The organism is Pseudomonas sp. B2M1-30, assembly GCF_025447575.1.
In the GTDB taxonomy this organism is placed as follows: domain Bacteria; phylum Pseudomonadota; class Gammaproteobacteria; order Pseudomonadales; family Pseudomonadaceae; genus Aquipseudomonas; species Aquipseudomonas botevensis.
In genome coordinates, this window is sequence record NZ_JAOEJT010000021.1 from 1 (window position 1) to 56,359 (window position 56,359).

General features: G+C 61.0%; 53 protein-coding genes and 4 tRNA genes (1 of these 57 cut by a window edge). 30 read left to right on the top strand and 27 right to left on the bottom strand.

Features of this window, described 5'->3' with window-relative positions; all coding sequences use genetic code 11:
- Positions 1-45: 45 nt before the first annotated feature.
- Positions 46-387: a zinc ribbon domain-containing protein YjdM gene (locus N8H74_RS27175; protein ID WP_217830060.1), complete on the bottom strand. Its 342-nt coding sequence runs from the start codon at positions 385-387 to the stop codon at positions 46-48.
- A 186-nt stretch (positions 388-573) separates the two neighbouring features.
- Positions 574-1,542: a polyprenyl synthetase family protein gene (locus N8H74_RS27180; RefSeq protein WP_262151713.1), complete on the bottom strand. Its 969-nt coding sequence runs from the start codon at positions 1,540-1,542 to the stop codon at positions 574-576.
- A gap of 239 nt (positions 1,543-1,781) precedes the next feature.
- Between N8H74_RS27180 and rplU the strand changes: the two genes are divergently transcribed.
- From rplU to N8H74_RS27205, 5 genes are all read left to right on the top strand, one after another.
- A complete protein-coding gene (gene rplU / locus N8H74_RS27185; protein WP_007950961.1) occupies positions 1,782-2,096 on the top strand; it encodes a 50S ribosomal protein L21 in 315 nt (104 codons plus the stop codon).
- Between the two features lie 31 nt (positions 2,097-2,127).
- Positions 2,128-2,385, top strand: coding sequence for a 50S ribosomal protein L27 (gene rpmA, locus N8H74_RS27190; RefSeq protein ID WP_016773121.1), 258 nt, complete (start codon positions 2,128-2,130; stop codon positions 2,383-2,385).
- 193 nt (positions 2,386-2,578) lie between these two features.
- Positions 2,579-3,802 carry an Obg family GTPase CgtA gene (cgtA, locus tag N8H74_RS27195; protein WP_262151714.1) on the top strand — a complete coding sequence of 408 codons (1,224 nt, stop codon included), beginning with the start codon at positions 2,579-2,581 and terminating at the stop codon, positions 3,800-3,802.
- A gap of 123 nt (positions 3,803-3,925) precedes the next feature.
- Positions 3,926-5,044 carry a glutamate 5-kinase gene (gene proB / locus N8H74_RS27200; protein WP_207983978.1) on the top strand — a complete coding sequence of 373 codons (1,119 nt, stop codon included), beginning with the start codon at positions 3,926-3,928 and terminating at the stop codon, positions 5,042-5,044.
- 10 nt (positions 5,045-5,054) lie between these two features.
- Complete coding sequence (locus tag N8H74_RS27205) at positions 5,055-5,519, top strand: CreA family protein (protein WP_217830058.1); 465 nt, start codon at positions 5,055-5,057, stop codon at positions 5,517-5,519.
- A gap of 117 nt (positions 5,520-5,636) precedes the next feature.
- On the opposite strand, the gene rpsT is transcribed toward N8H74_RS27205, so the two are convergent.
- A complete protein-coding gene (gene rpsT, locus N8H74_RS27210; protein WP_217830057.1) occupies positions 5,637-5,909 on the bottom strand; it encodes a 30S ribosomal protein S20 in 273 nt (90 codons plus the stop codon).
- Positions 5,910-6,161: 252 nt separating this feature from the next.
- Between rpsT and murJ the strand changes: the two genes are divergently transcribed.
- From murJ to ispH, 6 genes are all read left to right on the top strand, one after another.
- Positions 6,162-7,700, top strand: a complete 1,539-nt coding sequence (gene murJ, locus N8H74_RS27215; protein WP_262151719.1) for a murein biosynthesis integral membrane protein MurJ — start codon at positions 6,162-6,164, stop codon at positions 7,698-7,700.
- 129 nt (positions 7,701-7,829) lie between these two features.
- Positions 7,830-8,768 carry a bifunctional riboflavin kinase/FAD synthetase gene (gene ribF / locus N8H74_RS27220; RefSeq protein WP_217830055.1) on the top strand — a complete coding sequence of 313 codons (939 nt, stop codon included), beginning with the start codon at positions 7,830-7,832 and terminating at the stop codon, positions 8,766-8,768.
- A gap of 13 nt (positions 8,769-8,781) precedes the next feature.
- Complete coding sequence (ileS, locus tag N8H74_RS27225; RefSeq protein ID WP_262151721.1) at positions 8,782-11,613, top strand: isoleucine--tRNA ligase; 2,832 nt, start codon at positions 8,782-8,784, stop codon at positions 11,611-11,613.
- The gene (gene lspA, locus N8H74_RS27230; protein WP_003228341.1) at positions 11,606-12,118 is read left to right on the top strand and encodes a signal peptidase II; all 513 of its coding nucleotides are present in this window, start codon (positions 11,606-11,608) and stop codon (positions 12,116-12,118) included. Before ileS ends, lspA begins: the two co-directional genes overlap by 8 nt.
- 7 nt (positions 12,119-12,125) lie before the next feature.
- On the top strand, positions 12,126-12,563 hold the full coding sequence (gene fkpB, locus N8H74_RS27235) for an FKBP-type peptidyl-prolyl cis-trans isomerase (RefSeq protein WP_217830297.1): 438 nt from the start codon (positions 12,126-12,128) through the stop codon (positions 12,561-12,563).
- A gap of 197 nt (positions 12,564-12,760) precedes the next feature.
- Positions 12,761-13,705 carry a 4-hydroxy-3-methylbut-2-enyl diphosphate reductase gene (ispH, locus tag N8H74_RS27240; protein WP_217830053.1) on the top strand — a complete coding sequence of 315 codons (945 nt, stop codon included), beginning with the start codon at positions 12,761-12,763 and terminating at the stop codon, positions 13,703-13,705.
- Here the strand turns inward: ispH and N8H74_RS27245 are convergent.
- Positions 13,702-14,226 (bottom strand): GspH/FimT family protein, encoded by a 525-nt coding sequence (locus tag N8H74_RS27245; RefSeq protein ID WP_262151724.1) that lies wholly within the window; start codon positions 14,224-14,226, stop codon positions 13,702-13,704. The two genes, ispH and N8H74_RS27245, sit on opposite strands and share 4 nt — an antisense overlap.
- Positions 14,227-14,357: 131 nt before the next feature.
- Here N8H74_RS27245 and N8H74_RS27250 point away from each other — a divergent pair, with 131 nt between their 5' ends.
- Genes N8H74_RS27250 through thiO form a run of 7 tightly spaced genes read left to right on the top strand, consistent with a single transcriptional unit; the run spans position 14,358 to position 21,122 of the window.
- A complete protein-coding gene (locus tag N8H74_RS27250; RefSeq protein ID WP_262151725.1) occupies positions 14,358-14,831 on the top strand; it encodes a GspH/FimT family pseudopilin in 474 nt (157 codons plus the stop codon).
- Complete coding sequence (gene pilV, locus N8H74_RS27255; protein WP_217830050.1) at positions 14,828-15,277, top strand: type IV pilus modification protein PilV; 450 nt, start codon at positions 14,828-14,830, stop codon at positions 15,275-15,277. The genes N8H74_RS27250 and pilV overlap by 4 nt, the downstream gene beginning before the upstream one ends.
- Positions 15,274-15,987, top strand: a complete 714-nt coding sequence (locus N8H74_RS27260) for a prepilin-type N-terminal cleavage/methylation domain-containing protein (protein WP_217830049.1) — start codon at positions 15,274-15,276, stop codon at positions 15,985-15,987. Before pilV ends, N8H74_RS27260 begins: the two co-directional genes overlap by 4 nt.
- Positions 15,988-15,998: 11 nt before the next feature.
- Positions 15,999-16,478: a PilX N-terminal domain-containing pilus assembly protein gene (locus N8H74_RS27265; RefSeq protein ID WP_217830048.1), complete on the top strand. Its 480-nt coding sequence runs from the start codon at positions 15,999-16,001 to the stop codon at positions 16,476-16,478.
- A complete protein-coding gene (locus N8H74_RS27270; protein ID WP_262151729.1) occupies positions 16,465-19,551 on the top strand; it encodes a PilC/PilY family type IV pilus protein in 3,087 nt (1,028 codons plus the stop codon). The genes N8H74_RS27265 and N8H74_RS27270 overlap by 14 nt, the downstream gene beginning before the upstream one ends.
- A 14-nt stretch (positions 19,552-19,565) precedes the next feature.
- Positions 19,566-19,964, top strand: a complete 399-nt coding sequence (locus tag N8H74_RS27275) for a type IV pilin protein (protein WP_262151731.1) — start codon at positions 19,566-19,568, stop codon at positions 19,962-19,964.
- 57 nt (positions 19,965-20,021) lie between these two features.
- The gene (gene thiO / locus N8H74_RS27280) at positions 20,022-21,122 is read left to right on the top strand and encodes a glycine oxidase ThiO (protein WP_262151733.1); all 1,101 of its coding nucleotides are present in this window, start codon (positions 20,022-20,024) and stop codon (positions 21,120-21,122) included.
- A gap of 103 nt (positions 21,123-21,225) precedes the next feature.
- Here thiO and N8H74_RS27285 read toward each other — a convergent pair whose 3' ends face one another.
- The 4 genes from N8H74_RS27285 to N8H74_RS27300 all read right to left on the bottom strand — a co-directional run bounded on the left by N8H74_RS27285 (position 21,226) and on the right by N8H74_RS27300 (position 25,523).
- Positions 21,226-22,572, bottom strand: coding sequence for a sigma-54 dependent transcriptional regulator (locus tag N8H74_RS27285; protein ID WP_262151735.1), 1,347 nt, complete (start codon positions 22,570-22,572; stop codon positions 21,226-21,228).
- Positions 22,569-24,158: an ATP-binding protein gene (locus N8H74_RS27290; RefSeq protein ID WP_262151794.1), complete on the bottom strand. Its 1,590-nt coding sequence runs from the start codon at positions 24,156-24,158 to the stop codon at positions 22,569-22,571. The genes N8H74_RS27285 and N8H74_RS27290 overlap by 4 nt, the downstream gene beginning before the upstream one ends.
- Positions 24,148-24,381 (bottom strand): PP0621 family protein, encoded by a 234-nt coding sequence (locus tag N8H74_RS27295; protein ID WP_262151737.1) that lies wholly within the window; start codon positions 24,379-24,381, stop codon positions 24,148-24,150. Before N8H74_RS27295 ends, N8H74_RS27290 begins: the two co-directional genes overlap by 11 nt.
- A 125-nt stretch (positions 24,382-24,506) precedes the next feature.
- Positions 24,507-25,523 carry an outer membrane protein assembly factor BamD gene (locus N8H74_RS27300; RefSeq protein ID WP_262151739.1) on the bottom strand — a complete coding sequence of 339 codons (1,017 nt, stop codon included), beginning with the start codon at positions 25,521-25,523 and terminating at the stop codon, positions 24,507-24,509.
- A 151-nt stretch (positions 25,524-25,674) separates the two neighbouring features.
- Between N8H74_RS27300 and rluD the strand changes: the two genes are divergently transcribed.
- The 8 genes from rluD (at position 25,675) to N8H74_RS27340 (ending at position 32,548) form a co-directional block, all read left to right on the top strand.
- Positions 25,675-26,637, top strand: a complete 963-nt coding sequence (gene rluD, locus N8H74_RS27305) for a 23S rRNA pseudouridine(1911/1915/1917) synthase RluD (RefSeq protein WP_262151741.1) — start codon at positions 25,675-25,677, stop codon at positions 26,635-26,637.
- Positions 26,634-27,356, top strand: a complete 723-nt coding sequence (pgeF, locus tag N8H74_RS27310; protein ID WP_217830040.1) for a peptidoglycan editing factor PgeF — start codon at positions 26,634-26,636, stop codon at positions 27,354-27,356. Before rluD ends, pgeF begins: the two co-directional genes overlap by 4 nt.
- A 125-nt stretch (positions 27,357-27,481) precedes the next feature.
- Positions 27,482-30,046 carry an ATP-dependent chaperone ClpB gene (gene clpB, locus N8H74_RS27315; RefSeq protein WP_262151743.1) on the top strand — a complete coding sequence of 855 codons (2,565 nt, stop codon included), beginning with the start codon at positions 27,482-27,484 and terminating at the stop codon, positions 30,044-30,046.
- 296 nt (positions 30,047-30,342) lie between these two features.
- Positions 30,343-30,418, top strand: a tRNA-Asn gene (locus N8H74_RS27320).
- A gap of 9 nt (positions 30,419-30,427) precedes the next feature.
- Positions 30,428-30,504, top strand: a tRNA-Pro gene (locus N8H74_RS27325).
- A 5-nt stretch (positions 30,505-30,509) separates the two neighbouring features.
- Positions 30,510-30,585, top strand: a tRNA-Lys gene (locus N8H74_RS27330).
- 94 nt (positions 30,586-30,679) lie between these two features.
- Positions 30,680-30,756, top strand: a tRNA-Pro gene (locus N8H74_RS27335).
- 166 nt (positions 30,757-30,922) lie between these two features.
- Positions 30,923-32,548, top strand: a complete 1,626-nt coding sequence (locus N8H74_RS27340; protein WP_262151745.1) for a methyl-accepting chemotaxis protein — start codon at positions 30,923-30,925, stop codon at positions 32,546-32,548.
- A 74-nt stretch (positions 32,549-32,622) separates the two neighbouring features.
- On the opposite strand, the gene N8H74_RS27345 is transcribed toward N8H74_RS27340, so the two are convergent.
- The 4 genes from N8H74_RS27345 to N8H74_RS27360 all read right to left on the bottom strand — a co-directional run bounded on the left by N8H74_RS27345 (position 32,623) and on the right by N8H74_RS27360 (position 35,618).
- Positions 32,623-33,030 carry an EF-hand domain-containing protein gene (locus N8H74_RS27345; protein ID WP_217830037.1) on the bottom strand — a complete coding sequence of 136 codons (408 nt, stop codon included), beginning with the start codon at positions 33,028-33,030 and terminating at the stop codon, positions 32,623-32,625.
- Positions 33,031-33,323: 293 nt separating this feature from the next.
- Complete coding sequence (locus tag N8H74_RS27350) at positions 33,324-34,622, bottom strand: NAD(P)/FAD-dependent oxidoreductase (RefSeq protein ID WP_217830036.1); 1,299 nt, start codon at positions 34,620-34,622, stop codon at positions 33,324-33,326.
- 60 nt (positions 34,623-34,682) lie between these two features.
- Positions 34,683-34,856, bottom strand: coding sequence for a DUF3094 domain-containing protein (locus N8H74_RS27355; protein WP_007909875.1), 174 nt, complete (start codon positions 34,854-34,856; stop codon positions 34,683-34,685).
- Between the two features lie 135 nt (positions 34,857-34,991).
- Positions 34,992-35,618, bottom strand: coding sequence for a DUF1780 domain-containing protein (locus N8H74_RS27360; protein WP_003228301.1), 627 nt, complete (start codon positions 35,616-35,618; stop codon positions 34,992-34,994).
- Between the two features lie 106 nt (positions 35,619-35,724).
- Between N8H74_RS27360 and N8H74_RS27365 the strand changes: the two genes are divergently transcribed.
- Positions 35,725-36,414 carry an energy-coupling factor ABC transporter permease gene (locus N8H74_RS27365; RefSeq protein WP_262151748.1) on the top strand — a complete coding sequence of 230 codons (690 nt, stop codon included), beginning with the start codon at positions 35,725-35,727 and terminating at the stop codon, positions 36,412-36,414.
- A gap of 65 nt (positions 36,415-36,479) precedes the next feature.
- On the top strand, positions 36,480-36,695 hold the full coding sequence (locus N8H74_RS27370) for a hypothetical protein (protein WP_007959584.1): 216 nt from the start codon (positions 36,480-36,482) through the stop codon (positions 36,693-36,695).
- A gap of 6 nt (positions 36,696-36,701) precedes the next feature.
- Here N8H74_RS27370 and yacG read toward each other — a convergent pair whose 3' ends face one another.
- Genes yacG through pilB form a run of 5 tightly spaced genes read right to left on the bottom strand, consistent with a single transcriptional unit; the run spans position 36,702 to position 41,313 of the window.
- Positions 36,702-36,902: a DNA gyrase inhibitor YacG gene (yacG, locus tag N8H74_RS27375; protein WP_217830034.1), complete on the bottom strand. Its 201-nt coding sequence runs from the start codon at positions 36,900-36,902 to the stop codon at positions 36,702-36,704.
- Positions 36,899-37,522, bottom strand: a complete 624-nt coding sequence (gene coaE / locus N8H74_RS27380) for a dephospho-CoA kinase (protein ID WP_217830033.1) — start codon at positions 37,520-37,522, stop codon at positions 36,899-36,901. The genes yacG and coaE overlap by 4 nt, the downstream gene beginning before the upstream one ends.
- Complete coding sequence (locus tag N8H74_RS27385) at positions 37,519-38,391, bottom strand: A24 family peptidase (protein WP_262151751.1); 873 nt, start codon at positions 38,389-38,391, stop codon at positions 37,519-37,521. The genes coaE and N8H74_RS27385 overlap by 4 nt, the downstream gene beginning before the upstream one ends.
- Before the next feature lies 1 nt (position 38,392).
- A complete protein-coding gene (locus N8H74_RS27390) occupies positions 38,393-39,610 on the bottom strand; it encodes a type II secretion system F family protein (protein WP_217830031.1) in 1,218 nt (405 codons plus the stop codon).
- A gap of 2 nt (positions 39,611-39,612) precedes the next feature.
- The gene (gene pilB / locus N8H74_RS27395) at positions 39,613-41,313 is read right to left on the bottom strand and encodes a type IV-A pilus assembly ATPase PilB (RefSeq protein WP_262151753.1); all 1,701 of its coding nucleotides are present in this window, start codon (positions 41,311-41,313) and stop codon (positions 39,613-39,615) included.
- A gap of 228 nt (positions 41,314-41,541) precedes the next feature.
- Here pilB and N8H74_RS27400 point away from each other — a divergent pair, with 228 nt between their 5' ends.
- Together N8H74_RS27400 and N8H74_RS27405 are read left to right on the top strand one after the other, a co-directional pair.
- Positions 41,542-41,958 carry a pilin gene (locus tag N8H74_RS27400; RefSeq protein ID WP_217830029.1) on the top strand — a complete coding sequence of 139 codons (417 nt, stop codon included), beginning with the start codon at positions 41,542-41,544 and terminating at the stop codon, positions 41,956-41,958.
- Between the two features lie 299 nt (positions 41,959-42,257).
- On the top strand, positions 42,258-42,620 hold the full coding sequence (locus tag N8H74_RS27405) for a BON domain-containing protein (RefSeq protein WP_262151755.1): 363 nt from the start codon (positions 42,258-42,260) through the stop codon (positions 42,618-42,620).
- Positions 42,621-42,785: 165 nt separating this feature from the next.
- Here N8H74_RS27405 and N8H74_RS27410 read toward each other — a convergent pair whose 3' ends face one another.
- The 10 genes from N8H74_RS27410 to N8H74_RS27455 all read right to left on the bottom strand — a co-directional run.
- The gene (locus tag N8H74_RS27410; RefSeq protein WP_262151757.1) at positions 42,786-43,082 is read right to left on the bottom strand and encodes a DUF2845 domain-containing protein; all 297 of its coding nucleotides are present in this window, start codon (positions 43,080-43,082) and stop codon (positions 42,786-42,788) included.
- Positions 43,082-46,030, bottom strand: coding sequence for a DUF748 domain-containing protein (locus N8H74_RS27415; protein ID WP_262151759.1), 2,949 nt, complete (start codon positions 46,028-46,030; stop codon positions 43,082-43,084). The genes N8H74_RS27410 and N8H74_RS27415 overlap by 1 nt, the downstream gene beginning before the upstream one ends.
- Before the next feature lie 105 nt (positions 46,031-46,135).
- Positions 46,136-47,152: a class I SAM-dependent methyltransferase gene (locus N8H74_RS27420; RefSeq protein ID WP_262151761.1), complete on the bottom strand. Its 1,017-nt coding sequence runs from the start codon at positions 47,150-47,152 to the stop codon at positions 46,136-46,138.
- A gap of 95 nt (positions 47,153-47,247) precedes the next feature.
- A complete protein-coding gene (acs, locus tag N8H74_RS27425; RefSeq protein WP_262151763.1) occupies positions 47,248-49,185 on the bottom strand; it encodes an acetate--CoA ligase in 1,938 nt (645 codons plus the stop codon).
- A 152-nt stretch (positions 49,186-49,337) separates the two neighbouring features.
- Positions 49,338-51,002 (bottom strand): glucose-6-phosphate isomerase, encoded by a 1,665-nt coding sequence (pgi, locus tag N8H74_RS27430; RefSeq protein ID WP_217830024.1) that lies wholly within the window; start codon positions 51,000-51,002, stop codon positions 49,338-49,340.
- A gap of 335 nt (positions 51,003-51,337) precedes the next feature.
- The gene (gene panC, locus N8H74_RS27435; protein WP_217830023.1) at positions 51,338-52,198 is read right to left on the bottom strand and encodes a pantoate--beta-alanine ligase; all 861 of its coding nucleotides are present in this window, start codon (positions 52,196-52,198) and stop codon (positions 51,338-51,340) included.
- Positions 52,195-52,995 carry a 3-methyl-2-oxobutanoate hydroxymethyltransferase gene (gene panB, locus N8H74_RS27440; RefSeq protein ID WP_262151766.1) on the bottom strand — a complete coding sequence of 267 codons (801 nt, stop codon included), beginning with the start codon at positions 52,993-52,995 and terminating at the stop codon, positions 52,195-52,197. The genes panC and panB overlap by 4 nt, the downstream gene beginning before the upstream one ends.
- 287 nt (positions 52,996-53,282) lie before the next feature.
- Complete coding sequence (gene folK / locus N8H74_RS27445; RefSeq protein WP_262151767.1) at positions 53,283-53,768, bottom strand: 2-amino-4-hydroxy-6-hydroxymethyldihydropteridine diphosphokinase; 486 nt, start codon at positions 53,766-53,768, stop codon at positions 53,283-53,285.
- Positions 53,769-53,771: 3 nt separating this feature from the next.
- Entirely contained in the window at positions 53,772-55,172 is a 1,401-nt protein-coding gene (locus N8H74_RS27450) for a polynucleotide adenylyltransferase PcnB (RefSeq protein WP_217830020.1), read from the bottom strand.
- 734 nt (positions 55,173-55,906) lie between these two features.
- Positions 55,907-56,359, bottom strand: partial view of a sigma-54 dependent transcriptional regulator gene (locus N8H74_RS27455; protein WP_262151769.1) — the 3' end only. Its footprint extends 984 nt past the window's final position; only the last 453 of its 1,437 coding nucleotides appear in the window; its start codon lies off the right edge, out of view; the stop codon is at positions 55,907-55,909.

Genomic DNA, 56,359 nt, shown 5'->3' on the forward strand with positions numbered 1-56,359 from the left:
GGGGTGCGCCACCCCGCGCAGGGCGCGGGATGGCGGACAGCAGAATCAGACTTTTCTGACGAACTCGGACTTGAGTTTCATCGGCCCGATGCCGTCGATCTTGCAGTCGATGTCGTGGTCGCCATCGCACAGGCGGATGTTCTTGACCTTGGTGCCGACCTTGACCACCAGGGAGGTGCCCTTGACCTTCAGGTCCTTGATCACGGTGATGGTGTCGCCGTCCTGCAAGACGTTGCCGACCGAGTCTTTTTTCACGGCATCATCGGCCGCTACCTCGGCGTCACCGCCGGCAGACCATTCATGGGCGCACTCCGGGCACACCAGTTGGGCACCATCTTCGTAGGTGTATTCGGAATTGCATTTCGGGCAGGGTGGCAACGTGCTCACTAAGGCTCCTTGGTATGAGGATCGTTAAAGGGCGCACATTATATAAGGTTTTAGTGGGCAGCGGGCATAGCGCAGAAACAACTGTGGGAGCGGACTTGCTCGCGAAGAGACCGGTTCAGTCAGCATCAAGGTTGACTGGTTTACCGTCTTCGCGAGCAAGCCCGCTCCCACAAAGGTGTCGCAGAATCAGTGTGTACGGGCGACCGCGAACTCGCTCAGCTCAATCAGTGCATCGCGGTATTCGCTGGCCGGCAGCACCTCGAGGCATTTGATTGCGCGGGCCACGTAATCACGGGCCAGTTGCGCGGTGTACTCCAGCGAACCGGAGGCTTCCACGGCGATGCGGATGCTTTCCAGGTCTTCGATCCCGCCTTTCTGGATCGCCTGGCGCACCAGTGCAGCCTGTTCCGGCGTGCCTTCGCGCATGGTGTAGATCAGCGGCAGGGTCGGTTTGCCTTCGGCCAGATCGTCGCCGACGTTCTTGCCCAGCGTTTCGGCGTCGCCCTTGTAGTCGAGCAGATCGTCGACCAACTGGAACGCCACACCCAGGTGATCGCCGAAGGTGCGCAGGGCTTCGCTCTGCTCGGCGGTGGCACCGGCCAGTGCCGCAGCACTGTGGGTCGAAGCTTCGAAGAGCATCGCGGTCTTGCCGCGGATGACTTCCATGTAGGTTTCTTCGGTGGTGCTGGCGTCGCGAACCTTGGACAGTTGCAGCACTTCGCCTTCGGCGATGATGCGTGTGGCCTGGGACAGGATCTTCATCACCGGCATCGAGCCCAGTTCGACCATCATCTCGAACGAGCGCGAGTACAGGAAGTCGCCGACCAGCACACTCGGGGCGTTGCCCCACATGGCGTTGGCGGTCGAGCGGCCACGGCGCATGCCGGACATGTCGACGACGTCGTCATGCAGCAGGGTGGCGGTGTGCAGGAATTCGATGGTGGCGGCCAGCAGGCGCATGTCGTCGCCTTCACGGCCCAGGGCCTTGCCGCACAGCAATACTAATAAAGGACGCAGGCGTTTGCCGCCGGCCGACGTGATGTAATCGCCGATTTTCGATACCAGCGGCACTCGGGAAGTCAGCTGCTTCTTGATGATGCCGTCGACGGCGCTAAAATCGTCCGCCACCGCGCGGTAGAAAGCTTGGGGTTGCATCAGCGACAGGTGCTCCAGAAGGGTTGCGCGGCATGCTAGGACCCACGTCAGCAGGTGTCAAGGCGCGATGGACGGCCACTTGCATGACTTCCGCGCCTTGCGTACAATCGCGCACCCTGAACTTCCTGGGCAGCACCTGCCTTACGCAATTGCAATCGGGCCTCCAGCCCAATGCAGCCATGCCAGCCAATACCTCTTCTTATAAAGAGCTGGGTGAGCAGGATTATCGGAGAAATACCATGTCTTATGCAGTAATCGTTACTGGTGGCAAGCAGTACAAAGTTGCACCAGGTGAATACCTGAAGATCGAAAAACTGGAAGTCGCTACCGGCGAATCCGTGACTTTTGATCGCGTTCTGTTGGTTGCCAATGGCGACGACGTGAATATCGGCGCTCCAGTTGTTGCTGGCGCTACCGTTGTGGCTGAAGTGATCTCCCAAGGTCGTCACGATAAAGTCCGCATCATCAAGTTCCGTCGTCGTAAGCATCACATGAAGCGTATGGGCCACCGCCAGTGGTACACCGAGATCAAAATCACCGGTATTCAGGCTTAATCGCCTAATTCCTCACTAGGAGAATTGACTCATGGCACACAAAAAAGCTGGTGGTAGTACCCGTAACGGTCGCGACTCAGAAGCCAAACGCCTTGGCGTGAAGATGTATGGCGGCCAGGTCATCAAGGCCGGCAACATCATCGTGCGTCAGCGCGGCACCCAATTCCACGCTGGCTACGGCGTTGGCATGGGTAAAGATCACACCCTCTTCGCGAAAATCGAAGGCGTGATCAAGTTCGAAGTAAAAGGCGCCTTCGGTCGTCGTTACGTGAGCGTAATCGCGGCCTAATCGCGTGATCGCTGGAAGAGCCCTGTCTTGCGACGGGGCTTTTTCGTTTGTGGGGTGAGTCTCTTGCAAAGCTGTTTGCATGAGCTGTCGGCGTACGATGCAGGTCGTGTCTTGGGTTCGCTGCGCTCATTTTTGCAAGAGTCTTATGTCTTGATTGTTTTTCGGCTCGTCCGTACGGCGAGAGGCGTTGGTTATGAAGTTTGTTGATGAAGTATCGATCCGCGTAAAGGCAGGCGACGGCGGCAATGGCTGCATGAGTTTCCGTCGGGAAAAATTCATTGAAAACGGTGGTCCGAACGGCGGTGACGGCGGTGACGGTGGTTCCATCTTCATGATGGCCGACGAAAACCTGAACACCCTGGTGGACTACCGTTACACCCGGCACTTCGATGCCGAGCGTGGCTCCAACGGCGGCAGCACCGACTGCACCGGCAAGAAAGGTGAGGACCTGATCCTGCGCGTGCCGGTCGGCACTACCGTGATCGACTCCGCGACTCAGGAAGTCATCGGTGACCTGACCAAGGCCGGTCAGAAGCTGATGGTGGTGCAGGGCGGCTGGCACGGTCTGGGCAATACCCGTTTCAAGTCCAGTACCAACCGCGCACCGCGTCAGACCACGCCGGGCAAGCCGGGCGAGCAGCGTGACCTGAAGCTGGAAATGAAAGTGCTGGCGGACGTCGGCCTGCTGGGTCTGCCGAACGCGGGCAAAAGTACCTTTATCCGCTCGGTATCGGCCGCCAAGCCGAAAGTTGCCGACTATCCGTTCACCACTCTGGTGCCGAACCTGGGTGTGGTCAGCGTCGATCGCTGGAAGAGCTTCGTCATCGCCGACATTCCGGGTCTGATCGAAGGTGCCTCCGATGGTGCCGGTCTGGGTATTCGCTTCCTCAAGCACCTGGCGCGTACTCGCCTGTTGCTGCACCTCGTCGACATGGCGCCGCTGGATGAAAGCAGTGCGCCGGACGCGGCGGAAGTGATCGTCAACGAGCTGATCAAGTTCAGTCCGTCGCTGGCCGAGCGTGACCGCTGGCTGGTACTGAACAAGTGTGACCAGATCCTCGAAGAAGAGCACGAAGCTCGCGTCAAGGAAGTGGTCGAGCGTCTGCAGTGGGAAGGTCCGGTCTACGTGATCTCGGCCATCGCCAAAGACGGCACTGAGCGTCTGACGCGCGACATCATGCGTTACCTGGAGGATCGTGCCGATCGTCTGGCCAATGATCCGGCCTACAAGGAAGAGCTGGCCGATCTCGATCAGCGCATCGAAGACGAAGCCCGTGCGCAGTTGCAGGCGCTGGATGACAAGCGTGCCCTGCGTCGCAGTGGCGTGAAGTCGGTCCATGACATCGGCGACGATGATTGGGACGAAGAAGATGTGGATGATGAAGACGGTCCGGAAATCATTTACGTGCGTGACTGATCCGTTGCGATAAACTTGAACGCCGCTCAATCGAGCGGCGTTTTAGTATCTGGAAATCGGTAGTCACGAATAATGTCTTGGGCGGCGCTGGGTCGCGTCGCCCTCAAGCTAAGGTTGAAGATGATGCGGAGCAAGGTGACAGGTGCGCAGCGTTGGGTCGTGAAGATCGGCAGTGCTTTGCTGACGGCTGACGGCAAAGGGCTGGATCGTGCGGCAATGGGTGTCTGGGTCGAGCAGATGGTGGCTCTGCATGAGGCCGGTGTCGAGTTGGTGCTGGTGTCCTCCGGGGCGGTGGCGGCCGGCATGAGTCGCCTGGGCTGGACCGCACGACCCAGTGCGATGCACGAGCTCCAGGCCGCTGCCGCAATCGGTCAGATGGGCTTGGTGCAGGCCTGGGAATCGAGTTTTGCCGAGCATGGCCGGCACACTGCGCAGATTCTCCTGACCCATGACGATCTGTCCGACCGCAAGCGCTACCTGAATGCCCGCAGCACCTTGCGTGCGCTGGTCGAGCTGAAAGTCATCCCGGTGATCAACGAGAACGACACTGTGGTCACCGATGAAATCCGTTTCGGTGATAACGACACGCTGGCAGCGTTGGTGGCGAATCTGGTCGAGGCGGATCTGCTGGTGATCCTCACTGATCGTGATGGCATGTTTGACGCCGATCCGCGCAACAATCCCGATGCGCAGCTGATCTACGAGGCTCGCGCGGATGATCCGGCTCTGGACGCGGTCGCTGGCGGTACGGGCGGGGCGCTGGGGCGTGGCGGCATGCAGACCAAGCTGCGCGCGGCGCGTCTGGCTGCGCGTTCCGGTGCGCACACCATCATTGTGGGTGGGCGTCTGGAGCGCGTGCTGGACCGTTTGAAGGCGGGTGAGCGAATCGGTACGCTGCTGTCGCCTGAGCGCGGTATGCTGGCTGCGCGCAAGCAGTGGCTGGCCGGGCATTTGCAGACCCGTGGCACGCTGGTGCTGGATGATGGTGCGGTGTCGGCGCTGTCCCAGGGCAACAAGAGTCTGCTGCCGGTCGGTGTGAAGTTGGTCCAGGGCAGCTTCCGTCGTGGCGAGATGGTGGTGTGCGTGGCGCCGGACGGTCGTGAAATCGCCCGTGGCCTGGCCAACTACAGCGCTCTGGAGGCACAAAAAATCATCGGTCAGTCGTCGGATGCGATTGTCGGTTTGCTGGGCTATATGGCTGAGCCGGAGCTGGTTCACCGTGACAACCTGATTCTGGTTTAAGGAAAACGCGATGCGCATGGCAAAAGGATTGTTGGGCTTGCTGATGGCGTTGCCATTGCTGGCCTCGGCCGAGGAAATCGGTCAGGTGTCGACGGTGTTCAAGTTTGTCGGGCCGAATGACCGGATCGTGGTCGAGGCATTCGATGATCCGAAGGTCGAGGGGGTGACCTGCTATCTGTCGCGTGCCAAGACTGGCGGCGTGAAGGGTGGTCTGGGTTTGGCCGAGGATCGTGCCGAGGCCTCGATTGCCTGTCGCCAGGTCGGGCCGATTCAGTTCAAGGGTGAGCTGAAGGATGGTGAGGAGGTGTTCAAGGAGCGCACTTCGCTGGTATTCAAGACCATGCAGGTGGTGCGTTTTCTCGACAAGAAGCGCAATACCCTGGTGTATCTGGTCTACAGCGATCGCTTGATCGAGGGTAGTCCGCAGAATGCGGTGACGGCGATCCCGATTCTGCCGTGGGCCAGCGCCCGATAATCTGGCGTAGATCCAAATGTGGGAGCAGGTTTGCTCCCATTTTTTTTGCACGCTGTTCGGCAAATTGCAGGCAATAAAAAACCGACCCGTAGGTCGGTTTTTTAATGATTACGTCGCTTAGGCAGCAGCTTTCAGTGCCTTGACGTGACCATTCAGGCGGCTCTTATGACGAGCGGCCTTGTTCTTGTGGATGATGCCTTTATCGGCCATGCGGTCGATAACAGGTACAGCCAGAACGTATGCAGCTTGAGCTTTTTCAGCGTCTTTTGCGTCGATGGCCTTAACTACGTTCTTGATGTAGGTACGGACCATGGAACGCAGGCTGGCGTTGTGGCTGCGACGCTTCTCAGCCTGTTTTGCACGTTTTTTGGCGGAAGGTGTGTTGGCCACCGTCGAGCTCCTCGAAAGACTTTTTGGGAAATAGCAAACAAAATAGGCCGCGAATCATGCCGATGAGTTGAAGTCTTGTCAAGGGCGCTTGAGACGTTCCGCTAAGTGGTAGGGTTAAAGCGACGGGATATTTATTTCCGGCGTGTGACCTGTAAACTCGCGAGCTTTGGCTCTGTGCTGTTGCGGCACGGAGTATCGCACAAGTAGGCGCATTGTTCGCCTGCTGTTTATCGACAGGCACAAATTCCTTCAATGAACCTGCTCAAATCGTTGGCCGCCGTCAGCTCTATCACGATGCTTTCCCGGATTCTCGGGTTTGTTCGCGACACCCTCATCGCGCGCATATTCGGCGCCGGAATGGCGACGGACGCCTTCTTCATTGCCTTCAAACTGCCTAATCTGCTGCGGCGGATCTTCGCCGAAGGGGCTTTTTCCCAGGCATTCGTGCCGATTCTTGCCGAATACAAAAGCCAGCAGGGCGAAGAAGCGACCCGCACCTTTATTGCCTATGTTTCCGGTCTGCTGACCCTGGTACTGGCGCTGGTCACCGTGCTGGGCATGATCGCCGCACCCTGGGTGATCTGGGTCACGGCCCCCGGTTTTGTCGATTCGCCGGAAAAATTCCAGCTGACCTCAGATCTGCTGCGAGTGACCTTTCCTTATATATTGCTGATCTCCCTGTCGTCCCTGGCCGGGGCGATTCTCAATACCTGGAACCGTTTCTCGGTGCCGGCATTCGTGCCGACCCTGCTCAATGTCAGCATGATCGTGTTTGCGCTATTCCTGACGCCGTACTTCGACCCGCCGGTCATGGCCCTCGGCTGGGCAGTGCTGGTCGGTGGCCTGGCGCAGTTGCTCTATCAACTGCCGGCCCTGAAAAAGATCGGCATGCTGGTGCTGCCGCGGCTGAATCTGCGGGACACCGGCGTCTGGCGGGTGATGAAGCAGATGCTGCCGGCGATCGTCGGCGTGTCGGTCAGCCAGATCTCCCTGATCATCAACACCATTTTTGCCTCGTTTCTGGTGGCCGGGTCGGTGTCGTGGATGTATTACGCCGACCGTCTGATGGAGCTGCCGTCCGGCGTGCTGGGCGTGGCGCTGGGCACGATCCTGCTGCCGACCCTGGCAAAAACCTATGCAAACAAGGATCGTCACGAGTATTCGCGGATTCTCGACTGGGGCCTGCGCCTGTGCTTCGTGCTGGTGCTGCCGTGTGCTCTGGCGCTGGGGATTCTTGCCGAGCCGCTGACCGTGTCGCTGTTCCAGTACGGCCAGTTCAGCGGTTTTGATGCGGCCATGACCCAGCGGGCGTTGATTGCCTATTCTGTCGGTCTGCTTGGGATTATCGTGATCAAAGTGCTGGCGCCGGGCTTTTATGCGCAACAGAACATCCGTACACCGGTGAAAATCGCAATCTTCACCCTGGTGGTCACGCAGCTGTTCAACCTGGTGTTGATCGGCCCGCTGGCTCATGCCGGTCTGGCGTTGGCGATCAGTGCCGGCGCCTGCCTCAACGCCGGGCTGCTGTTTTATCAACTGCGCAAGCAGCAGATGTATCAGCCACAGCCGGGCTGGCGGAAATTCGCGTTGAAATTGTTGCTGGCGGTGGCGGTGATGTCGGCGGTGTTGTTGATCGGCATGCATTTCATGCCGGCCTGGGATCAGGGACACATGCTGGAGCGCTTCCTGCGCCTGGGCCTGCTGATTGCGGCGGGCGTGGTGGCGTATTTCGGTATGCTGGTGTTGCTGGGTTTCCGTCTGCGCGACTTCAATCGCAAGGCGTTGAACTGAGGTTTTTATCCTGATGAACGGGCGCGGGCCGGCAATTTTGTCGGCTCGAACACTTTGGGTTACGGTGTTGCCTGTCGTCGGCCGTCGGGTGTGGTTATAATCGGCCACTTTATGAGCAAGAAGCGCGTTATGCAGCTGGTTCGAGGCCTCCACAACTTGCGCCCCCAGCATCGGGGCTGCGTCGCCACTATTGGCAACTTTGACGGTGTTCACCGTGGTCACCAGGCTATCCTGGCCCGGCTGCGTGAGCGTGCGCTTGAGTTGGGCGTACCCAGCTGCGTGGTGATTTTCGAGCCCCAGCCACGGGAATTCTTCGCCCCGGATACCGCGCCTGCACGTCTGGCCCGGTTGCGCGACAAGCTGCAACTGCTGGCCGCCGAAGGCGTCGACCGGGTGTTGTGCCTGGCATTCAATCAGCGCCTGAGCAAACTCAGCGCCAGTGAATTCGTCGACACCATTCTGGTGGATGGCCTGGGCGTGCAGCACCTGGAAGTCGGTGACGATTTCCGCTTCGGTTGCGACCGTCTCGGCGATTTCGATTTCCTGTTGCAGGCCGGCCAGGTTCACGGCTTCACCGTGGAAGCCGCGCAAACCGTCGAGCTGGACGGCATTCGCGTCAGCAGCACCCAGGTGCGCAATGCGTTGGCCGCCGCCGACTTCGCCCTGGCCGAGCGTCTGCTTGGCCGCCCGTACCGGATCGCCGGTCGTGTGCTGCATGGCCAGAAACTGGCCCGGCAATTGGGTACGCCCACTGCCAACATTCAACTCAAGCGTCGTCGCGTGCCGTTCACCGGGGTCTATCTGGTGGATGTGGACATCGACGGCAAGACCTGGCCCGGCGTCGCCAACATCGGCGTACGGCCCACGGTACAAGGTGATGGCAAGGCCCACCTTGAAGTTCATCTTCTGGATTTTGCCGGCGATCTGTATGACCGGCGTCTGACGGTGGTTTTCCACCAAAAGCTGCGTGAAGAGCAGCGCTTCGCCTCCCTGGAGGCACTGAAAACGGCGATCAACGCGGATGTCGCCGCCGCCCGTGCACTAGCCGCACCTAGCGCCCATCGCTAATGAAGAGCCTTAAATGACCGACTATAAAGCCACGCTAAACCTTCCGGACACCGCCTTCCCAATGAAGGCCGGCCTGCCACAGCGCGAACCGCAGATCCTGCAGCGCTGGGACAGTATTGGCCTGTACGGAAAGTTGCGCGAGATTGGCAAGGATCGTCCGAAGTTCGTTCTGCACGACGGTCCTCCGTATGCCAACGGCACGATTCACATCGGTCACGCACTGAACAAGATTCTCAAGGACATGATCATCCGCTCGAAGACCCTGTCGGGCTTCGACGCGCCTTATGTTCCGGGCTGGGATTGCCACGGCCTGCCGATCGAGCACAAGGTTGAAGTGACCCACGGCAAGAACCTGGGCGCGGACAAGACCCGCGAACTGTGCCGTGCCTACGCCACCGAGCAGATCGAAGGGCAGAAGTCCGAGTTCATCCGCCTCGGCGTGCTGGGCGACTTCGCCAATCCGTACAAGACCATGGACTTCAAGAACGAGGCCGGTGAAATCCGCGCCCTCGCCGAAATCGTCAAGGGCGGTTTCGTGTTCAAGGGCCTGAAACCGGTGAACTGGTGCTTCGATTGCGGTTCGGCCCTGGCCGAAGCGGAAGTCGAGTACGAGAACAAGAAGTCCTCGACCATCGACGTCGCCTTCCCGATTGCCGACGAAGCCAGACTGGCCGCCGCGTTCGGCCTGCCGTCGCTGGCCAAGCCTGCCTCGATCGTGATCTGGACCACCACCCCGTGGACCATCCCGGCCAACCAGGCGCTGAACGTTCACCCGGAATTCAACTACGCCCTGGTCGATATCGGCGACAAGTTGCTGGTTCTGGCCGAAGAGCTGGTCGAGTCCTGCCTGGCCCGCTATGGCGTTGAAGGCTCGGTACTGGCCACCGCTCCGGGTTCGGCGCTGGAACTGATCAACTTCCGTCATCCGTTCTATGACCGTCTGTCGCCGGTCTACCTGGCCGACTACGTGGAACTGGGCGCAGGCACCGGCGTGGTTCACTCCGCCCCGGCCTATGGCGTGGACGACTTCGTGACCTGCAAGAAGTACGGCATGGTCAACGATGACATCCTCAACCCGGTGCAGAGCAACGGCGTGTACGTGCCGTCGCTGGAGTTCTTCGGCGGCCAGTTCATCTGGAAGGCCAACCCGGCCATCGTCGACAAGTTGACCGAAGTCGGTGCGCTGCTGCACACCACCGTCATCGACCATAGCTACATGCACTGCTGGCGCCACAAGACCCCGCTGATCTACCGTGCCACCGCGCAGTGGTTCATCGGCATGGACAAGCAGCCGACCACGGGCGACACCCTGCGTGTGCGCTCACTCAAGGCCATCGAAGACACCAAGTTCGTTCCGGCCTGGGGCCAGGCGCGCCTGCACTCGATGATCGCCAACCGTCCGGACTGGTGTATCTCCCGTCAGCGCAACTGGGGTGTGCCGATCCCGTTCTTCCTGAACAAGGAAAGCGGCGAACTGCACCCACGCACCGTCGAACTGATGGAAGAAGTCGCCAAACGCGTCGAAGTCGAAGGCATCGAAGCCTGGTTCAAACTCGACGCCGCCGAACTGCTGGGCGATGAAGCGCCGCAGTACGACAAGATCAGCGACACCCTCGACGTCTGGTTCGACTCCGGCACCACCCATTGGCATGTGCTGCGTGGCTCGCACCCGATGGGCCACGAGAGCGGCCCGCGCGCCGACCTGTACCTGGAAGGTTCCGACCAGCACCGTGGCTGGTTCCACTCTTCCTTGCTGACCGGTTGCGCCATCGACAACCACGCGCCGTACCGCGAGTTGCTGACCCACGGCTTCACCGTGGACGAGGCCGGCCGCAAGATGTCCAAGTCCCTGGGCAACGTGATCGCGCCGCAGAAAGTCAACGACACCCTGGGCGCCGACATCATGCGTCTGTGGGTCGCTTCGACCGACTACTCCGGCGAAATGGCCGTGTCCGAGCAGATCCTGCAACGCAGCGCGGACGCCTACCGGCGTATCCGTAACACCGCGCGCTTTCTGCTTTCCAACCTGACCGGTTTCAATCCGGCCACCGACCTGCTGCCGGCCGAAGAAATGCTGGCGCTGGATCGCTGGGCGGTGGATCGCACCCTGCTGCTGCAAAACGAGCTGAAAGAAAGCTACGGCGAATACCGTTTCTGGAACGTCTACTCGAAGATCCACAACTTCTGCGTGCAGGAGCTGGGTGGTTTCTATCTCGACATCATCAAGGATCGTCAGTACACCACCGGCGCCGACAGCAAGGCTCGCCGCTCGTGCCAGACCGCGCTGTTCCACATCTCCGAAGCGCTGGTGCGCTGGATCGCGCCGATCCTGGCCTTCACCGCCGACGAACTGTGGCAATACCTGCCTGGCGAGCGTAACGAGTCGGTGATGCTCAATACCTGGTATGAAGGCCTGACCGAGTTGCCGGAAGGCTTTGAACTGGGCCGTGCCTATTGGGACCGGATCATGGAAGTCAAAGTCGCGGTCAACAAGGAAATGGAAATCCAGCGTGCGGCCAAGGCCGTCGGTGGCAACCTGCAAGCCGAAGTGACCCTGTTTGCCGAAGAGGCTCTGAGCGACGATCTGGCAAAACTGAGCAACGAACTGCGCTTCGTGCTGATCACCTCCACCGCCAGCGTCGCGCCGTTCGTGCAGGCGCCGGCCGATGCGGTGACTACCGAAGTCAGCGGCTTGAAACTGAAGATCGTCAAGTCCGCCTTCGCCAAGTGCGCCCGTTGCTGGCACTGCCGCGAAGACGTCGGCGTGAACCCGGAGCATCCGGAAATCTGCGGCCGTTGCGTGGACAACATCGACGGTGCCGGCGAGGTTCGTCACTATGCCTAATGCCGTTGGCCGTTTCGGACGGTTGAGCTGGCTGTGGTTGAGTCTGCTGGTTCTGGTCATCGACCAGGCCAGCAAGTTCTACTTCGAAAACAAGCTCGAAATGTTCCAGCAGATCGTGATCATTCCCGATTACTTCAGCTGGACCCTGGCCTACAACACCGGCGCTGCCTTCAGCTTCCTGGCTGACAGCTCCGGCTGGCAGCGCTGGCTGTTCGCCCTGATCGCAATCGTGGTTAGCGCTGTGCTGGTGGTCTGGCTCAAGCGCCTGGGTCGCAACGAAACCTGGCTGGCCGTCGCGCTGGCGCTGGTGCTGGGCGGGGCGCTGGGCAATCTGTATGACCGCATTGCCCTGGGCCATGTGATCGATTTCATCCTGGTGCACTGGCAGAACCGCTGGTACTTCCCGGCGTTCAACTTCGCCGACAGCGCCATCACCGTCGGTGCGGTGATGCTGGCACTGGACATGTTCAAATCAAAGAAAACCGGAGAAGCCGTTCATGACTGAACAGGTATTGGCTGAGCAACGCATCGGCCAGAACACGGAAGTCACCTTGCACTTTGCATTGCGCCTGGAGAACGGCGACACCGTCGACAGCACTTTCGACAAGGCTCCGGCGACCTTCAAGGTCGGCGATGGCAACCTGTTGCCGGGTTTCGAAGCCGCGTTGTTCGGTTTCAAGGCTGGCGACAAACGCACCCTGACCGTCGAGCCGGAAAACGCTTTCGGCCAGCCGAACCCGCAGAACGTGCAGGTCATCCCGCGTGATCAGTTCAAGGACATGGACCTGTCGCCCGGTTTGCTGGTGATCTTCAACGATGCGGCCAATACTGAATTGCCGGGCGTGGTAAAAGAGTTCGACGACGCGCAAGTGACCGTCGACTTCAACCACCCGCTGGCCGGCAAGACGCTGACCTTTGACGTGGAAATCATCTCCGTCAAGGCACTTTAAGCAATAACGCAGTACCCCTGTGGGAGCGGGCCTGCCCGCGAATGCTGACTGACATTCAACCTAGATGTTGTCTGACGAACCGCCTTCGCGAGCAAGCTCGCTCCCACCGTGTTTTTCATCCGTTCAAAGTGGGATGCCCCTTTGGACGGGTTTTTATGGTTTTCGCTATTTCTTGCGCGCAAGACACGAGGCACAGCATGCAAATCAAACTCGCCAACCCCCGTGGCTTCTGCGCCGGAGTGGACCGGGCGATCGAAATCGTCAACCGCGCCCTGGAGGTCTTCGGACCGCCGATCTACGTGCGTCATGAAGTGGTGCACAACAAGTTCGTGGTCGAGGACCTGCGCAGTCGCGGGGCGATCTTCGTCGAAGAGCTGGATCAGGTGCCGGACGACGTCATCGTGATTTTCAGTGCCCACGGCGTATCCCAGGCTGTGCGCACCGAGGCCGCTGGCCGTGGCCTGAAAGTGTTCGACGCCACCTGCCCGCTGGTGACCAAGGTACACATCGAGGTCGCGAAATATAGCCGCGACGGTCGTGAGTGCATCCTGATCGGCCACGCCGGTCACCCGGAAGTCGAAGGCACCATGGGCCAGTACGATGCCAGCAATGGCGGCGCGATCTACCTGGTCGAAGACGAGAAAGATGTGGCCGAATTGCAGGTGCAGGATCCGGACAAACTGGCGTTCGTGACCCAGACCACGTTGTCCATGGATGACACCAGTCGCGTCATCGACGCCCTGCGCAGTCGCTTCCCGGCCATCGGTGGCCCGCGCAAGGACGACATCTGCTACGCCACTCAGAACCGTCAGGACGCGGTCAAGCAACTGGCCGACGAGTGCGACGTGGTATTGGTGGTCGGTAGCCCGAACAGTTCCAACTCCAACCGTCTGCGCGAACTGGCCGAACGCATGGCGACGCCGGCGTACCTCATCGACGGTGCCGAAGACCTGCAAAAGAGCTGGTTCGATGGTGTCGAGCGCATCGGTATCACCGCCGGTGCTTCTGCCCCGGAAGTGCTGGTGCGCGGCGTGATCCAGCAGTTGCAGGCGTGGGGTGCCACCGGCGCCGACGAACTGGCCGGCCGCGAAGAAAACATCACCTTCTCGATGCCCAAAGAGCTACGCGTTCGCGCGATTTAATCTCTGGCTCGACACAGCGCCTGTTCAGCCTTGTCGCTGCTCAGGCGCACGCGACCGGTCGCGGCCAGCACCACCTGGAGCTGGCTGATCGGTTCGTGGCTCGCGCAGAGATGTAATGTCCCCGCCTGAAACGCCTTCTTCGGCATCAGTGGCTGCCCCAGGCTGCTGAACCGTACGTAACGGCTGACCGCCCAATTGCCGACAATCGGCACCCGCCCATCGCTCGCATGCTCCACCAGCAGCGGATTGTTGCTGTCCCGTGGGCCTTTGCCGCTGATATCCAGAATGATCCGCCAGCCCTGGCTCCAGTCGCCGTTGATGCCATGAATCACCACGCTCTGATTGCGGGTGATGGCCTGCGTGCGGGCGTTGCGGATACCGGCCAGCAGTGACTCGGCGGCCTGCTGTCGCCGGTTCGATTCGCCCAGGGCAGCAAGCGCCGGGCTGACCAGCGACAGAACAATTGCGCCAATCACCAGTCCCATAAGCAGTTCGACCAGACTGAAACCCTGTTGCGACATGAAAACTCCCTCCGTGGAGTGTTGTGTCCGCTGCGATCCATGCACCGGACGGGGCAAATCACCCGACGCAATCGCGTCGAATGTTCTAGCGTGGTAGAGGCAGGTATAGCCGACGGCAACGGAGGGCACTGATGGATCATCGTACAAAAGGTTTCACGCTGATCGAGTTGCTGGTGGCGATCGCCGTGTTCCTCGTCCTGATTACCCTGGCGGTGCCGGCCTTCACCCGTTCGATCCAGGGCAGCAGGGCCGATACCGAGGTCGGCGACCTGCAACGGGCGATCAATTTTGCCCGGCTCGAGGCCATCGACCGGGGCGTGACCACCCGCTTGCGGCCGACCGCCGGGGGCAGCGTCTGGACCGGCGAGCTGTCGGTCTACGACGGTACTGGCACACCGGCCAATGTGTTGCGGGTTGTTCCAGCAATGAGCAGCGGTGCGACTCTGACGCTAACCTCAGGAGTGACCGCGCTGGATTTCAACAATCTCGGCGGTCTGGCCGCACCGTCGACGGCGGTGGTCATCAGTTACACGCTGGGAACGCAAAGCAGGACGCTGAACGTGTGTCTCAATGGACGAATTCAATTGGGTGGAAGTTGCGGATGAGGGCAGGGAGCAAACGCGCACAGGAGGGCATGACGCTGATCGAGGTACTGGTCGCGTTGCTGATTCTGACCGTCGGGCTGCTGGGCGCGGCGGCGGTGCAACTGAATGCGCTGAAATACACCGACAGCTCGCGAATGACCAGCCAGGCGAGCTTCATTGCCTACGACATGATGGACCGCATTCGCGCCAACTCCGGTGCCGACTACACCGTCACGCCGCCGACGTCGGGCAACCTGAGTGTCGCCCGGGATCAGGATCTCTACGACTTCACGACCAACATCGTCAATTTCGGCGGTCCGACCGCCACCGGCAGCATCACCCTGAACCAGCGGGTGTACACCATCACCATCACCTGGAGTGACGCCCGGGCCGCCAATACCACCAGCGGCCAGCGCAGCTTCGTGCTGACCAGCCGCGCGGCAGTCGATCCGGTCGCCACGCCATGAAGCGTCTTAACCGTGGTTTCAGCCTGATCGAATTGTTGATCACCCTGGCACTGGGCCTGATCGTGATGCTCGGCGTGGTGCGCATATTCATTTCCGCGAAAAACACTTATGTCAGCCAGAACGGCGCTGCGGCGATGCAGGAGGATGCCCGTTTCGTGCTGAGCAAGATGATCCAGGAAATCCGCATGGTCGGGATGTTCGGTTGCCTGGGAACGATCACCGACTCCAGCACGGCGGGGGATTTCAACGCCGTGCAGATCACACCGATCAGTTGGGACAACGCCAACCTCAAACTGACCCTGGTGACCGCGGATATCGGCAGTGGCGGCGGCACACCGACCTGGACGGTGGTTTCCGATTGCCGCAACAGCGCGACCGCCTATACCGGATCGCGAACCCCGGCCACCGGGCAGATCGCGTTCCCGATCCGGCGTCTGGTCTACAGCTTCAGCAACAACCAGATACTCATGGGCACCGGCAGTGGTACGCCGACCCAGGCCGCGCTGGTGAGCAATGTCAGCGCCTTCAACGTCACCTTCGGGCTGGCCGCTTCGGCGACCGACGTGGCGGCCACCACGTACAGCAGCAACCCCGGTGACCCGGCGCGGATCCGCAGTGTGCGCCTGAGCCTGACCCTCACCGATCCGAACAATCGGGTCGCCACGCAAACCTTCAATGTGGTTGCCGCTGTGCGCAACCGCCTGCAATGAGGGGCGCGACGATGAGGATTTCCCTTCACCAGCGCCAAGCGCAACGAGGCATGGTGCTGCTGGTCAGCCTGGTGTTTCTGCTGTTGCTGACGCTGATCGGCCTGTCGTCGATGCAGAGCGCCAACCTGCAGGAAAAAATGGCCGGCAGTGTGAGCCTGCGCAATCAGTCGTTCCAGACCGCCGAGGCCGCGTTGCGCGTCGGTGAAAGTGCAGTGCAACTGGACAGCTACTCACTGGCGGTGTGCGCCAGCACCGCCCAATGCGCGCCGCCGGCCGAGTCGTCGGTGGTCAGCGCGGCGGGGCTCAATTCTTCGTCCGGGGTAACGTGGATCGCTTCCGGCAATGGTTTCTACGGGGTGCAGAACATTGGCACCACGCTGACCGCCGTGAACGTGCCGAGCAACACCTCGGCGACGCTGTATCGGGTCACCGCTGTGGGTATCGCCGGCAGTTCGCGCAGCGTGGTGGAGAGTGTTTATGCGAAGTATTGAGCGGCTCGCATCGTTGCTGGCCGGCATGGTGCTGAGCTTCTATCTGGCGGCGCCGGTGTATGCGTTCACACCCTCCGACTCGCCGTTGCTGAGCGCAGCGGCGGTGCCACCAAACGTCATGCTGCTGATCGACGACTCGGGGAGTATGAACAGCATCATTTACGCCAACGGCTTCGATCCCACCGTGGATCGCACGCCGGCCCGGCAATGCAATGCGCTGGTCGGGTTGTTGTGCCTGAGTTCGACAGCGATTACCGGCGATTCGATATTCATCTCGAGCCTGCCGACCGCTGGATGCTCCGGCGGAGCCTACGCGTTCTACAACAACTCGCTGACACCGCTGTGCCTGAAATTGCCGGACCCGGTGGGCGGCGGAAATACCCGATATTCGGGGGATTACATTTCCTACGTGGTCGGATTGGCCATCAGCAACGGCACCCGCGATTTCACGACCGGGGCGATTCCCAACGACTACCGGATCAACGTCGCACGTAACGTGTCCACCGCCCTGGTCGCCAGCAACCGCAGCTTGCGGATCGGCCTGTCGACGTTCAACCCGGCCACCAGCAACAACCCCGGCAATGGTGGCTTCATTGCCCGCTCCATCACCGATCTGTCACCGGTCAGCGGCAGCGTCACCCAGGCCCAGGCCGACACCAACTACAACGCGCTGATTTCGTCGATCAACGGCTTGAGCGCGGTCGCCAACACCCCATTGGCGGAGACCTATTATGAAGTCACCCGCTACATGCGCGGCATGGCGCCGTACTACAACAACACACCGAACACCTATACCAGTCCGATCCAGTACCGTTGCCAGAAAAACTACGGGGTAGTGATCACCGACGGCCTGCCGACCTACGACCGCACCTTTCCGAGCAACGACCCCCTGGGGGGGAATCGTTTGCCCAACTGGGACGGGATCAACAACGACGGCGACAACCTCAACGGTGATGGCGAAGGCGATACGCTGTACCTGGACGACATCGCCAAATTCGCTTTCGACATCGACATGCGCTCGACCGGCACCGACGCGGCGGGCAAGAGCTGGAACGCGGTGGACTTCCCGAAACAGAACATGAACACCTACACCGTGGGATTCACCGCATCGAACGACATGCTCTCGGACGCCGCCAGTTATGGCCAGGGTCGGTATTACCAGGCGACCGACAGCGCCGGGCTCAACACCGCGTTGTCCTCGGCGTTGAGCGACATCACGTCCAAGGCCGGTTCCGGCGGCAGCGGGGTGACCAGCGGCAATACCCTGGCGAGCGGCACCAGTTACTTCCAGACCAGTTATGACCCCAAGGACTGGCGCGGCACTATCAAGTCCTACGGTTTCACTTCAGCCGGCGCGGTGAATACCTCGGCGGTGCTGTGGACCACCGACACCGCCATCGTCCCCAGCGCCACGGCGCCGACTTACCAATCTTGGAATACCTCGACCAACGCGGCGGTGACGCTGGCCTATGGCAACTTCTCCGCTGCCCAGCAGACGACCCTGAGCCAGGGTCTGCCCAGCGGCATCAGCGGCAGCGATCTGGTGGAGTGGAGCAAGGGCACCAACAAGACCGGGCTCAAGGTCCGCAGCGTATTGCTGGGCGACATCATCACCTCGCCGCTGGTGTTGGCCTCACCGACGGAAAAAACCGCCTCTGATCTGTCGGGCGACACAACCTACAGTACTTATCTCACGACCAAGGCGGCGAACATGAACGCCAGCCTGGTGGTGAACGGCAATGACGGCTTTGTCAGTGTCATCAACTCGGCGAACGGTAACCGGCGTTATGCGTACATGCCGTCAAGCGTGTTGCCGTCGTTGCGCCTGATTGCCGATACCACCTACGTCAACGGGGTCAGCCACAAGTTTCTGGTGGACGGGCAGGTCGGGGTGTACGACGCGCAACTCAACAGCGCCTGGAAAACCCTGGCCATCGGCGGCACCGGAGCCGGCGGCAAAACCTTCTATGCGTTGCAATTGTTCGATGCGTCGGCGGGCAACGTTCTGCGAGGCCTGTGGGAGGTCAGTGCGCCGGCCACCGCCAACACTGCCAACGCGTTCAATGATCTCGGTTATGCCTACGCCCGGCCGGAGGTGGCTCGTTTGTCCGATGGCCGCTGGGCGGCGTTCATTGCCAATGGTTACGGCAGCAACTCCGGGGTCGCGGCGCTGTATGTGCTGGATGTGCGTGACGGTTCGCTGATCAGGAAAATCGTCATCGACAGCACGGAAACCACCAACGGTCTGTCCTCGGTGAAGCTGAAGGTCAATTCGCAGAACGTGGTGCAGGCCGCTTATGGCGGAGACCTGAAAGGGCGGCTGTGGAAGTTCGATCTGAGCGCCTCTTCCAGCGACAGCTGGGGCGTGGCGTTTTCCGGCAAGCCGTTGTTCACTACGGCGGGCGGTGCGACGCAGCCGATCACTGCGCAGCCGTTGCTGGCGGACAACGCACTGGGCGGCAAGCAGATCTTCGTCGGCACCGGCAAGTTCAACGAGACGACCGACAAGACCAACAAGGATCTGCAGGCGTTCTATTCGGTGTGGGATGCCGATGGCGGTTCGGGGCAACTGACAGTCAGCAGTTTGCAGGCGCAAGCGGTTACCGGGGTGTTTTCCGGCAGTTCCGGGCAGTTCATCACCACTAGCCAGAACGACACGACTTATCCGGGCGAAAAGGGCTGGTATCTGCCGCTGGTCTACAACAACGTGCTGACCGGTGAGCGGGTGATCAATCAGGCGAGTCTGGTGCTCGGACGCATTGTGTTCACCACTGCCAGTGTCGATACCACCGACCCCTGTTCCAGCTTCGGAACCGGCAAACTGGTCGAACTCGATGCGTTCAGCGGTAAGATGCTCAACTACGCGGTGCTCGATACCAACGCCGATGGCGTGGTCGACAGCAACGACACGATTTCCAGCGGCGTGGTGTTCACCGGCGGCATTCCGACCCTGAACGCGGTCGTCAACGGCGCGAGCCGCAAGGTCGTGAACGATTCCAGTGGCGGCATTACCACCCTGGTGGAAAAGGGCGGCGGCGGTAGCCGTCGTATCATGTGGCGACAAATACAGTAAGTGAGAGTTGAGGCATGCGCAGATCAAACCGGGGTTTCACCTTGATCGAAATCATGATCGTGATTGCGATCATTGGTATCGTCATCACCATCGGCTATCCAAGCCTCACCGAATACGTGAAGAAGGGGCGTCGTGCCGAAGTCGTTTCGGTGTTGTCGGAGCAGGCGCAGATTCTCGAACGCTACTACACGAAGAACAACACCTACACCAACGCCACCGGCCTGAGCGCAGGGACTGACTTCTATACCATCACGCCGACCATCACTGACCAGACTTACCTGCTGACCGCGACCCGCAAGGCTGGCGCGATGGCCACCGACAAGTGCGGGGATTTCACCCTCACCAACACCGGGGTCAGAAGCATGAACAACGCGACAACCGGGCTGACCACCAAGGATTGCTGGGGCCGCTGAGCCGCTTTTATTCGGGTGCCTTTTGCGCCCACTGTCTTTTTTACGGTTGGATCTAACATGACCAGGCAACAGCAAGTGGTGATCGTCGGTGGCGGAGTGATTGGCCTGCTCACCGCGTACAACCTCGCCTCCGAAGTACGCAGCGTGGTGCTGCTGGATCGTTCGAATGTCGGCCAGGAATCGTCCTGGGCCGGCGGTGGCATCGTTTCTCCTTTGTATCCGTGGCGCTACAGCCCGGCGGTCACGGCACTGGCGCACTGGTCGCAGGATTTTTATCCACAGCTCGGCGAGCGGCTGTTTGCCGATACCGGCGTCGATCCTGAAGTGCATACCACCGGCCTGTATTGGCTGGACCTGGATGACGAGGCCGAGGCGCTGGCCTGGGCCGCGCGGGAAAACCGTCCGCTGCGGGCTGTGGATATCTCGGCGGCGCATGATGCGGTGCCGGTGCTCGGTGGCGGATTTTCCCGGGCGATCTACATGGCCGATGTGGCCAACGTGCGCAATCCGCGTCTGGTGAAATCGCTGAAAGCAGCCTTGCAGGCATTGCCGAACGTGACGATTCACGAGCAGTGCGAAGTCAGCGGATTTGTCCGTGACGGCGATCAGGTTGTCGGCGTGGAAACCTCTCAGGGCCAGATCACTGGCGATCAGGTGGTATTGACCGCCGGGGCCTGGAGCGGCGAACTGCTCAAGACCCTGGGCCTGACATTGCCGGTCGAGCCGGTGAAAGGGCAGATGATTCTCTACAAATGCGCGGCGGATTTTCTGCCGAGCATGGTGCTGGCGAAGGGGCGTTATGCGATCCCGCGTCGTGACGGGCACATTTTGATTGGCAGTACGCTGGAGCACGAAGGCTTCGACAAGACGCCAACCGACAACGCACTGGAAAGCCTCAAGGCCTCGGCGGTGGAGTTGCTGCCGGCGCTGGCACAGGCTGAAGTGGTGGGGCACTGGGCGGGTCTGCGCCCCGGTTCGCCCGAGGGGATTCCCTATATCGGTCGTGTTCCTGGATTTGATGGACTGTGGTTGAACTGCGGGCATTACCGCAACGGGCTGGTGCTGGCGCCAGCCTCGTGCCAGTTGTTCGCCGATGTGATGCTGGGCCGGACGCCGATCATCGATCCGGTGCCGTATGCGCCGGCCGGGCGGATCTAGGCGGCCAGTATTCTGGCGATTGGCCGATTGCTTTCGCGAGCAAGGTCGCTCTCACAGGCGTTGCGTTTAACCTGGGGGAGCGACCTTGCCTGCGAAGGGGCCTTCAATCCAGCCCCAGTTTCTTCAGTCGATAGCGCATCGACCGAAACGAAAGACTCAACCGCTGCGCCGCTGCCGTACGATTCCAGCGGGTTTCTTCCAGTGCCTGCAGAATCAGTTTGCGCTCGACGTTCTCCAGATAGTCCTCCAGGTTGTCGATCTGCGTCAGATCGGCAATCCCGCCATCGGCTGCACAATTACCCTCACTCAGGCGTAGGTCCTCGGCTTCGATCGTGCGGTTTTCGCACAGGGTGTAGGCGCGTTCGAGAACGTTCTCCAATTCCCGCACGTTGCCCGGGAAACGGTAGTTCTTGAGGGCTTCGAGCGCTTGCGGATGCAAGCGCGCCACTGCTTGGCCGGTGCTGGCGGCGAGACGTTTGAGCATGTGGTCAGCCAGCGCCTCGATATCGTCACGACGTTCGCGCAGGGATGGCACGCGCAGTTCAATCACGTTCAGCCGGTAATAGAGGTCCTGGCGAAAACGCTCGGCGGCCACTTCGGCTTCGAGATCCTTGTGCGTGGCGCACAGGACCCGCACATCGACCACGGTTTCCTGCTGACCGCCGACACTGCGCACGGCTTTTTCCTGGATCGCCCGCAGCAGTTTGACCTGCATCGACAGTGGCAAGTCCGCCACTTCGTCGAGGAACAGCGTGCCTCCATGGGCGGCCTGGAACAGGCCCGGCTTGTCCTCCACGGCGCCGGTGAAGCTGCCTTTGCGATGACCGAAGAACTCACTTTCCATCAGTTCCGAGGGGATTGCGCCGCAGTTGACCGGGACAAACGGCTGGCTGGTGCGAGGACCCTGCTCATGAATCAGGCGCGCCACCAGTTCCTTGCCGCTGCCGGACTCGCCGCTGATGTACACCGGCGCCTGGCTGCGGGCAAGTTTGTCGATCTGTTTGCGCAGGTTGCGCATCGGCGGCGAGTCGCCGAGCAGCCGTCGGTCGATCGAGGTGCATACGCCGCCGGCTGCCGGCATGCGCAGCGCGCTGGCAACCAGTTCACGCAGGCGCGTCAGATCCACCGGTTTGGTCAGAAAGTCGAACGCGCCGGCCTTCAGGGCGTTGATTGCGGTTTCGAGACTGCCGTAAGCGGTGATCATCGCCACCGGCAGTTGTGAGTGACGTTGCTGAATGTGCTGGACCAGTTCCAGCCCGGTTCCGTCGGGCAGGCGCATGTCGGTCAGGCACAGGTCGAAACGCTCCCGTTGCAGCAGCGCCCGGGCTTCGCCGAGATTGCGTGCACTGAAGGTATCGAGTTTCATCCGTCCCAGGGTGATTTCCAGGAGTTCGCGAATGTCCGGTTCGTCGTCGACGATGAGGATTTTTTGCCGTGGGCTCGTGTTCAACTTTGTTTCCGTCCGTGAGCAAAGGTGATGCGAAAGCAGCCGCCGCCTTGGCGTGGTTTGAAGTCTAGGCGCGCCTGGTTGCTTTCGCACAGCTCACGGGACAGATAAAGCCCAAGGCCGGTGCCCTGGCTGCTGGTGGTGAAGAACGGTTCGAACAGATGCGTCTGCTGATCCAGCGGCACACCGGGGCCGTTGTCCTGCACTTCGAGCACCGCCAGCTGGCTCGCGGGGTCGATGAACAGCGCCAGCCAGACCTCGGCCCGGTCATGCAGCAGGGCGCTGTGGCGCCAGCCGTTGCGTAACAGATTGTCGAGAATCTGCGTCAGTTGGTTGGGATCCATCAGGGTGCGGAAATCACCCGGTTCGATCCGCAGGTGGATCTGCTGGTGCTCGGTGGCCTGTTCGCGGCTGTCGGCGACGAAATCCTCCAGCCATGGCTTGAGATCCAGCCGTTGCGGCGCACTCTGCTGACGGCGGGACAGTTGCAGGACGTTTTCGATCACTCGGTTCATGCGCTGGGAATGGTCTTGGATGATCTGCGTCAGACGCCGATCCGCGCCGTCGAGTTCCTCCGATTCCTGCAATAGCTGGGCGGCATGACTGATGGCACCCAGCGGGTTGCGGATCTCATGGGCAATGCCGGCGGTCAGGCGCCCGAGCGCGGCGAGTTTCAGTTGCTGGGCCTGCTGGGCGATTTGCGCGAGGTCTTCGAGAAATACCAGGGTCTGCCGGTTGGGACTTTGCTCCAGAGCGATAAAGCTGGGTTGCAGCTCAAGGCCGGTGCCAGCGATTTTCAGGCTCTGAGGGCGCAGGCTGGGGTTGTTCAGCCACAGTTGCAGGCGTTCGACCAGCGCCGTGGAGTAATCGTCGATCAATCGGCCTTCAAGGTGTGATCGCCCAAGCAGGGCCTTGGCGCTGTGGTTGGCCAGTTGCACCCGGCGTTGCTCGTCGAGCACCAGAATGCCGGTGCGCATGCGTTGCAAAATCAGTGCGTTGAGCGCTTCGAGGCCGACCACTTCGCTGGCGCGCTGCTCGGCCAGGGTTTCACTGACTTCCACGCGGCGGATCAACCCTTGCACCAGCAGGGATGCAGCGAAACACAAGGCGCCGAGGGTGCCGGCCTGCAGGTAATCGTTGGCGCTCAGGGGGTGGCTGAAACCGAGCAGGAAACTCAGCCCGACAATGCCCAGGGCGCCAATCGCCGCGATCAACAGGCCGATGCGCCGACGCAGCAGGGTATTGCTGATGGCGACCGAGGCAATCAGCAAATTGCCGATGGCACTGGCGACACCCCCGGCTGCGTAGAACAGGCCGGACAGCAGCAGGATGTCGATCAGCGCCAGGCCGAATAACTGCGTCGGGCGGCGGATGTTTTCGAGGAACACCACCAGCAGAATGTTCAGCACCAGATACAGCCAACTGCCATTGCGCAGCAGGTCGTCGTCGGCCGAGGTCAGCAGGCGGTTGTCCATGTTGCTGGAAATCAGCAACACCAGGGTGATGCCGACGCTCAGGCGGTAGAGGTGATAGAGGCGCAGCAGACGCTGAGCCTGTTTGCTGTTGGCGTCGGTGGCCTCAGCGATCACTGGAACCGGGGCCTTGCTCAAGGTGAGCCTGGCTGCAATACCACTGTTGTTGAAGGTTCAGCGCGCGGTCGCGGGGCAGGTGTACGCCGCAGTGGGCGCAGCGCACCATGGGGGCGGCGTCTTGCTCGCTCGGCGGTTGGGCGGACGAGGCGGGCGCCTTGAATTTGCGCCACAGCCACAGCGCGGCGGCAATCAGGGCAATCCAGAACAGTAAACGAAGCATGATGGGCGGCTTTTTGGCTAATGATTCGGCAGTTTAGCCAAGGTCCGGACAAGCGCACAGCCCAATAAGATGCGGTAATAAAAAAGGGAGATCCGAAGATCTCCCTGTTCATGTCGCTGGCGTTATCAGTCGAACAGACCGAAGGTCATGTAGCTGAAGAACGAGCGGTCGTTGTTGCTGGATTCCGCCTCAGGCTCCGGGATCACGTCGCCGTTCTCGTCTTTCGGCTTGAGCTCGTTCGGGATCGCGTCTTTCGCGTCCTGGAACTGCTTCTGCACGTCCTGGTTGGCGCGGGTTTCTCCCGGCGGCAGCGGCGGACGGGATTCGATCAGGCCCAGGGTGGCCTTGCTCAGCCACGAACGGTTGTCGGCCTCGGCCACCGACGGCACGAATTGGCCATCCTGCAGGCTCGGGTGGTTCGGGTAGTTGAGCTTCAGGGTTTCCAGACTGGTGGCCGCCAGTTCGTCCAGATGCAGACGCTGGTAGGCTTCGGTCATCACCGCCAGGCCGTCGCCGACCGAAGGGGTTTCCTGGAAGTTTTCCACTACATAGCGGCCACGGTTGGCGGCGGCGACGTAGGCCTGACGGGTCAGGTAGTAGTCGGCCACGTGGATTTCGTAGGCAGCCAGCAGGTTGCGCAGGTAGATCATGCGCTGCTTGGCGTCCGGCGAGTAGCGGCTGTTCGGGTAGCGGCTGGTCAGCTGGGCGAACTCGTTGTAGGAGTCGCGGGCGGCACCCGGGTCACGCTTGGTCATGTCCAGCGGCAGGAAGCGCGCCAGCAGGCCGACGTCCTGGTCGAAAGAGGTCAGACCCTTGAGGTAGTACGCGTAATCCACGTTCGGATGCTGCGGATGCAAACGAATGAAACGCTCGGCGGCGGACTTTGCAGCCTCGGGCTCGGCGTTCTTGTAGTTGGCGTAGATGAGTTCCAGCTGTGCCTGATCGGCGTAGCGACCGAACGGATAACGCGATTCCAGAGCCTTCAGCTTGGCAGTGGCGCTGGTATAGCTGCTGTTATCCAGGTCGTTCTGAGCCTGCTGGTACAGCTCGGCTTCGCTCAGGTTTTCGTCTACGACTTCCTTCGATGAGCAAGCAGCGGTCAATGCGAGGATGGCGATCAGCAGCAGGTGTTTCACTTGCATGGCGGCTTGCGTCCCTATGACGGCCGCTGTCTTGGGCGGGGCCGTCCTGTTATGATGAGCGCCCCGTTGAAAAGCCTCGGGGCAAAAGACGCCGTATTTAACCACAAGCGCGCAGCCGAAACCAAAGGCTGTGCCGACGCCCAGTCCGAGCATGTCCGATAAAATTGAACTTCGCGCAGAGGTGCCGTCCGATTTGGGCGGCCAACGCCTCGATCAAGTCGCCGCCCAACTCTTCGCAGAGCACTCCCGCTCGCGCCTTTCCGCCTGGATCAAAGAAGGTCGCCTGACTGTGGACGGCGCGGTCATCCGCCCGCGCGACATCGTGCATGGCGGTGCCGTCCTTGAACTGACCGCCGAGCAGGAAGCCCAGGGCGAGTGGGTCGCCCAGGACATCGAGCTCGACATCGTCTATGAAGACGACGACATCCTGGTGATCAACAAGCCTGCGGGCCTGGTGGTGCATCCGGCCGCCGGCCACGCTGATGGCACGCTGCTTAATGCCCTGCTGCATCACGTGCCGGACATCATCAATGTCCCGCGCGCCGGTATCGTCCATCGTCTGGACAAGGACACCACCGGTCTGATGGTGGTGGCCAAGACCATTCAGGCGCAGACAAAACTGGTTGCACAATTGCAGAGCCGCAGCGTCAGCCGGATCTACGAGTGCATCGTGATCGGCGTGGTCACCGCCGGGGGCAAGATCAACGCCCCGATCGGTCGTCACGGTCAGCAGCGCCAGCGCATGGCGGTGATGGAAGGTGGCAAGCCTGCCGTCAGCCACTATCGCGTGCTGGAGCGCTTCCGTTCCCACACCCACGTTCGCGTGAAGCTGGAAACCGGCCGGACCCACCAGATCCGCGTACACATGGCCCACATCAACTTCCCGTTGGTCGGCGATCCGGCATACGGCGGTCGTTTCCGCATTCCGCCGGCCGCGAGCCAGACCATGGTCGAATCCCTCAAGCACTTCCCGCGTCAGGCCCTGCACGCGCGATTCCTCGAGCTGGATCATCCGACCACCGGTGAGCGCATGAGCTGGGAATCGCCGCTGCCGGAAGATCTGGTCTGGCTGCTGACCCTGCTCAAGCAGGATCGCGAGGCATTCGTCGGATGAACTGGCTGACGCCGGACTGGCCTGCGCCGGCCAGCGTCAAGGCCTGTGTCACCACCCGCGAGGGCGGCGTCAGCGAGGCGCCGTTCGACAGCCTCAATCTCGGCGATCATGTCGATGATCTGCCGCAGGCGGTTGCCGAAAACCGTCGGCGGCTCACTGATCATTTTTCAATCAAGCCCGCCTGGTTGCAGCAGGTCCACGGCATCACCGTGGCTCATGCCGACCCGGGCGTGGTCGCGACCGCCGACGCCAGCTGGACCGCCACGCCGGGCATTGCCTGTGCGGCGATGACGGCGGACTGCCTGCCGGCCTTGTTCTGCGACCGCGCCGGTACTCGCGTTGCCGCCGCCCATGCCGGGTGGCGTGGTCTGGCGGCCGGAGTGCTGGAGGCTACCCTCGACAGCCTGCAGGTGCCGGGCGAAGAGGTGCTGGTCTGGCTCGGCCCGGCCATCGGTCCACAAGCCTTCGAGGTCGGCCCGGAAGTGCGGGAAGTCTTCGTCGACCAACTGCCGGAAGCGGCGACGGCTTTCGTCCCGAGCCAAAACCCCGGCAAGTTCATGGCCGACATCTATACGCTGGCGCGCCTGCGCCTGGCGGTTCGCGGTGTCACGGCAGTGTATGGTGGCGGTTTCTGCACCGTCAGCGATCCGCGCTTCTTCTCTTACCGCCGTGCCTCACGCACCGGTCGGTTCGCCTCCCTGGTCTGGCTCACCCGCTAGACTGATCTGCATCAAACGTCTGCCGCTTGAATCTTCCAGAATCGACCGCATCTATAGCGGTATCTGGCAGGTTTCTTCATTCAGGATGGTTCTCAGGTCCGGCCTGCTCAAAAGGAAGGTGACCCATGCGTATAGACCGTTTAACCAGCAAACTACAGTTAGCCTTGTCCGACGCCCAATCCCTGGCCGTCGGCCACGATCATCCGGCCATCGAGCCGGCGCACTTGATGCAGGCCATGCTTGAGCAGCAGGGCGGTTCGATCAAGCCCCTGCTGATGCAGGTCGGCTTTGACGTCAACAGCCTGCGCAAAGAGCTGACCAAAGAGCTCGATCAATTACCGAAAATCCAGAACCCGACCGGCGACGTCAACATGTCGCAGGACCTGGCGCGCCTGCTCAATCAGGCCGATCGCCTGGCCCAGCAGAAGGGCGACCAGTTCATTTCCAGCGAGCTGGTATTGCTCGCCGCCATGGACGAGAACAGCAAGCTCGGCAAGTTGCTGCTCGGCCAGGGCGTGAGCAAGAAGGCGCTGGAGAACGCGATCAACAACCTGCGCGGCGGCGAGGCGGTCAATGACGCCAACCACGAAGAGTCGCGTCAGGCCCTGGATAAATACACTGTCGACCTGACCAAGCGCGCCGAAGACGGCAAGCTCGATCCAGTGATCGGCCGTGATGACGAAATCCGCCGCACCATTCAGGTTCTGCAGCGCCGCACCAAGAACAACCCGGTGCTGATCGGTGAACCGGGAGTGGGCAAGACCGCGATCGCCGAAGGCCTGGCGCAACGGATCATCAACGGCGAAGTGCCGGATGGCCTGCGCGGCAAGCGGCTGCTGTCCCTCGACATGGGCGCGCTGATTGCCGGCGCCAAGTATCGCGGCGAGTTCGAAGAGCGCCTGAAAGCGCTGCTCAACGAACTGTCGAAGCAGGAAGGGCAGATCATTCTGTTCATCGACGAACTGCACACCATGGTCGGCGCCGGCAAGGGCGAAGGCTCGATGGATGCGGGCAACATGCTCAAACCGGCCCTGGCCCGTGGCGAGTTGCATTGCGTCGGTGCGACCACGCTCAACGAGTACCGCCAATATATAGAGAAGGACGCGGCTCTCGAGCGGCGCTTCCAGAAAGTGCTGGTGGACGAGCCGAGCGAGGAAGACACCATTGCGATCCTGCGTGGCCTCAAGGAGCGCTACGAGGTTCACCATAAAGTGGCGATCACCGACGGCGCGATCATCGCGGCGGCGAAGCTTAGCCATCGCTACATCACTGACCGGCAGTTGCCGGACAAGGCCATCGACCTGATCGACGAAGCGGCCAGCCGCATCCGTATGGAAATCGACTCCAAGCCTGAAGTGCTGGATCGTCTGGAGCGCCGCCTGATTCAGTTGAAGGTGGAATCCCAGGCACTGAAGAAAGAAAGCGACGACGCGGCGAAGAAACGTCTGGAAAAACTCCAGGAGGAAATCGACCGCCACGAGCGTGAGTATTCGGATCTGGAAGAAGTCTGGAACTCGGAGAAAGCCGAGGTGCAGGGTTCTGCGCAGATTCAACAGAAGATCGAACAGTCCCGCCAGGAACTGGAAGCCGCCCGCCGCAAGGGCGACCTGAACCGCATGGCCGAACTTCAGTACGGGGTGATCCCGGATCTGGAGCGCAGCCTGCAAATGGTCGACCAGCACGGCAAGAGCGAGAACCAGTTGCTGCGTAGCAAGGTGACCGAAGAGGAAATTGCCGAGGTCGTGTCGAAGTGGACCGGCATCCCCGTGTCGAAAATGCTCGAGGGCGAGCGCGACAAACTGATGAAGATGGAAAGCCTGTTGCATCAGCGCGTGATCGGGCAGGACGAAGCGGTGGTGGCGGTGGCCAACGCAGTACGGCGCTCGCGCGCAGGGTTGTCGGACCCGAATCGTCCGAGCGGCTCGTTCATGTTCCTCGGCCCGACCGGTGTCGGTAAAACCGAGTTGTGCAAGGCGCTGGCCGAGTTCCTTTTCGATACCGAAGAGGCGATGGTGCGGATCGACATGTCCGAATTCATGGAGAAACATTCCGTGGCGCGGCTGATCGGTGCGCCACCGGGATACGTCGGTTATGAAGAGGGCGGTTATCTGACCGAAGCGGTACGGCGCAAGCCTTACTCGGTGATCCTCCTGGATGAAGTCGAGAAGGCCCACCCGGATGTGTTCAACATCCTCCTGCAAGTGCTGGAGGACGGCCGCCTGACCGACAGCCACGGGCGCACGGTGGATTTCCGCAATACCGTGATCGTCATGACCTCCAACCTGGGCTCGATGCAGATCCAGGAGCTGGTCGGAGATCGTGAGGCGCAGCGTGCGGCGGTGATGGATGCGATTTCCACGCACTTCCGTCCGGAATTCATCAACCGGGTCGACGAAGTGGTGATCTTCGAGCCGTTGGCGCGGGATCAGATTGCCGGCATCACCGAGATCCAGCTGGGCCGTCTGCGCAGCCGTCTGGCCGAACGCGAGCTGAAGCTGGAACTGAGCCCGGAAGCAATGGACAAACTGATTGCCGTCGGTTACGACCCGGTCTATGGCGCACGGCCGTTGAAACGGGCGATCCAGCGCTGGATCGAGAACCCATTGGCGCAGTTGATCCTGTCGGGGCGTTTCCTGCCGGGCGAGACTGCTCAGGGTGTCGTGGAGAACGACGAGATCACATTCAACTGATACTCGACGGTGTAAAAACAGGAAGGCCTCGCTTTGCGAGGCCTTTTTTTCGTTAGGCTGTTGAACTCTAAGGAAAAGGCTTGTAAAGTGCGCCCCGCAGTCAGTCACCCACAAGGTTTCAGCTCACTGGGCAGAAATCTGAAATAAGTTGCAAATCATTAACTTGAAAGCGATTTAGGGGGTTGACAGAGGTGTTCTAGGTTGTAGAATAGCGCGCCTCAGACACACGAACGCAGCGATGCGAACGGGTGGCGGAGGTGAGGCAAGCCTCACAGTTGTAACTTGAAATATGTTGTTCCGTGATAGCTCAGTCGGTAGAGCAAATGACTGTTAATCATTGGGTCCCAGGTTCGAGTCCTGGTCACGGAGCCAATTTCAAACCGGGGTATAGCGCAGTCCGGTAGCGCGCCTGCTTTGGGAGCAGGATGTCAGGAGTTCGAATCCCCTTACCCCGACCATTTTTGGGTCGTTAGCTCAGTTGGTAGAGCAGTTGGCTTTTAACCAATTGGTCGTAGGTTCGAATCCCACACGACCCACCATTTTTGAAACCAGTTAGCGCTGGAATCGAATCTTAAGATCAGAGGCCAAAAGCGCTGATCGAGGAAGGCGACTGAAAGGTCGCCTTTTTTTTACCGGGGTATAGCGCAGTCCGGTAGCGCGCCTGCTTTGGGAGCAGGATGTCAGGAGTTCGAATCCCCTTACCCCGACCATATTAAAAATCCTCGTATCGAAAGATACGGGGATTTTTTTTGTCCCGAAAAAAGTGAAGTTTCATTCAAGTCATCGTACAACATGCCGATAGCCCGCTAACAAAAGGGGCCTGCCGGGTCATTCGCCCCTTTGAATCTGGCCATTACAAGAAAAAGGGCGTTCTTCATGTTGCTTCGTCAGTTGAATATTGCTCCCCGTGCCGCACTGGGTTTCGCCCTGATCGCGGTGCTGGTGGCGTTGCTCGGGGTGTTTTCGCTGGGGCAGATGTCGAGCATCCGCGACAGCGAAGTCGCGGTGGAAACCCAATGGCTGCCCAGCATCCGTGGGGGCGACGAGATCCGCGAGATCATGTTGCGCATCCGCACCATCTCCTTGCGCATGGCGCTGGATCCCGATCCGAAGAACGTCGCCACTTACCGCAGCCAGATGGACACCCGTGACAAGGAGTTGAGCGAGAAAATCGCTGCCTACGACAAACTGGTGGTCACCCCCGAAGGCAAGCAGATATATGACCAGTTCAAGAAAACCTTCGCCGCCTACCGTTCCGGCATCGCCCAATCCTTTGTCCTCGCCGAGCAGGGCAAGCGTGACGAGTTGACCAAGCTGCTGCTGGTCGACATGAAGACCGTGGTCGACGGTTCCGGCAAGCAGCTCAGCGACCTGGCGGATCTGTTCGCCAAACAGGTCGCCGCTGAGAGCGAGAACTCCGCTGCCCACTACGCAACCTCTCGCACCATCGTCAGCCTGTTCATTGCCCTGGCGGCGCTCGCCACCGTGGCTCTGGCGATGTTGCTTACGCGCAGCATCGTTCGCCCGCTGAGCAACGCCGTGAGCGCAGCCGAGAGCGTGGCGAACGGCGATCTCACCCGGCCCATCGAAACCCAGGGCAATGACGAGGTCAGCCGTCTGCTCAAGGCGTTGGCGACCATGCAACAGAATCTGCGCGAAACCCTGCAGGGCATCAGCGGTTCGGCCACGCAACTGGCGACTGCCGCTGATGAACTGAATGCCGTGACCCTCGACAGTACTCAGGGGCTGCAGCAACAGAACAACGAGATCGAGCAGGCGGCGACCGCCGTCAACGAGATGACCACCGCCGTGGAAGAGGTCGCGCGCAATGCCGTTTCGACCTCCGATGCAACCCGGCAGTCCAGCGAGTCGGCGCATCTGGGGCAGGAGCGCGTGAGTGAAACCGCCAGCGCGATCAATGCCCTGGCCAGCGACGTGGAGCACACCGGCGGGTTGGTGCAGGCACTGGCGAACCAGTCTCAGGACATCGGCAAAGTACTGGATGTGATTCGCGCCATTGCCGAGCAGACCAACCTGCTGGCGCTCAATGCGGCGATCGAGGCCGCGCGTGCCGGGGAAAGCGGGCGTGGTTTCGCGGTGGTTGCCGATGAGGTGCGCGCGCTGGCGTATCGCACGCAACAATCGACGCAAGAGATCGAGCAGATGGTGCAAGGCATGCGTAACGGTTCGAGCCTGGCGCTCGATTCGATGCAGGCCAGCGCTTCGCGGGCCGCCACCACGCTGGTTCTGGCCGAGCGCGCCGGCGAAGCGTTGCAGACCATCACGGCTTCGGTACACGAGATTCATGAACGCAATCTGGTGATCGCCAGCGCCGCCGAAGAACAGGCGCAAGTGGCGCGGGAAGTGGATCGCAATCTGGTGAACATTCGCGATCTGTCGGTGCGCTCTGCAGCGGGTGCCGATCAGACCAGTGCCTCCAGCCACGAACTGTCGCAACTGGCCAATGCCCTGCAAGGCCTGGTACGGCGCTTCCAGTTGTAACTTCGGCCGATGTGAAAAAGCCGCGCCTTTCGAGAGAAAGCCGCGGCTTGGTTTTTTCCGGAGCTGAAAGGCAATCAGGCGCCGTCTTGATCTTTCAGATGTTCAAACAGGCCTTTGGGCATTTTCTTGCCATTGGCTTCGAAGTTGGCTTTGACGTTGTTGTACGCCTCTTGCTCGTCGATAAAGCCGTCGTGGTTGGTGTCGATCTTGTCGAAGTCGGACTTCGGCGCGACTTTCAGGAATTCGGCACGGGAGACTTTACCGTCGCCATCGGTGTCGGTTTTGGCCATCGACGCATCGCCGCATTTGCCTTCACCACATTTGCCTTCCGGGGTTTTCACCGAAGTTTCCGCCGAGGCGACCATGTAGCCCTGGGTCAGCGGCTGCGCGGCGAACACCGAGCCCGAGAGCATCAGGCCACCGGCCAGGACAGCGCCGACCAGGCCAATGGAGTTCTTGGTAGGTTTCGAAGTACGGGACATTGCATTCTCCTTCGGTTGCACAGCGCAACCACGCGTTTGGGATTAGCCGGAGCCGTTGTGCTCGGGTGTGGCCATTAGGCGGGGGCGGTGTATCGCGTCTGTGTCGTGCAGCGGGGGAGTTTGTAAGCGAAGGTGGGAAAGGTGGGGCGGGATACAGTAGGAAACAGATCTTCAGGGTTTGTGCTGTTCAAACAATGGTGCGAACAGGGTTGCTCGCGAATGCAGGGGGCAGGCAATTCATTGCTGTCTGCCCCGGCGCTTTGGCGAGCAACCCCGTTCCCACGGGGTTTACATCAGTGCAGCTTCAGGCGTGGCTCGGTGCCGCGTCCGATCTTGCTGCCCAGCATCAGCATGGCCGTGCGGAACGGTCCGTACAGCGCCATCTGGTGCATGCGGTACAGCGACACGTAGAACATCCGCGCCAGCCAGCCTTCGAGCATCACGCTGCCGGTCAGGTTGCCCATCAGGTTACCCACGGCGGAGAAACGTGACAGCGAAATCAGCGAGCCGTAGTCGGTGTACTTGTACTCCGGCAGGGACTTGCCCTCGATGCGCAGTTTCAGCGATTTGGCCAGCAGCGACGCCTGTTGGTGCGCGGCTTGCGCGCGTGGCGGCACATTGCGGTCGGAACCGGGTTGCGGGCACGCGGCGCAGTCGCCGAAGGCGAAGATGTTTTCGTCGCGGGTGGTCTGCAAGGTCGGCAGCACTTGCAGTTGATTGATGCGATTGGTTTCCAGACCGTCGATGTCCTTGAGGAAACCCGGCGCGCGAATACCGGCGGCCCAGACTTTCAGGCTGGCCTTGATTTCGTTGCCGTCGGCGGTGATCAGGCTGTCGGCGGTGACTTCGCTGACCGACGCGTTGGTCATCACGTTGACCCCGAGTTTCTCCAGGGTCTTGTGGACCGGACCGCTGATCCGCTCCGGCAGGGCGGGCAGCACCCGTGGCCCGGCTTCGATCAGGGTGATGTGCATGTTCTCCGGTTTGATCCGGTCGAGGCCGTAGGCCGCCAGTTCATGTGCGGCGTTGTGCAGTTCCGCCGCCAGCTCGACCCCGGTCGCACCGGCGCCGACGATTGCCACGCTGATCTGCGCGACATCGTCGTTCTGTCCGGCGTGAGCGCGCAGGTAGTGGTTGAGCAGCTGCTGGTGGAAACGCTCGGCCTGTTTGCGGGTGTCGAGGAACAGGCAATGCTGCGCCGCGCCCTGGGTGCCGAAGTCGTTGGTGGTGCTGCCGACCGAAATCACCAGCGAGTCGTAAGGCACTTCCCGCGCCGGTACGAGTTCGACGCCGTTTTCGTCGTAGGTGGCGGCCAGCTGGATTTTCTTCTGTGCGCGATCGAGCCCGCTCATGCGCCCGAGCTGGAACTCGAAGTGGTTCCATTTGGCCTGGGCGACATAGTTGAGTTCGTCTTCGGAAGAGTTCAGCGATCCGGCGGCCACTTCATGCAACAGCGGTTTCCAGATGTGGGTCAGGTTGGCGTCGACCAGCATCACGCTGGCAATGCCACGCTTGCCCAGAGTCTTACCCAGACGGGTAGCCAACTCCAGACCGCCGGCGCCGCCGCCGACAATGACAATACGATGGGACATGGGGATAACTCGCAAGGCTAAAAGAAATCGGTGCGGTCACCCGAGCGAGCGCGATGCTGCTCATAGCGTCAGGTAACTGATAAATCGGCTCAACAGGCCCAGACCAATGGTCACTGCCAGTACCAGCACCAGGAGCATCCACGGCCGGAAAGGCCGGCGCTCGACACGGTGTTGGGACAATTGCAGGTACTCTTCGACATGCTTCTGGTCTTCGGGGTTCAGGCGGCTGGTCATAAAGGCCTCGTCAGGGATAGACGTTGCTGAATGCGCAGACGTTACAGCGTTTTGTCTGCGGGCGTTGAACGGCGCATGTCATCCGGGCGAATGATTGCGCTTTTGTAACATCCGGCCGGCAATCGCGCCATCCTGCTAGAGGCTGATACCGACGTCGAACACGATGCTGCGGCCCAGGTTGCTGCGCAGAAAATCCGGTGCATCCGGATGGGCGAACAGCACGCGGGCGAACGTCGGGCCGACCAGCGACAACGAGCGCCAGCCCTGACGCAAATATTCGGTCGGCGGTGGAAAGTGGCTGTTCAGATCCAGCACTTCGCGCTTGAGGCTGGCGAAGGCGATGATGTCCAGCTCCCCCAGATCCATGCCGCGCTCCTTGTAGTTGTGCGCTTTTTTACGCAGGGTCGGCGCCAGTCTGAGCAGGAATTCATTGGCCGGAATTCGCCGTGGCTTGGCTTCGCGCCGCACCAGTTGGCTGAGGGAAAACGCACTGCGCCGGCGTTGCAACTCGTCGCGCCATTCGTCGTTGAGGCGTCGCCCCTCATCGAGCACGAAAAACACTTCGAAATTGGCATCACGGAACAACACGTCCGGCGGCTCCCCGGCGGGGGCGAATTCGTCGGCGCGGTACGGAATGTTCAAGCCTTGCAGCAGGCGCTGGCAGACCCAACGCTCACGCTCCCATTTGCGGGCATTGGACAGGAACGCGTTGGCTTGCTCGGCCGCGATGGTCAGCAGGCGTAGGTAATCTGAGTCATCCATAGGCCCAAGCTTAGCGTTCAAATGCGACAAGCAGAAAATTTGCGCAGGCGTGCGGTGTAGACTGCGACGAATCACCCCCGTAAGGGGTGTTGGTCACGGAGGAGTCATGATCGGTGCTGAACTGCTGTCGTCCACGAGCCTGATCCTGGGCTGGCTGATCTACCTGCCAGTGCTGGTCTGGGCGGTCTGTCGCGCGCCGTGGGTCGAATTGTTCAGTGACAATCGGCGTCAGCATTTGTTGTTCGGGACGGTATTTGCACTGTTTCTGTTGTGGCTGGTGCGCAGGGATTTCGATACCGGTGTGTCTTACCATTTCATCGGCATGACGGCGGTGACGCTGTTGCTCGACTGGCCACTGGCAATCGTCGGTGGGTTGGTGGCGCAACTCGGCCTGGTACTGCTCGGGCGGCAGGATCTGGCGGCCCTCGGGGTCAACGGGACGTTGTTCATTTTGCTGCCGGTGTTGATCACTGAATGCCTGGCGATTCTGGTCGAGCGGGCGCAGCCGCGTAATCCGTTTGTGTATATCTTCTGTTCCGGGTTCTTTGCCGCCGCGCTCTCGGCGTTGCTGTGCCTGACGTTGAGCTTGACCCTGTTGTGGTATGACGGCCTGTTCGCCATGCCCGAATGGCTGGAGGACTTCATCGGTTACCTGTGGCTGCTGATTTTTCCCGAAGCGTTCATCAACGGCATGGTGGTCAGCTCGCTGGTGGTGTTTTGCCCGGAATGGCTGGAGACCTTCAACCGCACCCGCTACCTTTCGGCGCCTTGGAAAGACGACGATCGCGATTCTTGATCCACATCAATCACACCGCGCGCGCGGCATTTCATGCTCGGCCAAATCCCTTCAGGAGCAGCGACATGAGTGTTTACGAGTGGGCGAGGCAGGAAACCCGGCAAAGTCTGGAGATGGCGCAGGAGGTGGGGTTCGATCCGGGCCTGAGCCTGCGCGCCTTGCTCAGTGCGGTGGTGCAGCAGAGCAAGGCGGTGCGCAACGCCGAAGACCTGGCCGACGAGTTGCGCTTTCTGGCGGAAAACCTCGACGACGATCAGGACTACGGCTTCATGCGGCCCTGAGCGGGATCAGTGGCGCGGGTCGAAATCGCTGGAAAACAGTTCGTCTTCGGCATCCGGGGCGACCGGAATCTTGTGATCTTCGGCAGCCCAGGCACCGAGGTCGATCAGCTTGCAGCGATCCGAGCAGAACGGGCGGAATGTGTTCTCGGGAATGAATTCCACCGGCGCGCCGCAGGTCGGGCAGTTGACGGTTGGGGTCTGGCTCATGATCGGCCTCCACTTAAAGTCAGGTAAAAATCGTGCAGACGCTCGACCTCGCCGTGCAGCCAGGCGAGGTCGCGGTCGTTGACCACCACGTCATCGGCATGGCTCACGCGGTCTTCGCGGCTCGATTGCGCCTTGAGGATCGCCTGAACCTGCTGCTCGCTGGTCTGGTCACGTTGCAGGGTGCGTTCGATCTGCAATTGTTGCGGGGCGTCGATCACCAGGATCCGTTGGGTCATCGCGTATTGCCCGGATTCGATCAACAGCGGCGAAACCAGAATCGCGTAAGGCGATTTTGCCTGCGCCAGGTGATGAGCGATTTCCTCGGCGATCAACGGATGCAGCAAGGCTTCGAGCCAGCGCCGCTCTTGCGGCACTTCGAAAATCAGTTTGCGCAGGGCCGCGCGGTCCAGTGTGCCGTCGGCCTGCAAGACGCCGGGGCCGAAATGCTCGGCGATTTTCGCCAGCGCCGGGCGCCCCGGTTCGACCACCCAGCGCGCCGCGTGATCGGCGTCGACCACATGGATGCCGAGGTCGATGAAGTGCTGCGCGGCCGCGCTTTTGCCGCTGCCAATGCCGCCGGTCAGGCCGAGAATCCAGGGTTTTTCCACAGGGGTATTCATTTCAAACCGACAAACTGCCAATAGAAGTCGGTTATTTGACCACCCCAGAGCAAGGCAATCCAGCCGGCAATTGCCAGATAGGGACCAAAGGGGATGGGCGTCGATGTGTTCTGCTCGCGCAGCTTGAGCAAAATCACCCCGAGAATGGCCCCCACCAGCGATGAGAGCAGGACGGTCAACGGCAGGATCTGCCAGCCGCCCCAGGCCCCCAAGAGGCCCAGCAGCTTGAAGTCGCCGTGACCGATGCCGTCCTTGCCGGTCAGCAGTTTGAACAGCCAGAACACCGACCACAGCGCCATGTAACCCGCCACCGCGCCCCACAGCGCCTCATGCAGCGAGACGAACACCCCGAAGCTGTTGACGATCAGCCCCAGCCACAGCAGCGGCAGCACCAGCACATCGGGCAGCAATCCGACGTCGATGTCGATCAGGCTCATCGCCAGCAAGCCCCAGGTCAGGACGATCAACAGGCAGGCGGCCCAGCCGAAACCCAAATGCCAGGCAATGAAGGCCGAGAGCAGGCCGCAGGCCAGTTCGGTCAGTGGATAACGCTTGCTGATCGGCGCGGCGCACGCCGAGCAACGTCCACGCAACCACAGGTAACTGAGCAGCGGAATGTTTTCCCACGCGCGGATGCGGTGGGCGCAATGCGGGCATTGCGAATGCGGCAGCATCAGGTTGTAGGTGGGCTGTGGCGTGTCGCCGGGCAGACCGAGGACATCACGGGCCTGCTGGCGCCAGTCGCGCTCAAGCATTTTCGGCAGGCGCCAGACCAGCACGTTGAGGAAGCTGCCGACCACCAGCCCTACGAGCAGGGCGGTGAAGACAAAAGCCAACGGATACACACTGAAGAGTTCGTCGACAGGCATGTCAGATCGCTGAGCCGAGTTGGAAGATCGGCAAGTACATCGCCACCACCAGCCCGCCGACGATCACCCCGAGTATCACCATGACGAACGGCTCCATCAGGCTGGTGAGGTTGTCGACCATGTTGTCCACCTCGTCCTCGTAGAAACCCGCGACCTTGTCGAGCATCTCGTCCAGCGCGCCGGACTCTTCGCCGATCGCGGTCATCTGCACCGCCATGTTCGGAAAGACGCCGGTGGCGCGCATCGAAAAATTCAACTGCATGCCGGTGGCGACATCCTGCCGGATCCGCTGCACCGCCCGCTTGAACACTACGTTGCCGGTGGCGCCGGCCACCGAGTCCAGGGCTTCCACCAGCGGCACCCCGGCGGCGAACGTGGTCGACAGGGTACGAGCGAAACGCGCCACGGCGGACTTGTACATCAGCGTGCCCACCAGCGGCAGTTTCAGCAGCCAGGCGTCACGACGGTCGCGCAGGGGCTGGGAGGTTTTCAGCGCATGGCGCGTGCCGAAAAACGCCGCCACCAGGGCGCCGAGGATCGCCCACCACCATTGCTGCATGAACTCCGAGAGACTGATCACCATCAGGGTGAAGGCCGGCAGCTCGGCACCAAAACCGGAGAACACCGACTGGAACTGCGGCACCACTTTCACCAGCAGGATCCCGGTCACGACCGCCGCCACCAGCACCACGGCCGTCGGGTAGGTCATGGCTTTCTTGATCTTGGCCTTGAGGCTCTCGCTCTTTTCCTTGTAGGTCGCGACCCGTTCCAGCAGGGTGTCGAGGGCACCGGACTGCTCGCCGGCATCCACCAGGTTGCAATACAGTTCATCGAAATACTGCGGTTTCTTGCGCAGTGCCGCCGCGAAGCTGTTACCGGCGGCGACCTCCTGTTTGACCTCGTCCACCAGCTTGCGCATCGCCGGGTTTTCAAAGCCTTCGCCAATGATGTCGAACGACTGCAAGAGCGGTACGCCGGCCTTCATCATCGTTGCCATCTGCCGGGTGAACAGGGCGATGTCCTGGGCCTTGATGCGTTTGCCGAAACTGAGCAGTGAGGCGGATTTCTTGCGTACCTTGCCCGGATTGATGCCTTGCTTGCGCAGTTGCGCCTTGATCAGTGCCGGGTTCTGCCCGCTCAACTCGCCAGTGACCTTGCTGCCTTTCCTGTCCGTGCCTTCCCAGGCGTAGACGCTGATTTTCGCTGCCTTGACCGCCATGTTCAGTCCTTGGTGACCCGGTTGATTTCCTCAAGGCTGGTGATGCCTTGCATGGCCTTGTGCAGGCCGGCGGTGCGCAGGTCGTTGAAGCCGTCCCGGCGCATCTGGGTATCGATTTCCAGCGCATTGCCTTCGGCCATGATCAACCGTTGCAGCTCGGCGGTATTTTTCACCACTTCATAAATCCCCACGCGGCCCTTGTAACCGCCGTTGCAGTGATCGCAACCGGCGGGTTCATAGATCGTGAAGCTGCCGATGCGTTCCTCGGGGAAGCCTTCCCTGAGCAGTGTCTCGGGAGGGATCTCGATGGGCTTCTTGCAATGGCTGCACAATTTGCGCGCCAGGCGCTGGGCGATGATCAGGCTGACCGAGGTGGCGATGTTGAAGCCCGGAATGCCCATGTTGTGCAGGCGGGTCAGGGTTTCCGCCGCGCTGTTGGTGTGCAGGGTCGACAGGACGAGGTGACCGGTCTGCGCGGCCTTGATCGCAATTTCGGCGGTTTCCAGGTCACGGATCTCGCCGACCATGATCACGTCCGGGTCCTGACGCAGGAACGAGCGCAGGGCCTGGGCAAAGTCCATGCCCTGGCGTGGATTGACGTTGACCTGATTGACGCCTTCCATGTTGATCTCCACCGGGTCTTCGGCGGTGGAAATATTGATGTCGACGGTGTTGAGGATGTTCAGGCCGGTGTACAGCGAAACGGTCTTGCCCGAGCCGGTCGGGCCGGTGACCAGGATCATGCCTTGTGGCTGCTTGAGCGCGGCGAGGTACAGCTCCTTCTGCTCCGGCTCGTAGCCGAGGGCGTCGATGCCCATTTGCGCGCTGGTGGGGTCGAGAATCCGGATCACCACTTTTTCACCCCACAGGGTCGGGAGGGTGTTGACCCGGAAGTCGATCGACTTGCTCTTCGACAGGCGCATTTTCAGGCGTCCGTCCTGGGGTTTGCGGCGTTCCGAAATGTCCAGGCTGGCCATGACTTTCAGGCGCGCGGCGATACGGCTGGCCAATTGAATCGGCGGCCTGGCGACTTCGCGCAGGATGCCGTCGGTGCGCACCCGCACCCGGTAGTTTTTTTCGTAGGGCTCGAAGTGCAGGTCGGACGAGCCGCTCTTGATCGCGTCCAGCAGCATCTTGTGGACGAAACGCACCACCGGCGCATCGTCGGCGTCGAGCCCGCCGATGGCGTCCTGTTTGTCGTCGTCGATGGATTCGATGTCCAGCCCGTCGAGATCGACGTCGGCCATGTCTTCGAGGCCGCTGGCGTGGGTGTCGAAGAATTTTTCGATGGCGTCGGTGAGCTTGTCGTCCTCGACCAGAATGGCTTCGGTGCTCAGCCCGGTGCTGAACTGAATGTCGTTGATCGCCTGATGATTGCTTGGGTCGGAGATGCCGACGAACAATTTGTTGCCGCGCCGCCAGAGGGGCAGGGCGTGATGCTGGCGCACCAGTTTTTCACTGACCAGGCCCTTGGGCTGGGTTTCCTTGTCCAGGCAGTTGAGATCGAGGAAGGCCACGCCGAAATGCTCCGACGCGATCTCGGCGACCTGCCAGCTCTTCACCAGTTTGTTCTGTACCAGATAGCTGACCAGCGACAGGCGATTGCGCTGGGCCTGTTGCCAGGCTTGCTGGGCGCTTTTTTCCGTCAGCAGTTCGGCCTGCACCAATCGTTTGGCCAGACCGCTCAGAGCGATGTCATTCATGGGAATCCCGGACGCAGACAGTTCATGACTTATAGCCTAGTCAAGTGACAGCGCCAAACACCCTCGGTGCAGGTGACAAAAAGTGTCAGATAGTGCGGTTGCAGGTTGTAGGAAACCGCCACTCAGTGGCGCCACGCCCAGCAGACGCGGCTTGCAGCCGGTTGGCATGGGCTGTGCTGAGCCCTGTTCAGATCATGAGACTTCGACTCATGCATGGAGAGCCTGTCTATGAACAACCAAAAAGGTTTCACTCTGATCGAACTGCTGATCGTCGTCGCGATCATCGGCATTCTGGCCACTGTGGCATTGCCGCAATACTCCAAGTACCAGGCGCGGTCGAAAGTGACGGCGGGGCTGGCCGAGATTTCGGCGATGAAAGTACCGTATGAGGATGTCATCAATGCCGGTACGGCTCCCACCACGGCCAACACCGGGCCTGGTGGTGCAGCGGCCACCAGCAACTGCACGCTGACCGTGACGGGTACGGCGGCCACCGGTGCTGGCACCATCGTCTGCACATTGGTCAATGCGCCGGCACCCGTGCTGAGCAAAACCATTACCTTGACCCGCGATGCCACCAACGGCTGGACTTGCACCAGCACCGCCGCTCAGGACTACCTGCCGAAGCAATGCACCGGCGTTTGATCTGACTGCGAAACACCCCGCCCCGCCGATTCTGGCGGGGCTTTTTTTTGCCTGACATACCGCAATGAAAAGTCCTGAGGATTCATGGCCTTAAGCCGCCAGGGCAAATCTGCAAGTTGCATGCAGATTATTCGGTGCTCGTGCAATTTGCATGATTCCGAAAATTCGTTATTTTTATAACTTGTTGATTTATATGAATTTATTTCGATGTTCAAAGTTGGCACAGCGTTCGCAATATCTCTCGTAACCCTGCTGAAAAGAAATCCAGCAGACTTTCCAGAAAAACAGGAGTTACTCGTATGAAGAAGTTCGCTATCACTGCCGCTGCTGCTACCGCGCTGACCCTGACCCTGACCATGGCCACCGGTGCGTTTGCACAATCCACCCAGGCAACCCAGGCGCCGATGACCCTGGCTGCCGGTGAAATGACCAAGGCCAAAGAAGCTACTTCCGACACCTGGATCACCACCAAAGTCAAAAGCGATCTGGTTACCGAAAAAGGCATTCCAGGCACTGACATCAAAGTAGAAACCAACAAAGGCGTCGTTTCCCTGTCCTCCACCGTTGCCATCACCGAGGCTCAGAAAACCACCGCCGTGGCCATCGCCAAGAAGATCAAAGGCGTCAAGGCCGTTTCCGCCGACGGCCTGAAAGCCGAGTAAGGCAAGACTTCTCGCCTGGACCGGGAGAAGACGCGACAGGCGGGCCGAGCAATACGTCTGCCGCACTTTAGAGTTCATGCGAACGGCCACACGGAGGTGGCCATTACAGGCCCTGGCACTTGTGTCGGGGCCTGTTCTATTTCAGGGGCAGGAAAAGCGGGGAGGTCAGTTGCCGCGCTTGCTATTGATCTGTTTCAGGCGACTGCCTTCGAAGCGCAGGTACTGGTACATGCCGTTGCTCGGGCCGTAGGTCCATTCCTCGACCTGGAACTCTTCACGACGGTTGGCGCTGCGCTTGTAACCGAGCAGATCACGACTGACCGGCTCACCGCATTTTTGCAGCACCTCGCTGGCACGGTCGCCAAGGCTCACCAGTTGGCTACCGCAGCGCAGGGTATCGGACGCGGCAGCCTGGCTGGCGATCAACGCCAGCCCCAATGCAGCAAGCAGTGTGCGGCTCATCATTCGGCATCCAGATGCATTTGTGTCACCACCCGGCCATCGCTCTCCGCCTCGCCGAGATTGGCGTCGATGAAGTACACGCGGTCGTCGGCCAGTTGGCCCTTGTCCACCAGATAGTCCTTGATGCTGCTGGCGCGATCCTGACCGAGCTGGCGCAGCAGCACATCGCTGGAGCTCCAGAACTTGATCACGTCGGCGCGCATTTTCGCCGTGCGTTCTTCCTTGCCCAGATCCTTCCACTCGGCCGGCGGCTGGGTTTTCAGACGGGTGCGGTAGATGCCTTCCAGCAACGGGCCTTTCTCGCCATCCGGCACCTGCAACAGCGATGCCTGGGCCGGCACCTTGTCGCCACGGCGCTGGAGCATCTTGTAGTAGTTGTACTGGTATTCACGTTCCAGACGCTGTTCGGCGATCAACGGGCCGTCGCTGCTTTGCGCGGCGGTGCCTTCGATCTCCAGGCGCAGTGCCGGACGTTCCTTCAAGGCCTGGGACAGTTTGACCAGCGCCGCCTCGGCGTCCTTGCTCAGGTCGCTGGAGCCGGGGGCGAAAGAGACGGTGCCGAGGTCTTCGGAACCGCCGCCGCTGACCAGCCCACCGATCAGTTTGAACGGTGCGGCCGCTGCCTTGACGATGAGGTTGCGCAGGGTCTGCCAGACGATCGGCATCACGCTGAATTGCGGGTTGTTCAAGTCGCCGGTGACCGGCAGCTCGATGGAGATCTTGCCGTCGACGTCCTTGAGCAGCGCAATCGCCAGTTTCAGCGGCAGGCTCACGGCGTCCGGGCTGTCGACTTTCTCACCCAGCTGCAATTGTTCGACCACCACTTTGTTTTCGGCCTTGAGCTGGCCCTTGGTGATCAGGTAATGCAGGTCGAGATTGAGCCGGCCCTTGCGGATGCGGTAACCGGCGAACTTGCCGGAGTAGGGCGTCAGGGTCGTCAGCTCGACCCGTTTGAAGCTGGTGGCGATGTCGAGGCTGGCCATCGGGTCGAACGGGTTGACTGCGCCTTTGATGGTCACCGGAGCATAGCGATCGACCTTGCCCTTGACGTCGACACTGGCCGGTTTTGCCTGGCGACTGTCGATGGTGCCGATCTGGCCGTTGAGCTGCTGGATCGCGGTGGCGAAGTTCGGGGTCAGGCTGAAGTCGGCGAAGTTGGCCGAGCCATCGTTGATGGCGATTCCGCCGATATGAATGCCCAGCGGTTTTTCATTGCTGGCGGGCTTGGCCGCTGCCGGTTTGGCCGCAACGTCCGCCGGTTGCGGAACCAGCAAGTCATCGATGTTGGTGGTGCGGTCATCATTGATCATGAAGCGCGCGTAAGGCTGGAACAGGTTGATCCGCTCGATCGACAGGCTGTCGCCGTGCTGGTAGTTCAAGCCTTCGACCACCACTTGCTGCCACTTGAGGAAGTCGCGGGTCTTCAGGGTGTCGAGGGTGTGCAACTGATCGACCTGGGCGCGTCCGGTGACGCTGAGCGCCAGTGGCTCGGTGCTCTTCAGGTTGACCTTGAGGTCGCTGCCGAGCATGCCGCTGCGCAGTTCCAGGCGAATGAACGGGGTGATGTAGGACTGGGCGACACGCAGGTCGATGTCCTGGGTCTTCACGTTGAGCTGGGCGGTGACCGGCGCCAGATTGATCACGCCATCGGCGCTGATCTTGCCCTGCTTGCCCAGCCCGGTGTCGAGCTTGAGGTTGAAGGGTGAGCCATTGAGACTGTCGAAATTCTGCAGGTCGACGTTCAGCGGCCCGACTTCCAGCGCCACGGCCGGCTGTGCCTGGCGGTCAGCCAGATGCACTTGATAGTTGCGCAGTTGCACGTCCTTGAGCAGCACTTGCCAGGGCTTGCTCGGCGCGGCCGGTTCCTTCGGCGAGTCGGCGGCCGCTGGAGCGGACTTCGGTTCTGCGGCGGCCTTGGCCGCCGGTTTCGACGGCTGACTGGCGAACAGTTTTTGCCAGTCCAGTTGCCCGTCGGCTTCGCGAGCCGCCCAGGTTTCCAGTTTCTGGCTGCGGATCTTGCCGACCACCACTTGCTGTTTGGCCAGATCCACCGTGGTTTCGCTGACGTCCAGGCGTTCGAGTCTGGCCAGCGGGCGGCCGTCCGGTGCCTTGATCGCGAACGGCGCGACACTCACCGCGACGTTGTTCAGCAGCAGTTCGGTTTCCTTGGACAGGTTGAGCTTGTACTCGGTGCTGAGGCTGACCACGCCGTCTTCCAGCACCAGCGGCACTGCATCGCGCACATAGGGCCAGAACGACTTCATCTTGCCGTCGGTGATTTTCAGTGTGCCTTCGGAGGTGAGTGGGATCAGGCTGAAGTTGCCGGCCCAGTCGATTCGCCCGCCCGCCGGCCCCACCGCGACCAGGGTCATGTCGGCGCTGTCCTCGGGCAGGGTGCTGAGATTTTTCAGTTCGAAGTCGAGGGCGTCGTAGACGAATTCGATGGGCTCGCTCGGACGCGCGTCCTCGAAATGCAAGGCGCCCCCCGCCAGCTTGATGCGGTCGATGCGCAGCGGAAACGGCTTGGCATCCGGATCGGCCGGGGTCGGTTCGCTGGCCGGCAGTTTGAACAGGCCGAGCAGGTTGAGCTGGCCGTCCTTGGCGAAGAGGATCTCGGTCCTGGACTTGTCCAGTTCGATATCGGACAGGTGCAGGGCTTTTGTCCACAGGCTGTCGAGTTGCAGGTTGGCGTACAGGCGTTCGAAGCCGACCTGTTCCTTGCCCGGCTCGCCGATCACCAGCCCCCACAGGGTGACTTCAAGGCTGAATGGATTGAGTTCGATGCGTTGAAGGTGCGCGGGCACGGTCGCGTAGTTGGCCAGTTGCTGGTTGACCACGCGAAGCGCAATGCCCGGCAAGATCAGAAACCCCAGCAGGCTGTAGAGGGCAAGAGCGGTCAACAGGGCGCCAGTCGCGCGAATCAATCCTTTGGGCATGTGCGGCTTCATCTGTCTGAATCGGAGTGCCTTGGAGTATGGCACGCGATTACGGTTCCGAAGTGCGCCCGCTTTATAGGAAATGTCTGAAAGTTGTGAGGGCTCGCCGGGAGTGGGTCAGAGCTGAAGGATCAGGGTTTTCAGCGGCGGCTGTTGATCCTGCGACGGAAAGTCCCGGGCCGGGGTCATCACGCTCCATTCGCGCACCGGGCGTCCGGCCTTCTCGGCGCAACGCAAGACCTGTTCGCGCCAGTCGTCCATGCTCACTTTCGCCAGGTTGTTGCAGCAGATCAGCACGCCGTTGTCGGCGGTGGTCAGCAGGGCAGGCTTGAGCAGGCTTTGATAGTCGCGCAGCAGGTCGACGGTGCCGAACGCACTCTTGGCCCAGGCCGGTGGATCGAGCAGCACCAGGTCGTATTGGCGCTGTTCGAGGCGCTGATAGCCCGGCAGTTTCTGCCCGCGCCGCTGGCTGATCGGCAGGCCGGCCAGTTGGCGGATCGCCGGGAAGTAATCGGACTGGATGAATTGCATGGCTGGCAATTGCGGGTTGAGCAGGCCATTTTCGCGCCCGACCGCCAGATTGCCCTCGGCGAAGTCCAGGTTGCACACTTCACGGGCACCGCCGGCCGCCGCGCTGAGACCGACGCCACAGGTATAGGCAAACAGGTTGAGGACACTCTTGCCTTTCGCGTGATCCTTGACCCAGCCGCGCGTGTTGCGCAGGTCGAGAAACAGCAGCGGGTCCTGCCCGGCGTGGCGCCCGCGCACCCGGTAGTTGAGGCCCCACTCGTGGCCAACCAGATCGGCCAGCGCGGCTTCGTCGGCGCGATAGACGCTGTCTTCGCGATCGATACGCGAATTGCCACGGGAGCGGTCGTTGTAGACCAGCAGAGTGTCGAAGCCCAGGGTCTGATTGACCATTTCATGCAGTTGCAGCAGCGCATCACGCTCCAGCGTCTGGTGGAAACTTTGCACCAGCAACTGCGGGCCGTAGCGGTCGATGGTCAGGCCGCCGGCACCTTCCTGGCTGCCGTGGAACAGTCGATAGCAATCGGTGCCCTGGCCGTGCAGTTCGGCGAGCAGGTCCTGGCGTTGGTCGAGGGCGGCGCGCAGCGCCTGATTCAAGGAAGACATGCGGGCGCCTTGCTGGTGAGAATGGTGGGGCGCGGGAGTTTAGCAGCAACTGAGCCTCAAGCCTCAAGCTTGAGGCCTGGGGCCTGAAGCTGCCTTTACTGATTCAGCCGCTTGTCGATCAGCCCCTGCACGACACTTGGGTCGGCCAGGGTCGAGGTGTCGCCGAGGCTGTCGATCTCGTTGCAGGCGATCTTGCGCAGGATGCGCCGCATGATCTTGCCCGAACGGGTCTTGGGCAGCGCCGGTGCCCACTGGATCAGGTCCGGTTTGGCGAAGCTGCCGATTTCCTTGCTGACGTGGGCCAGCAGGTTCTTTTTCAGTTCATCGTCAGGTTCGGTGCCGTTCATTGGCGTGACAAAGGCGTAGATGCCCTGGCCCTTGACGTCGTGGGGATAACCGACCACGGCGGCTTCGGCGATGCTGTCGTGCAGCACCAGGGCACTTTCCACTTCGGCGGTGCCGATGCGGTGGCCGGAGACGTTGATCACATCGTCGATGCGTCCGGTGATCCAGTAGTCGCCATCCTCGTCGCGGCGCGCGCCGTCACCGGTGAAGTAGTAGCCGGGGTAGGGTTTGAAGTAGGTGTCGACCATCCGCTGCGGATCGCCGTAGACACTGCGGATCTGCGCCGGCCAACTGGACTTGATCACGAGTACGCCGCTGCCGGCGCCTTTGATTTCCTTGCCGGCTTCATCGAGCAGGGCCGGTTGCACGCCGAACATCGGTTGTGTGGCGCAGCCCGGTTTGATCCGTTGGGAGCTGACCAGCGGGCTGAGCATGATGCCGCCGGTTTCGGTCTGCCACCAGGTATCGACGATGGGGCAGCGCTGTTCGCCGACCACGTTGAAATACCATTCCCACGCTTCCGGATTAATTGGCTCACCGACGCTGCCGAGCAATCTGAGGCTCTCGCGGGACGTTCCCTGCAATGGCCCGGCACCTTCGCGCATCAAGGAGCGCAGGGCGGTCGGTGCAGTGTAGAAAATATTGACCTTGTGTTTATCGATCACCTGCCAGAAGCGGGAGGTAGTCGGGTAACTCGGTACGCCTGCGAACATCAATGTGGTCGCGCCGTTCGCCAGCGGGCCGTAGACGATGTAGCTGTGGCCGGTGACCCAGCCGACGTCGGCGGTACACCAGAACACTTCACCGTCGCGGTAGTCGAGGACGTATTTGAAGGTCATCGCCGCTTGCAGCAGGTAACCGGCGGTGGTGTGCAGCACGCCTTTGGGTTTGCCGGTGCTGCCGGAGGTGTAGAGGATGAACAGCGGATCCTCGGCACCCATCGGTTCCGGTGGGCAATCGTCACTGACATCGTGCACGGCCTCGTGATACCAGAGGTCGCGGCCATCGACCCAGTCGACCTTGCCCCGGGTGTGCTCGACCACCACCACGCTGCTGACGTTCGGGCAGCTTTGCAGGGCCTTGTCGACGTTTTGCTTGAGCGAGGCGAAACGCCCGCCGCGCACGCCTTCGTCGGCGGTGATCACGGTGCGGCAGTCGGCATCGAGAATGCGGTCGCGCAGGGAGTCCGGGGAGAAACCGCCGAATACCACCGAATGAATTGCGCCGATCCGCGCGCAGGCGAGCATCGCGTAGGCGGCTTCCGGGATCATCGGCATGTAGATACAGACCCGGTCGCCTTTCTTCACGCCACGGCTTTTCAGCACGTTGGCCAGGCGGCAGACGTGATGATGGAGTTTGTTGTAGCTGACAGACAGGGATTCGGCGGGGTCGTCGCCCTCCCAGAGCAGGGCGGTCTGTTCGCCGCGCGTTGCCAGGTGGCGGTCGATGCAGTTGTAACTGACGTTCAGCTTGCCGCCTGCGAACCATGAGGCCTCGCCGGTCTTCAGGTCATAGCGCTGGACGGTCTGCCACGGCGTGCTCCAGTCGAGGAACTTTGTGGCTTGCTCGGCCCAGAAGGTGCTGGGGTGTTCAACGGATTCGCGGTACAGGCGCTTGTAGTCGTCCTGACTCAACTGTGCAGCCCGGCGGACGGCATCGGCTTTGGGGAACGTGCTGATATCGAACATGACGGTTCCTTATTCTTGTTTTGCGACATGAATAAAGATGCGCCGAGTGCCCGAAGGGTTCAAGTTGTCTGCTGAAACAACTGTGGGAGCGGACAAGCCCGCTCCCACAAGAGGGTGTGGTTGCCCGCGAAGTTCGCAGGCGACCGGTCGGATCAACCGCGGTGACGACCGCGGAAGTAGTTGATCAGGCCTTGGGTGGATGGATCCTCGGCGGCGGTTTCTTCGCTGCCGACCAGGCGGTTGTAGACGCCCTTGCCCAGTTCCTTGCCCAGTTCCACGCCCCATTGGTCAAAGGCGTTGATGCCCCAGACCACGCTCTGCACGAAGACCTTGTGTTCGTACATCGCCACCAGCGCGCCGAGACGACGCGGGCTGATGCGCTCGACCACCAGGGTGTTGCTCGGACGGTTGCCCGGGATCACCTTGTGCGGCGCTAGTTTCTGCACCTGATCTTCGCTCATGCCCTTGTCGCGCAGTTCGGCTTCGGCTTCCGGCAGGGTTTTGCCCAGCATCAGTGCCTGGCTCTGCGACAGGCAGTTGGCGTACAGCCACTGGTGGTGGTCGGAGACCGGGTTGAAGCTGACGATCGGCACGATGAAGTCGGCCGGGATCAGTTGGGTGCCTTGGTGCAGCAACTGGTGGTAAGCGTGCTGACCGTTGCAGCCGACGCCGCCCCAGATCACTGGACCCGTGTCGGTCGACACTGCGGTGCCGTCCTGACGCACGCTCTTGCCGTTGGATTCCATGTCCAGCTGTTGCAAGTGCTTGGTGATGTTGCGCAGGTAGTGGTCGTACGGCAGGATCGCGTGGCTCTGCGCGCCCCAGAAGTTGCCGTACCACACGCCGAGCAGGGCCAGCAGTACCGGCATGTTCTGTTCGAACGGCGCGCTCTGGAAATGCTGGTCCATGGTGTAGGCACCGGATAGCAGTTCCTTGAAGTTGGACATGCCGATCGCCAGGGCAATCGGCAGACCGATGGCCGACCACAGCGAGTAACGACCGCCGACCCAGTCCCACATCGGGAAGATGTTCTCTTCGCGGATACCGAAGGCCACGGCCGCCGCGTTGTTGCTCGACACCGCGATGAAGTGGCGATACAGCTCCGCTTCCGAACCGCCCTGGGCCAGATACCAGGCACGGGCGGCCTGGGCGTTCTTCAGGGTTTCGAGGGTGTTGAAGGATTTCGACGAGACGATGAACAGCGTGGTTTCGGCGCGCAGTTTCTGGGTCAGCTCGTGGAACTCACTGCCGTCGATGTTCGCCAGATAGTGGCAACGCACGCCTTTCTGGGCGTAGGACAGCAGGGCTTCGGACACCAGTTCCGGGCCGAGGAACGAACCACCGATGCCGATGTTCACCACGTCGGTGATCGGCTTCTCGGTGTAACCGCGCCACAGGCCGTCGTGGATGCGGCCGACCAGATCGGTGATCTGGTTCAGTACCTTGTGTACCTCAGGCATCACGTTGACGCCGTTGACCAGCAGCTTGTCGCCCACCGGACGGCGCAGGGCGGTATGCAGCGCCGGGCGACCTTCGGAGGAGTTGACGGTTTCGCCGTCGAACAGCGCCTTGATCGCGCCTTTGAGGTCGACTTCATTGGCCAGGCCCACGAGCAGATTGCGGGTCTCGGCGTTGATCAGGTTCTTCGAATAATCGAGAAACAGTCCGCAGCTGCTGAGGGTGAACTGATTGAAGCGCTGCGGATCGGCGTTGAAGGCTTCGCGCATGCTGAAATCCTGCATGGCTTGGCGGTGATCTTTCAACGCTTGCCAGGCAGGCAGAGCGGTAACGTCATGAGGAGTGCGGTAATACGCCATCGCTGCGGTTTTCCTTTTTACTTGAACGGCCTTTTGAACACTTGAAAGCCCATCTTGCCCTGTTTGAGCGAGAGGTCAGCTGCGTCGACACGGTTACCGGGCGCAGGGCGAATACAGTAAACCTAGCGCCGCGATCTGTCTTGACTTTGTCTGACCTGTTTCCGGTACTTTTTTAACATTGATAACGGTGGTGGCCGACAGACGGACTGACGCCGGCCCAAAACAACTGTGGGAGCGGGCCTGCATGGCGAATGTGCTGTGCCAGTTACCGTAGGGACGGACTGACAGATTGCATTCGCGAGCACGCCCGCTCCCACAGAACGTTATTGCGCCGCTCAGGCAGGGGTATCGAGATTCAGGTGCAGGTTGTCGATCAACCGGGTCGTGCCGAGGAACGCCGCCACCAGGATCACCAGGTCGCGATCCTGCGCCGTCGCCGGACGCAAGGTCAGGGCATGGCGGATTTCCAGGTAGTCCGGACGCAGGCCGGCCGCTTCCAGCTGTTGCAACTGGGTGCGGATCAGGGCCGGGAAGTCGCGTTCACCTTGCTTGATCGCCTCGGCGATGGTGCTCAGGGTGCGATAGACCACCGGCGCCACGGCGCGTTGTTCTTCGCTGAGGAAGCCGTTGCGCGACGACAGCGCAAGGCCATCGGCAGCGCGGACAGTCGGCTCGCCGATGATCTGGATCGGCATGTTCAGGTCATGTACCAGCGCGCGAATCACCGCCAGTTGCTGGAAGTCCTTCTGACCGAAGATTGCCAGATCCGGCTGGACCATGTTGAACAGCTTGCTGACTACCGTCGCCACTCCTTCGAAGTGCCCCGGACGACTGGCGCCGCACAGGCCTTCGGAAAGTTGCGGCACGCTGACCCGGGTCTGCCCGGCCATGCCGTCGGGATACATCTCCTCGACGGTCGGCGCAAACAGCAGGGCGCAACCGGCTTCCTGCAGTTTTTGCTGGTCGGCCACCAGGGTGCGCGGGTACTTGTCGAGGTCTTCGCCCGCACCGAACTGCAGCGGGTTGACGAAAATGCTCGCGACGACGAAGTCCACCCGCTGGGTGGCCTTGGTGATCAGCGCGATGTGGCCGCTGTGCAGGTTGCCCATGGTCGGCACGAAGCCGATGCGCTTGCCTTCGCTGCGGGCGCGGGCTACGGCGGCGCGCAGTTCACGTACGGTCTTGACGGTGTTCATGCGGAGAATCCGTGTTCGATGCCAGGGAAAGTGGTGGCTTTGACTTCGTTCACGTAAGCCTTCAGTGCCGACTGGATGTTCTCCTGGCCGTGCATGAAGTTCTTGACGAATTTCGGTACGCGACCGCTGATCGACAGGCCGAGCATGTCGTGCAATACCAGCACCTGGCCGTCGGTGGCGTTGCCGGCGCCGATGCCGATCACCGGGATTTTCACTGCCTGGCTGATTTCGGCGGCCAGTTCACTCGGCACGCATTCGAGCAGCAGCATCGCTGCGCCCGCCTGCTCCAGCGAGATGGCGTCGGCACGCATCTGTCGCGCCTGGTTCTCGTTGCGGCCTTGTACTTTGTAGCCGCCGAGAATGTTCACGGCCTGTGGGGTCAGGCCCATGTGCGCGCAGACCGGCACACCGCGCTCGGCCAGCAGGCGGATCGACTCTGCCAGCCACAACGCACCTTCGACCTTGACCATGTGCGCACCGGCCTGCATCAGCATGGCGCTGTTGGTCATGGTTTGCTCAAGGGTGGCGTTGGCCATGAAAGGCAGGTCGGCCAGGATCAGGGCATCAGTGTTGCCGCGTTTGACGCAGGCTACGTGGTAGGCCATTTCTGCGGTGGTCACCGGCAGGGTGCTGTCGTGACCTTGCAGGACCATGCCGAGGGAGTCGCCCACCAGCAGCACTTCGACACCGGCCTCGTTGCAGGCGTGGGCGAAAGTCGCGTCATAGCAGGTCAGCATGGTGATCTTTTCACCTTTCTGCTTGAGGCTCTGGAGCGTGGTCAGGGTGATGGCTGGCATGTAAAAAATCCTCGTTCAGGCGCTTTGGAAACTACTGCGAGTAACGCGCGTGATTCGTCATCTACTCAGGCGCACGCTCTTTTGTCGTGCTTATAAGGCCTGGATTGCGCCCTTGTGTGCCGGGTTGGCGGCAGCGGGACGCCTATAGTCGTGAGGAGAACCCGGGAAGTCAATTGCGTGTGTTACCGCATTGTTACGAGGGGAGTGTTACCGCCGTTACTGATGCGATTCAGCGGGCCGGCGGGCCTGATTTGCGGGGTTTTTGTCCTACAAAATGTGGATTTGTTTCAGGCTTGGGGCAGGCGTTCGAGGCCGACGAACGGGCAGGCGTCGAGCAGGTCGGTGAGGCTGCGGCCATCGGCCAGGCGCAGGTCGGCGGGTGCCAGTTCGGCCAGGGGATAGAGGACGAACGCGCGTTCCTGGATCTGGTAGTGCGGGACTTTCAGGCGTGGCACGTCGATCAGGCGATCGCCGAACAGCAGGATGTCCAGGTCCAGCGTGCGCGGCCCCCAGCGTTCCAGACGTTCACGACCCTGATCGTTCTCGATCGCTTGCAGGGCATCGAGCAGGTCCAGCGGCGAAAGATTGCTGTCGAGTGCCGCCACCGCGTTGGTGTAACGCGGTTGGCCCGGCAGCAACGAGTCGCTTTGATAGAAAGCGGAAACGCCGGCCAGTTCGCTCTGCGGCAATTGCCCCAGCGCCTCGACGGCGCTGCGCAGTTGCTCGGCGGGGTCAGCGAGGTTGCTGCCCATGCCGATGTAGATACGCTCCATGCCTTATTCGCCCGTGGCGCTCGGAGCACCGGCGCGCTTGCGCTTGGCGCCACTGCTGCGGCGCCGCTTGCGTGGCGCACCGCTGGTGCCGTCTTCCTTGCCGCTGAGGTCGCGAATCATGTCGCGGCGTTCGCTGTCGTTGGCGTCCTGGTAATCGGTCCACCACTCGCCCAGGCCATCGGTCTGCTCACCGGCGCTTTCACGCAGCAGCAGGAAGTCGTAGCCGGCGCGGAAACGCGGATTGTCCAGCAGCAGGTCGGCACGTTTGCCGCTGCGGCGCGGCAGGCGCTCCTGCATGTCCCAGATCTCGCGGATCGGCATGGTGAAGCGTTTCGGAATCGCGATGCGCTGGCACTGTTCGGCGATCAGCTCATGCGCGCCTTCCTGCATCGCCGGAATCGGCGGCATGCCACGCTCTTGCAGACGCAGCACGCGGGCCGGCAGGGCAGGCCAGAGCAGGGCGGCAAACAGGAACGCCGGGGTGACCGGTTTGTTCTGCTTGATGCGCAGGTCGGTGTTGGTCAGCGCTTCGCTGATCAGCGTGTGGGTGTAATCCGGGTTGTGCTCCAGGGCGTCGGCGCTGGCCGGGAACAACGGTGCGAACAGTTGCAGGTCGACCAGCATCTCGAAGGTGATTGCGCCATGGCCGGAAAGAAACAGCTTGAGCACTTCCTCGAACAGACGGGCCGATGGAATCTCGCGCAGCATCGGTGCCAGTTCGCGGATCGGCTGGACGGTGTGCTTCTCGATGCCGAAGTTCAGCTTGGCGGCAAAGCGCACGGCCCGCAGCATCCGCACCGGGTCTTCCTGGTAGCGCTGTTTCGGATCGCCGATCAGGCGGATCAGGTGATTGCGAATGTCGTGTACGCCGTTGGCGTAGTCGAGAATGCGCTCGCTGACCGGATCGTAATACAGGGCGTTGATGGTGAAGTCGCGGCGCTGCGCGTCTTCCTCAAGGGTGCCGTAGACGTTGTCACGCAGAATCCGTCCGCTCTCGTTGCGCGAAGACTGGTTGCTGTCTTCGTCATCTTCGTTTTGCGGGTGATTGGCGCGGAAGGTCGCGACTTCGATGATTTCGCGACCGAAATGGATATGCACCAGCTTGAAACGACGGCCGATGATCCGCGCATTGCGGAATTCGGCGCGGACTTGTTCGGGGGTGGCGCTGGTGGCGACGTCGAAGTCCTTGGGCGTGATGCCCAGCAGCATGTCTCGCACGCAGCCACCGACCAGATAGGCCTGGTAGCCGGCGCCCTGCAGGCGTTCGACGATGTTGACCGCGTAACGGCTGAATTGCGTCTTCTGCAGCGAATGTTGGCCGCTGTTGAGGACTTCAGGCGTGCTGCGGATGTGTTGCGTACGACGCAGGGGAGTTCGGAATGACTGGAACAGCTTCTTCAGCATGGGATGCACTGTTTGAAGGAATGTTCGGCCATACCAGAGAATGACCGCATGATGGGCCGGGATTCTAGCATTTAGTCGAGGGATGGTGTAGGACGCCGCAGATTTGCGCTGCAGGCCGCAGGCTAGAAGGGTGGGGCAAGGTGTGGCAGAGGATTTTTTGCGAAGAAGAGAAACTACAAGGGGAGCCGAAGCTCCCCAAGAAGTAGTTGCGTGCTCTTTTTATTATTGATTCGGGCTTCTTGTTTTTGTTGAGTGCCCTCGCCATGAAGCTTTTCCTTCATGACCCTCCCAATCGGGAGCCAAGAGCAAACGGATTGCTTTGGTCGCTGAATTGCAGTGATCTTGCGATCCAACCAGTACAGGCTCTGTCTTAGGACAGTTTTTGTTGTTCTCGGCCTGGTCGTGGGGCGAACCCCAAATACAACGCCTCTCCAAAAGAATCAGTTAGCTGCGCCTCTCGCCGTCTTGTTTTTATTGTGCGTGAGTCGATTCGTCTTATTTTTATTGTCTTGTGCATTGCTTGTTATTGTTCTTGTACCAAACATATAGCAGGTGCCGTGCCAACTTTTGCGAAACCCAATAAAACAAGGGGTTAGGTCGATATAACCGTTTTGTCGAGGCGAAAAAAAGCCGGGGTTTCGTTACCGTAAACCCCGGCTTTTGTTACGTGAAATGACTGAGGTAACAGTTTTTTCACATCTTCAACGGTTACCCGCACACTCGACAGGTAACGTTCAGCTCTCGCTCGCGACCCCGGTCTTGCGCCGCGGGATGCCCAGGCGCTGGCGGCGTTCCCACAAACACTTGCGGCTGACGCCCAGTTTGCGGGCCAGTTCGGTCTCGGTCATGTGGTCCTGATGCTCGAGCACGAAATGCTGGAAGTAGTCTTCCAGCGACAGATCTTCGGTTGGCTCGTGGCTGTTGTTGCTGGCGTTACCGGCCGGTTGCGCCGGCAGACCGATGAACTCGTCGTCCTCCAGATCCCCCAGCTCGATGTCGATGCCCAGCAGGTCGGCGGAAATTTCCGCGCTTTCGCTCAGGATCACCGCGCGCTCGACCGCGTTTTCCAGTTCGCGCACGTTGCCCGGCCAGGAGTAGTGCCGGATCGCCTGTTCGGCATCGGTGGCAAATTTCAGGTCGGTGCGGTTGATGCGGGCGCTCTGGCGCGCAAGGAAGGCATTGGCGAT

Coding starts and splice junctions, on each gene's coding strand:
- ispH (WP_217830053.1), top strand. CDS start 12,761: ATGCAAATCAAACTCGCCAACCCCCGTGGCTTCTGCGCCGGAGTGGAC.
- N8H74_RS27400 (WP_217830029.1), top strand. CDS start 41,542: ATGAACAACCAAAAAGGTTTCACTCTGATCGAACTGCTGATCGTCGTC.
- N8H74_RS27370 (WP_007959584.1), top strand. CDS start 36,480: ATGAGTGTTTACGAGTGGGCGAGGCAGGAAACCCGGCAAAGTCTGGAG.
- rplU (WP_007950961.1), top strand. CDS start 1,782: ATGTCTTATGCAGTAATCGTTACTGGTGGCAAGCAGTACAAAGTTGCA.
- N8H74_RS27390 (WP_217830031.1), bottom strand. CDS start 39,610: ATGGCGGTCAAGGCAGCGAAAATCAGCGTCTACGCCTGGGAAGGCACG.
- N8H74_RS27245 (WP_262151724.1), bottom strand. CDS start 14,226: ATGTCGCAACAGGGTTTCAGTCTGGTCGAACTGCTTATGGGACTGGTG.
- N8H74_RS27300 (WP_262151739.1), bottom strand. CDS start 25,523: ATGCAAGTGAAACACCTGCTGCTGATCGCCATCCTCGCATTGACCGCT.
- N8H74_RS27295 (WP_262151737.1), bottom strand. CDS start 24,381: ATGCTTCGTTTACTGTTCTGGATTGCCCTGATTGCCGCCGCGCTGTGG.
- N8H74_RS27405 (WP_262151755.1), top strand. CDS start 42,258: ATGAAGAAGTTCGCTATCACTGCCGCTGCTGCTACCGCGCTGACCCTG.
- N8H74_RS27420 (WP_262151761.1), bottom strand. CDS start 47,152: ATGTCTTCCTTGAATCAGGCGCTGCGCGCCGCCCTCGACCAACGCCAG.
- N8H74_RS27415 (WP_262151759.1), bottom strand. CDS start 46,030: ATGAAGCCGCACATGCCCAAAGGATTGATTCGCGCGACTGGCGCCCTG.
- panB (WP_262151766.1), bottom strand. CDS start 52,995: ATGCCAGCCATCACCCTGACCACGCTCCAGAGCCTCAAGCAGAAAGGT.
- N8H74_RS27385 (WP_262151751.1), bottom strand. CDS start 38,391: ATGCCTGTCGACGAACTCTTCAGTGTGTATCCGTTGGCTTTTGTCTTC.
- N8H74_RS27270 (WP_262151729.1), top strand. CDS start 16,465: ATGCGAAGTATTGAGCGGCTCGCATCGTTGCTGGCCGGCATGGTGCTG.
- ileS (WP_262151721.1), top strand. CDS start 8,782: ATGACCGACTATAAAGCCACGCTAAACCTTCCGGACACCGCCTTCCCA.
- folK (WP_262151767.1), bottom strand. CDS start 53,768: ATGGAGCGTATCTACATCGGCATGGGCAGCAACCTCGCTGACCCCGCC.
- N8H74_RS27275 (WP_262151731.1), top strand. CDS start 19,566: ATGCGCAGATCAAACCGGGGTTTCACCTTGATCGAAATCATGATCGTG.
- N8H74_RS27350 (WP_217830036.1), bottom strand. CDS start 34,622: ATGTCCCATCGTATTGTCATTGTCGGCGGCGGCGCCGGCGGTCTGGAG.
- pilV (WP_217830050.1), top strand. CDS start 14,828: ATGAGGGCAGGGAGCAAACGCGCACAGGAGGGCATGACGCTGATCGAG.
- N8H74_RS27450 (WP_217830020.1), bottom strand. CDS start 55,172: ATGCTGAAGAAGCTGTTCCAGTCATTCCGAACTCCCCTGCGTCGTACG.
- murJ (WP_262151719.1), top strand. CDS start 6,162: ATGAACCTGCTCAAATCGTTGGCCGCCGTCAGCTCTATCACGATGCTT.
- N8H74_RS27205 (WP_217830058.1), top strand. CDS start 5,055: ATGCGCATGGCAAAAGGATTGTTGGGCTTGCTGATGGCGTTGCCATTG.
- N8H74_RS27260 (WP_217830049.1), top strand. CDS start 15,274: ATGAAGCGTCTTAACCGTGGTTTCAGCCTGATCGAATTGTTGATCACC.
- N8H74_RS27355 (WP_007909875.1), bottom strand. CDS start 34,856: ATGACCAGCCGCCTGAACCCCGAAGACCAGAAGCATGTCGAAGAGTAC.
- yacG (WP_217830034.1), bottom strand. CDS start 36,902: ATGAGCCAGACCCCAACCGTCAACTGCCCGACCTGCGGCGCGCCGGTG.
- pgi (WP_217830024.1), bottom strand. CDS start 51,002: ATGGCGTATTACCGCACTCCTCATGACGTTACCGCTCTGCCTGCCTGG.
- acs (WP_262151763.1), bottom strand. CDS start 49,185: ATGTTCGATATCAGCACGTTCCCCAAAGCCGATGCCGTCCGCCGGGCT.
- N8H74_RS27345 (WP_217830037.1), bottom strand. CDS start 33,030: ATGTCCCGTACTTCGAAACCTACCAAGAACTCCATTGGCCTGGTCGGC.
- thiO (WP_262151733.1), top strand. CDS start 20,022: ATGACCAGGCAACAGCAAGTGGTGATCGTCGGTGGCGGAGTGATTGGC.
- N8H74_RS27250 (WP_262151725.1), top strand. CDS start 14,358: ATGGATCATCGTACAAAAGGTTTCACGCTGATCGAGTTGCTGGTGGCG.
- N8H74_RS27410 (WP_262151757.1), bottom strand. CDS start 43,082: ATGAGCCGCACACTGCTTGCTGCATTGGGGCTGGCGTTGATCGCCAGC.
- N8H74_RS27180 (WP_262151713.1), bottom strand. CDS start 1,542: ATGCAACCCCAAGCTTTCTACCGCGCGGTGGCGGACGATTTTAGCGCC.
- rpmA (WP_016773121.1), top strand. CDS start 2,128: ATGGCACACAAAAAAGCTGGTGGTAGTACCCGTAACGGTCGCGACTCA.
- lspA (WP_003228341.1), top strand. CDS start 11,606: ATGCCTAATGCCGTTGGCCGTTTCGGACGGTTGAGCTGGCTGTGGTTG.
- N8H74_RS27365 (WP_262151748.1), top strand. CDS start 35,725: ATGATCGGTGCTGAACTGCTGTCGTCCACGAGCCTGATCCTGGGCTGG.
- pilB (WP_262151753.1), bottom strand. CDS start 41,313: ATGAATGACATCGCTCTGAGCGGTCTGGCCAAACGATTGGTGCAGGCC.
- clpB (WP_262151743.1), top strand. CDS start 27,482: ATGCGTATAGACCGTTTAACCAGCAAACTACAGTTAGCCTTGTCCGAC.
- panC (WP_217830023.1), bottom strand. CDS start 52,198: ATGAACACCGTCAAGACCGTACGTGAACTGCGCGCCGCCGTAGCCCGC.
- proB (WP_207983978.1), top strand. CDS start 3,926: ATGCGGAGCAAGGTGACAGGTGCGCAGCGTTGGGTCGTGAAGATCGGC.
- N8H74_RS27340 (WP_262151745.1), top strand. CDS start 30,923: ATGTTGCTTCGTCAGTTGAATATTGCTCCCCGTGCCGCACTGGGTTTC.
- cgtA (WP_262151714.1), top strand. CDS start 2,579: ATGAAGTTTGTTGATGAAGTATCGATCCGCGTAAAGGCAGGCGACGGC.
- coaE (WP_217830033.1), bottom strand. CDS start 37,522: ATGAATACCCCTGTGGAAAAACCCTGGATTCTCGGCCTGACCGGCGGC.
- pgeF (WP_217830040.1), top strand. CDS start 26,634: ATGAACTGGCTGACGCCGGACTGGCCTGCGCCGGCCAGCGTCAAGGCC.
- ribF (WP_217830055.1), top strand. CDS start 7,830: ATGCAGCTGGTTCGAGGCCTCCACAACTTGCGCCCCCAGCATCGGGGC.
- N8H74_RS27265 (WP_217830048.1), top strand. CDS start 15,999: ATGAGGATTTCCCTTCACCAGCGCCAAGCGCAACGAGGCATGGTGCTG.
- N8H74_RS27360 (WP_003228301.1), bottom strand. CDS start 35,618: ATGGATGACTCAGATTACCTACGCCTGCTGACCATCGCGGCCGAGCAA.
- rluD (WP_262151741.1), top strand. CDS start 25,675: ATGTCCGATAAAATTGAACTTCGCGCAGAGGTGCCGTCCGATTTGGGC.